The sequence below is a fragment of the Saccharopolyspora soli genome (genome assembly GCF_022678645.1).
Classification (GTDB): domain Bacteria; phylum Actinomycetota; class Actinomycetes; order Mycobacteriales; family Pseudonocardiaceae; genus Saccharopolyspora; species Saccharopolyspora soli.
The window spans coordinates 1-57671 of record NZ_JALBWV010000034.1 but is presented as its reverse complement, the minus strand read 5'-3'; the positions used below and the strand labels follow the sequence as shown (position 1 = coordinate 57671).

Sequence of the window (57671 nt, the reverse complement as noted above, 5' to 3'; positions counted from 1 at the left end):
GGTGACCAAGCTGCAAGCGCAGATCTCGACGGTCAGCGGCGCCGAACGGGCAGCGCTGACCACCCAACTCGCCGAGGTGCAGTCCGCCGTCCGCGCGGAGAAGCTCGGCGAGGTCGCCGCGGAGTTCGACCGGGTGCACAGCATCCAGCGAGCAGTCGAGGTCGGCTCGGTGGATGCCATCATCAGCGCCGCCGAGCTGCGGCCACGGATCATCGAGGCCATCGAGCACGGCATGAAGAATTGACGCTCCGCTCGGGTGACCTACGCCGCTGAGCCCAGCTCAGCGGCGTAGGTCACCAGGCTGCGGCCCGGCTCGCCGGGTATCGCGAAACGCCTTGTAGTGCAAGGCGAACTCGCGTCATCAGACCGTCTCAGGCACCGTCGGTGACGCGCACGTAGTCGATGGTCATCGTGTTGGGGAACGGGGTGCTGCCGTCCGGGTCGCCCGGCCAATAGCCGCCGACCGCCAGGTTGAGGATCAGGAAGAACGGTTTGTTGAACACCCATTCCCGGCCGCCGAGGTCGGCGGGAGTCCTGGTCTGGTAGACGTTCCCGTCGACCGACCAGACGATCTGCTCCGGCGACCAGTCGACCCGGAAGACGTGGAAGTCGTCCGCGAACGCGCCGGGGATCGAGTACGCCGAGCCGATGGCGTCGCTGCCGGAGTAACCGGGACCGTGAATCGTTCCGTGCACTGTGGACGGTTCGAACCCGACGTTCTCCATCACATCGATCTCGCCGCTCTGCGGCCAGCCGACGTTGCCGATGTCGTTGCCGAGCATCCAGAAAGCAGGCCACATCCCCTGCCCGCGGGAGATCTTGATGCGGGCCTCGAAACTGCCGTAGGTCTGGGTGAACCGCCCGGCCGTGTTGAGCCTGGCGGAGGTGTACTCGCAGGTACCGTACCAGCACTGGTAGTTGTTCGGGTTCTCCCGCCGAGCGGTGATCACCAGGTTTCCCTGGCCGTCGTGCACCGCGTTGCTGGTGCTGTTCGTGTAGTACTGCCGTTCGTGGTTGTTGACGTTGTCGCCGGTCTCCATCTGCCACTTGGAGGTGTCGACCGGGGTGCCCGCTGGCTGGTCGAACTCGTCGGCGAACGTGGCGGCCGCGGGCCCGGCATTCGATGTCGCCGCCGGTTGCGGGGTTCCGGCGGCCGGGACGGTAAGCGGGATGGTCAGGACCGCAGCAGCAGCCGCCGTGCTGAGCAGGACGGATCGGAATCGTCTGGAGAAGAGCCGTGTGGACATCAGGTCACCACCGACCACAGAGTTTTGTTGGCATGGGCAACAAATCATGGACCGGTCTAGACCAGGACGACAAGCGGCCATTCCGCCTAATCGGTTCTCCCCCAGATCCTCGCAACCAGCGCTTCCACACCGGCCGAGATGCGGCGCTATCCCGGGAAAAGCCATGCCATCGCGGCGAGGCTCTTGTCCACGTACTGGTTTCGTCCGGTCTCGACGCCGTATGCCAGGTCTTCCAAGACGCCGCACCTGGCGTAGAACACGGCGCGATCGCTGAGCGCCGCGAGGTCGTCGGTGTCGATGCGGTAGCTGCCGATGGCGGCGTGGAGGGCTGCCGGGCCCAGATCTCGGTAGAGCAGCCCGAAGTCGTGGGCCGGGTCGACGATCGCGGCGTCGCTCCAGTCGATGATGCCGGTCGCCGCCCACCCGACCGGATCGACCAGGACGTGTTCGATGCCCAGATCGTTGTGCGAGAACACGGGCACGAACCCGTCGTCCGGTGGCGGGGAGTCCAGGAACGCCTCGACCGGGCGGCGGTGCGCTGGCGGTATCTGTCCGACAACAGCCGGGTAAATCGCCGCGGCCTCCCGTCGCCACTCGGCCAGCGGGAGGTCGTCGGTGTCGACCAGATCGGCCATTTGGGCGGCCGGGACTGCGTGCAACGCAGCGAGGAACTCGCCGAGCGTGGCGGCGATGGACATGTCGTGCTCAGTTCGACGATGCCGGGGCAGGTCCAACAATGGCGTGCCGAAAACCTTCGGGTAGGCCATGCAGCCCTGTTCCGCGACCGTGAACGTCGGCTCGGGGACGGGCAGCGGCGCAACGGCGGCGACGGCCGCGAGCAAGCGAGCCTCCCGGTCAAGCTGCTCGGGGTCGGGCTCCTTGCTGAACCGCACGATCAGCTCGCCGTTGACCTCGTACGCCACGTTGTCCAGGCCCGCACCAACGGGAACCACGGAGTCGATCCGGTAGTCGGGCATGCGAGCAGCTACGACGCCACGGACGTCCGCGACTCCGAAGCGGTGAACGGCCATGCCCCAAGCCTATCGGTCTCGTGAAACCTGATCGTCCGCTATGGAGGCTCGTTGTCGAACGGCCGGTCGCGGTACTCCCCTGGCCATCAGGGATCGTCCAGTGTGGACCGTCCACATCCCCGGTCAGCGCCGGATGGGGAAGGCGGTGTTCCCGCCCGGCGCGCTGACCGGGAAGTTCGGCTTGTTCCCCAACTGCCCCACGTGGTTCATCACTTCCTGGGGTGAGGTGCCGTTGAAGAACTGCTGGTAGTTGTCGCCGAGCAGGGGGCGCGGGTTCGAGGCGCCCGCATAGGCCAGGACCTGGTTCTCGCTCCAGCTCTGCGGGTACATCGTGCTCATCTTCGGGCCGTTGGCACCCGGCCTCGTGTACTGGATCTCGTGGATCTTGTTGGGGTTGCCGATCGTGTTCCCGACCTGGGTGATGTTGCTCGGGAGATTGCCGTTGGTGTAGGCGTGCAGGCCCGTCGCGTTGTTGCCGTTCATGTCGCCCTGGAAGAGGTGGTCGACGAGGGGCTTCTTGTTGTTTCGCAGGTGGTCGGCGATGTTCTGGGCGGCCTTCCGCACGGCGTCGCGCTTGCGGTGCTTGTCCCCCAGCTGCTGCGTCCAGTTCTGGTATTCCTGGGTGGTGTTCCACTTGCAGGGAGCCAGCCCCAACGGGTCCGACCACGCGTGCGGATTGGTCACGTACGCGTAGTTGTTGGGACCTGCTTCCAGACCGACGGGGTCGGCGCTGAGGTACCGGGCGGTCGCCGGGTCGTAGTACCGGTGGAAGTTGTAGTGCAGGCCGGTTTCCGCGTCGAAGTACTGACCGGGGAAGCGCAACGGCGTCCCGCCGACCTCGAAAGCGTTGCCCCACAACGAGGTGCGCTGCACCCAGGCGATGCCGCCCTGGTCGTCGACGAGCTCGGTCGGAGTGCCGAGCAGATCGGTCACGATGAGGTGGAACCGCTCGTCGACCCACTCCTGCGGGCTGCGCTGCAGCAGCTCGCGCTGGATCAGGGGCCGGAAAGTGCCCGGCTCGTAGTCCCAAACCACGACTCGGCTCCGTTGTGCCGACACGTCGAACCGGGCCTGTTCGACGAGCACCGGGCCGTCCCAGGTGAAGTCGACCCGCTCGACGACCGTCGTGCCAGCGGGATCGAGTCGTTCCTTGGCGATGCGGCGTCCGAAAGCGTCGTAGCGGTACCGCCACCGCGTTCCGTCCGGCCGGAGCACGCCGACCAGGCGGTCATCCGAATCCCAGGAGTAGCGCCAGGTTCCGGACGGGCGCTGCCGGAGGACGAGTCGGCCCTGGGCGTCGTGCCCGTGCCGCGCGTGGCCCGCGCTGTCGACCGCAGTGCCGCGATACGTCCGCGCACCGAGCTGGTCCTCGTCGGTTCGGGTCGGCCACGCGGCGAGTGTCACGTTGCCCGCCGGATCGTAGGCGTAGTGCTCCGTCCAACCCGAACCTTGGACCGCGGTGACCCGGCCCGCGCGGTCCAACGCGTAGGTGCGGGGGCCGGTGAGCTGGTCCTGCACCCCGGTGAGCTGCCCGTCTGCTCGGTAGGCGTAGGAACGCTGTTGCGCGGGTCGCCCGGCAGGGGCGACCACCGTCTGGGACAGCAGCTGCTCCGTCGAGGTCCACGTCTGGCCGATGGCCAGGCCCGAAGCGAGGCTGCGGCGGACCTCGCGCCCGAGCGGGTCGTGTTCGAAGCGCAGCGTCCGCCCGGCGGTGCGCAGCGCGACCGGTCGGTCGGTTCCGTCGTACTCCCAGGCGCTTTCCGCTCCGGACGGCGTGCGGCGCCGGACCCGCCTGCCCAACGGGTCGTAGGCCGACGTGACGGTGCGGCCGTTGACCGTCTCCGCGACCACTCGGCCGAGCGGATCACGCTGGAAGGCCACTCGGGTCGCGCCGTCCGCCGCTTCGAGCAGGTGCCCGGACTCGCTGTAGCTGAAGGTCGTCGTGACCTGCCCTTGGCTGCGCTGGACCAAGTTTCCCAGCAGGTCGTACCCGAAACTGGTCACCTCCCCGACTCCGTTGGTCCGCTCGACGAGTTGTCCGGCCGCGTCGAGGCGATAGCTGACCGTGCTGCCGTTGAAGTCGGTTTCCCGCACCAAGTTCCCGGCCGGGTCGTACTCGTAGCGCCACACCTGGCCGAGCTGGTTGGTGACGGTGGTCAGCCGCAGTTCGGTGTCGTAGCCGAACTCCAGACGAGTGCCGTCCGGACGGATCTCGGCCGACACCAGGTCGAAATGCGCAAGCTCCGTCCTGGTCGTCTCGCCGCACTCGTCCGTGCTCTCCCGCAGGTTGCCCTCGCCGTCGTAGGCGTGCCGTTCGGTCGTGCCGTCCGGCCGCTGGTGCCAGGCGAGTTCACCGCCCACGGTCCACCCGAACCGCTGCACGCCGCCCACCGGGTCGACGACCGCAGCCAGCCGCCCGAAGCGGTCCCGCTCGTACCTGGTGGTCGCGCCGTTCGGATCGGTGACCGCTGCGGTCAGCCCGGCCGCGTCGGTTTCGATCCGCCACGTGTTGCCGAGCGCATCGGTTACGCCGGTGAGGTTGCCGCGCTCGTCGTAGGTGTAGCCGGTGGTCGCTCCAGCGGCATCGGTGGATCTGATCAGGTTGCCGCGGTCGTCGTAATCGCGACGCGACACCGCGCCGTCGGCTTCGATGAGCGTGACCGGCCGACCGGAGTCGTCGTACTCGCAGCGGAGCTGGCTCCCATCCGGCCTGGTGATCGCGATGAGGTTCCCGTCTGCGTCGTGATCGTTGCGGACGGTGCGGCCCAGCGCGTCGGTGCGCCGCAGCAGCCGGTCGGCGGCGTCCCACTCGAAGACGACCGCGTTGCCCAGCGGATCGACCTCCTTTACCACCTGCCCGGCTTCGTTCAGGTGGAAAGCGGACCGGTGCCCCAGCGAGTCCGTGGACCAGGTGATCCGGTTCTCGACGTCGTACTCCATGGTTCCGCTCAGGAAACCTCCGGAGCCCTCGGTGCGGACGCAGCGCCCGTCGTGGTCGTAGGTGTAGCGGTACCACTCGTCGTTGCGGTCGGTCCACCCGACGATGCGGCCTGCCGGGTCGTAGTCGAACCGCAGCGCCCGACCAGAAGCGTTGATCACCTCGGTGAGCCGATCGCCCTGGTAGCGGTAGCGCATCAGTTCCACGTCGCCGTCGCTGGCGGTCGAGTGCAGCGCCGTCACCAGGCCGTCGGTCGTCTCGACCAGGACCTGGTACCCGCCGCTGTGCCGGATTTCCAGCGGAGTTCCGGACTCGTCGTGGCTGAACTCGATCCGGTTCCCGTTGTGGTCGGTGACCGACGCCAGCACGAGCAGGGACGGATCGAACAGCAGCGTCCACCCCCGTTCCGCGTCCACGAGCACGTAACCGCCGTCGGTGCGCCCGAGCGACCGCGGCCCGCCGCGGTCGCTGCGGACCCACGCACCGGGTGCCGGATGCGGGTAGTGCTGGAGCGTGCCGTCCGCGGCGGCGAAGCTGACGCCTTCGTCATCGACCTCCAACCGCTGGTCGAGGGTCGACATCCAGCTGGGACCGAACCACCGGCCCGTCCGGTACGACGAGAAGTGGGTGCGCTCGACGACCAGGGGGAGCACGCCGAGGAATTCCGCGTCGGTCTGGCTCAGCACCATCTGCCCCGTGGAGACGTCGATCGGGTCCTTCTCGCACCGCAGGTTCTCCGGGGAGCGGGGGTTCGGCTCCTGGTCCCGGAGGGAAGGCCGGTTGTCAGCGGCGGCCGGATCCGTGCGGGCAGGCGATTTGGGGCCGCTCGACGAGGGCGAGCCGCCTGGGGTGTCGCTGTCCATCGCACGAGTCGACGCCGGGCCGTTGTCGGGCGTCGACTTGGTCGACGCCGGGCCGCTGTCGGACGCGGGCTTGGTCGGTGCCGGGCCTTTCGCCCGCGGGGCGGACGAACCGTCCGCCTTGAGCTTCCGCAGCGCCTCGCCCGCGTCGCCGAAGGAATCTCCGAGCTTCTTCAGCATCGGCGACAGCGCTTTGAGCGCCTTCACGAGTTTCGTCGTGATGTCGGCGATCTTGGCCGCGACCTTCGCGACCTCGGCGATCACCTGCGGCAGCACCCAGGCCATCGCGATGCCCAACGTCGCCAGCACCTGCAACGCCCAGCTCACGAGGTGACCGACGAGCTCGGCGATGATGTCGCGGACCAGGGTCCGCACCGCGGCGACGACCTCGCCTGCCGTGCCGATGCCGCTCGACGCGCCACTGGCGGCGCTCTGCGCGGCCGCGAGGAGCGCCGCGGTGTCCTCGCTCCGGGCGCGGTATGCGTCACCGGCCGCGCCGATCCAGCGCGCCGTGTCGTTCTGCACCAGATTGGTCATTTCGGCGCCGACGTCGGCCAGCTCCGTCGAGATGTTCTGCCAAGTCTCGGCATGGGCCTTGATCGCGTCCGGATCGCCGGTCAACGAGTCCAGCGCGTCCGACAAGGGGCCGACGTGCTCGATCAACCAACCCACGCCCGCGGCGATGATCGAACCGAACGGGTCCATCGCCATGCCGAGCGCGTCCAGGCCGGTGCCCACCGCCCCGAGGACGCCCGCAGCCCAGTCCCCCGACTCGATCGCCTTCGTCGTCTCGTCGACCGACTCCAGGATCGGCACACCGCTGAACGACTGCGTCGAATCCTCGCGCTGCGCCACCAACGGATTCGTCACGACACCACTCCAAGGACTAGGCGAACGGTACGGAAAGATCGATGCGGGCGGTCGGTCCAGCGCGTGCGCGTCCGCGCGAGCAACTGTCCACTGTGGTCAGCTGTCCGTCCAGCGCAGCAGACCGACGCGGGTACCCGATCCCAGCGGCGGCCTGGACGAGCGCAACCCCTGCTCCGATCCAGCTTCGCTCCTGAATTCCCCCAGACACGCATTGCGCCGGGCATCATCGCACCGGGCGCCAACGCCACACCAACGCCGCACCAACGCCCGGAGGTCCTGGGGGTGCGCAAAGTGCTGAGCTCCCGTCCGGCGACGCTGATCACAGGCGTTCCAGACCAGCGCCGCCTTGGACGAGGCGTTCACCCGGGACAGCTGGCACTCGCACGCCTACCTCGACCCCAAGACCAACACATTGGTGCTGGTGGCGCAGGGAACCTGAAACGCCGCACCGGCAATGACTGTCCAAATGCGACTGTGACGCGGTCGGATCCGCGCCGAAATCAGCGTCCTTACCACCGAATACGCCTGGTCGTCGGCCATGAGGTGGTTGCCGACCCCGAGCAGCATCAGCCCGACGGGTCGGGCGAGGTCCAAGGTTCGCGCGGACGCGGCGAGAACGGCCTCGGGATCGCGCAGATCCGCCTGCAGATAATCGGTTTCGCCATCCTCCTCGACCGCAGGATGTTCCCGCGCGCACCTTCCAGATGCGCGGGCGATTCTCTTGAAGAGATCAGCATTTGGAGATCGGTAGCTCCTGTGGACTCAGGCACCCACGGTTCCGTCGACACCCTCGCGCAGCAAGTCCGCGTGCCCGTTGTGGCGGCCGTACTCCAGGAGCACGTGCACCATCACCATCCGCAGTGATACCTCCTCGCCCCATCTTGGCTGGTACCCGGCCCCGTCCAGGGACGCAGCTTCCCGCTCGATGCGGCGCGAGTTCTCCACCTCGGCCTCCCAGGCTGCGAACGCCTCGTCCCTGGTCGACGCGCTCGCGTCGTACGCCGCCTGGAAGTCGATCTTGTCGGACCAGACCATGGGCGCGTCGTTGTCCTCGAACACTCGACGGAACCAAGCACGCTCCACCTCGGCCATGTGCCGCACCAGACCAAGCAGCGAAAGCGTCGAAGGCGGCATCGACTGCTGCCGCAACTCCTCGTCGGTAAGCCCTTCACACTTCATGGCGAGGGTTGCACGGTGATAATCGAGGAAAGCCCGCAGCATGTCGCGTTCGCTGCCAAAACTGGGCGGTCCTATACGGTTGTCGCTGGTCACTGGTCGTGCTCCCGTTCCGCGCCTGCATTCGGGGCCAGTATCTCGTCGGCTGTCCCCAGCCGATGACCGTCTGCCTGACCCGACTGTCATCACAGGGGCCGACCGGCGCAGGAATCAGCAAGTTCATCGTAGGAATCGATCTTCTGGACGACAGCCGTGACCGCACGACCCACCGGTGGCAGACTACGGCGCGAACGTTCAGTGGAGTGGTCGCTACGATGAGTCGCGCCAATCGCCGGTACAGCAGAAGGGGTTGACGCCGTGAGTCAGCCGGAGGCAGATGCCTTCCCTCTCGAAGGTGTGGATCTGGAGCACCCGAACGTCGCTCGGGTCTACGACTACTACCTCGGTGGGCAGGCGAACTACGCCATCGACCGCGTCTTCGGTGAACAGGCACTGGCCAAGTTCCCGTTCGTGCGCCCCGCGGCCAAGGCCAACCGACTGTTCCTGCACCGCGCCGTGCGCTACCTGATCAAGCAAGGGGTGCGCCAGTTCATCGACATCGGTTCGGGCGTCCCGACCATGGGCAGCACGCACCAGGTCGCCGACGAACTCGTGTCAGACGCCAAATGCGTCTACATCGACAACGAACCGGTCGCCGTCGCCCACTCGCAAATCCTCCTGGAACGCGAAGAGGTCACCGACCGCCACGCCGTGATCCAGGCCGACCTGCGCGACCCCGACCTGTTGTGGCGCCGCGTGGCGGAGACCGACGTCATCGACCTGGACCAACCGGTCGCGCTGCTGCTGATCGCCGTCCTGCACGTCACCCAACCCGGACCCGACGGCACCGACATCGGACCCCAAGCCGTGGCCCGCTACCGGGAACTGCTCTCCTCCGGCTCGTACCTGGTGATATCCCACGGCACAGCCGACGGGGTGCCCGAGATCCGCAAGCGCGAAATGGCCGAATTCGGCAAGATGTACGACAAGTCCGCCACGCCGGTGATCTGGCGACCGCACGGCGAGATCGAGAAGTTCTTCGGTGATCTACCGCTGGTCGAACCGGGCATGACCTGGACACCGCTGTGGCACCCGGAGGAAAGCGGCGAGAACGCACCGGTCGTCGAGTTCGACAGCCCCAACGACTCGGTGGTCTGGGTGGGCATGGCCCGCAAGCCCTGACGGTCGCTAGGATTGCGTGCCCGGCGCTACGCGGAGGTGGCAGGTGGGGAAGCGACTTCAGCTGCCTTCGGAGCAAGGCTTTTCCCGCCCGCGGGATGATCGGCGTTCGGGCCCGGTTCGGTTCTCCACCGCGGGTTTGCCGAGGTCGCAGCGGCTGGAGCTGTGGGAGCAGCACAACGCCTGCGCCCTCATCGGCTTGAGCTGCAAGAAGATCAACGAGGTGCCGCTGGAGGCGACTGAGCTCAACCTGTGGTTGCCGGAGCGTCGAGGTGGCCCAGGTGACGGGAAACCCGCACGTCGTCGAGCGCACGCTGCACCAGATCGAGCACCACCCCGCTTGCGCGGTCGTGCTGTACGTCGCGATGGCTGGTGAGGCGTTCTTCTACTACGACGATGGCGTCCGGATCCTGCGGCCGGGGCAGGCGGTGCTGTGCGACGCCGACGTGCCGTTCGTACGCGGCTTCGCGCAGGGACTCACCGAACTCGTGCTGAAGGTTCCGCGCACCGTGTTCGAAGGGCTTGACGCACCTGCGCCGTCGCGCGTCCCGCGCGTTTTCGACATCGCGGGCGGGCCGGGTGCCTGCCCTCCGGGCTATGCGCTCGCGAAGTTGATGCGTTCCGCGCTGGACGGCGTCGCGAACGAGGACCGGCATCGGATGGAGCGGGAAGCGCTCGGATTGCTGCGGGCGATGGTGGTCGGCGCGCGGGCTGGCGATACCCGGTCGCAGCTGTCCACGGCCCAGTCCTTCATCGAGCGGCATCTGACCGACCGCGGGCTGTCCGCGGCCCGTATCGCGGCGGGGATCGGGATCAGCGAACGACAGCTGTCCCGCCTGTTCAGCGAGCACAGCGGCCTGGCCCGCTGGATCACCGACCAGCGCTTGGACCGCGCGCGGGCAATGCTGACCTCGAAGCACGACCATCCCGCTGTCGGCGACGTGGCCCGCGCGTGCGGGTTCTCGTCCCAGTCCTACTTCGCCCGTGCGTTCAAGCAACGGTTTTCGGAGACACCCCGCGACGCGCGGCGCCGGGCCACGGATCGCCGGAGCTGACGACCGAAGTGGTGGCTGCGCACTTTCCCGCCAACCCCGTGCCCAATTCCGCCAGCGCGTGCTCCTGCGTGCTCTGCCGTGCGACGTTCTAGCCGTTGCTGGAACAGCTGGCTGCGCAGTGGTGCGGAGGAAAGCACGATGGCGATCTTCGACGATGGTCTGCCGGAGACCGAGGCCCCGGTCTCCGGGACGGTGGAGACGGAGGTGCTCATCGTCGGCTCCGGCCCGGCGGGCGCCTCGGCAGCGCTGTTCCTGTCCACGCTCGGGGTGGACAACATCATGGTCACCAAGTACCGGTGGACGGCGAACACCCCGCGGGCGCACATCACCAACCAGCGCACGATGGAGATCTTCCGCGATGTCGGCATCGAGGACCAGGTGCTGGCCGAGGCGACCCCGCACGAGCTGATGGGTGACACCGTTTTCTGCACCTCGATCACCGGGGAGGAGATCGGCCGCGTCCGCGCTTGGGGCACGCATCCCGCGAGGCACGCCGACTACGAGCTGGCCTCGCCGTCGTGGAACTGCGACATCCCGCAGACCTACCTCGAACCGATCCTGGTTCGCAACGCCACGACACGCGGCACCCAGACCCGGTTCTCCACCGAATACCTCTCCCACGTGCAGGATGCCGACGGGGTCACGGCCACCGTGCTCGACCGGTTGACCGGCCAGGAGTACACCATTCGCGCCAGATACCTCATCGGTGCCGATGGCGCCCGTTCCAAGGTCGCCGCGGACCTGCTGCTGCCGATGGAAGGGCAGATGGACATCGCAGGGTCGATGAACATCACGTTCCGAGCAGACCTCAGCGAATTGGTCGGCCATCGGCCATCCGTGCTGTATTGGGTGATCCAGCCCGGCTCCAACATCGGAGGCATCGGGGCAGGTCTGGTGCGCATGGTTCGTCCCTGGCACGAGTGGCTGATCGTTTGGGGCTACGACATCGCCGACGAACCGCCGATGATCGACACCGAGGCCGCGGCGCAGATCGTGCGCAACCTGGTGGGGGTGCCGGACCTCGAAGTGACGATCACGGGTAGCTCGTTGTGGGGCAACAACGAGCAGTTTGCGACGCGTCTGCAGTCCGGGCGGGTGTTCTGCGCCGGGGACGCCGTCCACAAGCACCCGCCGAGCAATGGGCTCGGCTCCAACACGTCGATCCAGGATTCCTACAACCTGGCCTGGAAGATCGCGGCAGTGCTGCGCGGGCAGGCCAGCGGGGAGCTGCTGGAGACGTACTCCGCCGAACGGGCGCCCGTGGCCAAGCAGATCGTGTTGCGGGCCAACAAGTCCGCGCGGGAGTTCGGGCAGCTGTTCGAGGCGTTGGGCATCGCGGGGGGCGAGACCGCTGCCGAGATGGTCGCGAAGATCGACGGGCGCAAGGCGAACACCCCCGAAGGGGCTGCCGAACGGGAGGCCATGGAGATCAAGAACTACGAGTTCAACGCCCACGGCGTCGAGCTCGGCCAGCACTACACCTCCACCGCCGTGGTCGGGGACGGATCGTCGCTCCCGGAGCGCGACCCGGAGTTGTACTACCAACCTTCCACCGTGCCGGGTGCGCGCCTGCCCCATGCGTGGGTCGGCAACAGCACCCGCAAGTGCTCCACGCACGATCTGGCGCCCTACGGCCGGTTCACGCTGTTCACCGGGATCAGCGGCGAACCATGGGCGGCGGCTGCCGCGAAGGTCAGCGCCGCACTCGGGGTGCCGATCGAGGCGGTCGTGATCGGCCCTGGCCGGGAGATCACCGACCTCTACTTCGACTGGGCTGTACTCCGAGAGATGGCGGAGGACGGCGCCCTGCTCGTCCGGCCCGACAAGCACGTCGGCTGGCGATCCCAACGGCTCGCCGACGACCCGGAAGATGCTCTGCTGAACGCCATGTCGACGATCCTGAGCCGGAAGGACTGAGCTGCGCATGTCTTTGGAATTCGAGCACCGCACTCTCGGCCAGCGGGTGCTGTTCGGCACTGGACGCGCCGCCCAACACGTGGCCGCCGAGGTGCGGCGGCTGGGTGCCACCTCGATCATGCTCGTCGCCGCCCCGCCGGAGCGGGAGCTCGCCGCGAAGGTCACCGCCGACATCGAGGTCGCGGTCAGCTACGACGACGTCGCGCAGCACGTCCCGGTGGACACGGCGATCAAGGCACGACACATGGCCGAGCAGCGGGGTGTCGACCTGCTCCTCAGCGTCGGTGGCGGGTCCACGACCGGGCTGGCCAAGGCTGTCGCACTCACCACCGGGCTGCCGATCATCGCCGTACCCACCACCTACGCCGGTTCGGAAGCCACCAACGTCTGGGGCTTGACCGAGGACGCGCGCAAGACCACCGGGGTCGACGACCGGGTCCTACCGGTCACAGTGGTCTACGACGCCGAGCTCACTCTCTCGCTGCCAGCCGACCTCTCGGCGGCCTCGGGGCTGAACGCGCTCGCGCATTGCGTGGATTCGCTGTGGGCACCGCGGGCAGACCCGATCAACGCCGCGCTGGCCACCGAGGGTATCCGCACCCTAGCGGCCAGCCTGCCCACGGTCGTGGAAAAGCCGCGCGACGTCGACGCCCGCGAACAACTGCTCTACGGCGCCTACCTGTCGGCGGTCGCGTTCGCCTCGGCGGGTTCCGGGATCCATCACAAGATCTGCCACGTCCTCGGCGGTGCCTACAACCTGCCGCACGCCGAAACCCACGCTGTTGTCCTGCCACACGTGCTCGCGCTCAACTCCGCAGCCGCTCCGGATGCAGTCGCACGCATCGCCGATGCCTTGGGCGGCACCGATGCCGTAGCCGCGCTCAACCAGCTCTACACCCGGCTCGGGGCACCCACCGCGCTGAAGGATCTCAGGCTGGCCGAGGCGAATCTCGACGAGGCCACCGACCTCATCCTGCCCGCCGTGCCGCCCTCCAATCCGCAACCCGTCACCTGGGACGACGTGCGGGCTCTGTTGCGGACGGCGTGGGCGGGCGCACCCCCGCAGGCTCGGGATGCGCGCAGCGAGCAAGCCCGCCGGGAGGAGGAGCTGACTTCCACGGTCCTAACCAGCTTCCGAAACGCTCCCAACGAACGTCTGCGGACCGTGATGCAGTCGCTGACCGCCCACCTGCACGCGTTCATCCGCGAAGTGCGGCTGACCGAGGAGGAATGGACCGCCGGTATCGAATTCCTGACCGCGGTGGGACACATCACCGACGACAAGCGGCAGGAGTTCATCCTGCTCTCCGACGTCCTCGGCGCCTCGATGCAAACCGTCGCGGTCAACAACCAGGCATACGGCGACGCCACCGAAGCAACCGTCTTCGGCCCGTTCTTCGTCGAGGACTCGCCCAGGATCGAGTTGGGCGGTGACATCGGCGGCGGCGCCACCGGCGAACCCTGCTGGGTCGAAGGCACCGTCACCGACACCGACGGCCTTCCCGTGCCAGGAGCGCGGATCGAAGTGTGGGAAGCGGACGCGGACGGCTTGTACGACGTCCAATACACCGATGACCGGGTGGCCGGTCGCGCGCACCTGTTCACCGACTCACGTGGTGCGTACCGGTTCTGGGGCCTCACGCCGACGCCGTACCCGATCCCGCACGACGGGCCGGTCGGACGGCTGTTGGACGCCACCGGTCGTTCACCCATGCGCGCGTCGCACCTGCATTTCATGGTCAGCGCCGAAGGACGACGAACACTCGTCACGCACATCTTCGTCCGCGGCGACGAATTCCTCACCAGCGACACCGTTTTCGGCGTCCGACCCTCCCTGGTCAAGGACTTCGCGCACCAGCCTCCTGGAACGTCCACACCGGACGGTCGGGGCCTGGGCGAGAGCTCGTGGTCGTGGGTGCGTTTCGACATCACCCTGGCGCCCGCCGATGAGCGGGAAACGCGGCGAGGAAGCAATGCCGCGAATTGAGGTTCTCGTGGTGGGCGCGGTCAACGCCGCGCATCACCGAACTCATCTCCATCCCGCCGGATAACGGGAACGAACAGCCGCGGTCAGGTCGAACCTCGGCCAGCGGGCTTGGGCGAACGCTTGGCCCTGGCCAGGTCGGCGCTTGATTTGTCGACCAGCGCCTGCATCGCGGCTTCGGCGGCGACCGGATCCCTCGCGACGACGGCATCCAGCACCTCGCGGTGGCTGGGCACCGGGTCGTCGGACGGGTTGGCGTCGTGCACCAGTTTGTCCCGCTCGGCGAGTCCGATGGCGATGACGCGGCCGATCTGCACCAGCAAGTCGTTGTGGGTAGCGGAAAGCAGCAGGCGGTGGAAGTTCAGGTCGGCCGTGACCATCTCGCCGATGTCGGAACCCGCGGCGGACATCCACCGCAGCGCGTCGTCGAGCGCGTCGAGGTCGGCGTCGGTGGCCCGTTGCGCGGCCAGCTTCGCCGCGGCCGGTTCCACCACGGCCCGCACCTCGGTGAGTTCGTCGAACAGGCCGGAGTCATCGGACGCCGAGGTCTGCCAGCGCATGACGTCGGCGTCGAGCTTGTTCCAGAGTGCGCGCGGTCGCACGAAAGTTCCGCGTTTCTGCCGTGCGTCGATCATGCCCTTGGCAGCCAGCACTTTCAACGCCTCGCGCAGCGCGGTCAGGCTCACGTCGAGTTCTGCCCGCAGCGCGGGCAGATCCAGCGTGGCACCTTCGGACAGCTCGTTGGAGAGGATGCGGCTGGCCAACGCCTCGACGGTCTGGCCGTGCACGCCGCGCGGCCTGTGCTCGCTCAATGGTCCGGCCCTCTCCTCCGCGGTTGATCAACAAGATGCTACGCCGTTCGGCCATTGGTAATAATTTACGAATAAATCTTGACACGGTCCCAGCCGGTTGTCAGCCTGTTGCCACTAAACGGTCGCCGGATCAAGGCAACCGAGTGGCGGCTGCCCATCAGACAAGGGGTTCATCGCGATGAACGAAGTCGGCCCGACCCAACGGCGTAGTGCGGGCCTCACCAGACGCAACTTCCTGAAGAACACGGGCCTCGCGGGGCTCGGCGCCGCCGGTACGGCCACCCTGCTCGGCGGGTGCGCCACCGCGGTGTCCTCGGGCCCGGTCCAGCAGACTTCCGGTGCTGTCACCGTCCAGTCGAATCTTTCGTCGCCGCAAGCGAAAGTGGCCATCGAGGCAGTCGCGGAGGCTTTCGGGGAACGGGGCGCGGCGAAGGCGGCGGTCAACACCGTGGCGTCGGAAACCTTCCGCACCCAGCTGCCGAGCTACCTGACGTCGGCGAACCCGCCGGACACCTACACCTGGTATCCGGGATCGCTGCTTTCCGGGTACGCGCAACGAGGTCTGCTCCTCGACGTCGGTGACGTCTGGCAGACCATGGGCAACTACAGCGACACCTTCCGCCGGTTGAGCAGCGACGGTGCCGGGCGCCAGATCTTCGTGCCCATCAACTACTACTGGTGCGGTTTCTTCTTCCGCAAGTCGAACTTCGCCCGGTGGGGCGTGCAGGCTCCGACGAACTGGAGCGAATTCCTCGCGCTGTGCGAGACCCTGCGGGGCAAGGGCGTCGCGCCGATCGGCCTCGGCGCGGGCGGCAATACGCAGTGGACCGCGTCCGCGTGGTTCGACTACCTGAACATCCGGATCAACGGCGCCCAGTTCCACCGCGATCTGCTCGCCGGGAAGCGGCGTTTCGACGACCCGAACGTGGTCCGGATCTTCGACCAGTGGCGGAGCGCCCTGCCGCACTTCGACCCGAACGGCACGGCGATCCCGTTCCAGGACGCGACAACGGCGCTGTTGCAGGGGCGCACCGGCATGCTGCTCACCGGTACCTACTTCGCCGACGCCGCGCCCAAGGACGCGCTCGACGACCTCGACTTCTTCCAGTTCCCGGTGCTCGACCCGGCGGTGCCGCTCGCGGAGGAGGGGCCGACGGACGGGTTCTTCGCCAGTGCCCGGACCGCGCACCTGGACGCGACCAAGGAATGGCTGAAGTACGTCGCCACCGCGGAGGCGCAGGAACTCTACATCCGGAACTCCTCCGGCACCGTGCTGCCGACCAACCCGGACGCGAAGGACTCCGGAACGCCGCTGGTTGCCAAGGGCCGGAAGATGTTGGAGAGCGCGGCGGACCTCACCCAGTTCTTCAACCGGGACTCCAGCGACGCCTTGCAGCCGACCGCCGACGTGGCGCTGATCAGGTTCATCCAGCGGCCCAACGAGCTCCCGTCCATCCTGACCGAGTGGCAGACCGCAGCCGAGAAGGTCTGGTCCTCCTGACATGGCGACGCTGTCCGCGGCGGTGCGGGCCGGGCGGCGCCGGGTGCCGCCCGTCCTCATCGCCTTCCTCCTGGTACCACTTGCCGTCGAGGCTTTCTGGGTCTTCTGGCCAGCGCTGCAGGGTTTCTACATCTCGCTGACCAACTGGGACGGGGTTTCCCCGCCGCGGTGGGTGGGTTTCGGGAACTACGCCGAGATGTTCGGCGACCCGATCTTCTGGACCGCCACGATCAACACGCTGCTCTGGCTGGTGCTCTTCGGCGGTCTCTCCGCGCTCGGCGGACTCGGTCTGGCCCTGCTGCTGCAACAGGAACGCAGGGGCGTTGGGTTCTACCGAGCGGCACTGTTCACGCCGGTGGTGTTCTCGCTGGTCGCCACATCCCTCATCTGGCAGGTCCTGCTCCAGCCCGACGGACTGGTCAACGACCTGCTGGGCGCGGTCGGCCTCGGCGGCTGGCAGCGTTCCTGGCTCGCCGATCCGGACACCGCGATCTACGCCGTCCTGCTGCCCGCGCTCTGGCGGCAGATCGGGTACGTGATGGTGCTGTACCTGGCGGGTCTCAAAGGCATCGACCCGAGCCTGTACGAGGCGGCCAAGCTCGACGGCGCCACCCGCACCCAGCAGCTCCGGTTCGTCACGCTGCCGCAGCTGCGCAGCGTCAACAGCGTTGTCCTGTCGGTCATCGTCATCGACTCGCTGCGCTCGTTCGACGTGGTGTGGTCGATGACCAAGGGCGGCCCGTACCACTCGTCCGAACTGCTGAGCACCTACATGTACGCGACGGCCTTCCAGTCGCTGCGGCTCGGTTACGCCTCCGCGCTGGCCGTGATCATCTTCCTGCTCGCGTTCGGCGTCATCGTGACCTACCTCGTCCGCGTCTTCCGGGAGGACAACCATTGACTCTGGCAACCGCACCGGTATCGTCGCCACAACATCCGCCGCGGCTGACCGCCCACCCCCAGCGGACCCGGAAATGGTGGCGGGGACTGCTCTTCCACAGCGGGGCCGGTGCGCTTTCGGTGCTGTGGCTGCTGCCAATCGTGCTCGTGCTGTTGACCGCCATCCGGTCCTTCGACGACATCGCGTTCAACGGCCTCGGCGGCCTGCCGCACTCGTTCACGCTCGCTCCGTTCGGCCAGGCGTGGGGCGAGGCCGGACTGGCTCGGGCGATGCTCAACAGCGCCGTCGTCACCGTGCCCGCGGTGGTGCTGGCCCTCGCGCTGAGCTCAGCCGCCGCGTTCGCGCTCAGCCGCTACCCGATTCCGTTGCGCCGCACCATCATCCTGCTGATGCTGGCCGGTAATCTGCTGCCACCCCAGATCCTGCTCGTGCCGGTGTCCAAGCTCAGCGAGCTGCTGGGGATCTACGACACGCTGTTCGCGTTGATCGTCGTGCAGGTCGGTTTCGGGATCGGCTTCTACACCTTCGTGCTGCAGGGTTTCCTGCGCGGCATCCCGGACGAGATCCAGCAGGCGGCGGTCATCGACGGCGCCGGGACGGTGCAGATCTTCTGGCGGATCATCCTCCCGCTGGCCCGCCCGGCGCTGGCCGCGCTCGGCGCGCTCGCGTTCACCTGGACGTTCAACGACCTGCTGTGGGCGATCACGGTGCTGCGCACCCAAACCGTGATGCCGGTGACGCCAGCACTGCTGGGCATGCAGGGCGTTTATGTCTCCACCTGGAACATCATCGCCGCCGGTTCGGTCATCGCGGCCATCCCGACCGTCGCGGTGTTCCTGCGGTTCCAGAAGCACTTCATCTCCGGACTGGCGATCGGCGCGGTGAAATGACCCAACAATCCACCCGGTGGACGGTGCGCATGGCGACCACCTCCTACACCGTGGCACTCGAACCCGACGGACGTTGGCTGGAACTGGTCGCTTGGGGACCGCACGGTGTCGAGGACGGCCCATCGCCGCTGGCGAACACCGGCCGGACGCACTTCATCACCGCGGCGGACGCGGCGCCGATCGAGTACGCGCCGCGCGGGCTGCGCCCGTTCAGCGGCGCGGACCTCGTGGTCGGCCCGGCCGGACAGGCCCGCGAGTCCTGGTGGCGGTTCGACGGCGCCGAAGAACCCGGCGACGTGGATCTCCGGTTGGCCTTCCTGGACGAGCTGACCGGGTTGCGGGCGGTGCTGTGCTACCACGCGCAACCAGGCACCGATGTGTTGTGCCGGTGGGTCGAATTCGCCAATACCGGTTCGGCGACGCTGGAGATCGAACGCCTCGACACGGCCGGGGTGTGCCTGCCGACCGGCCTGGCAGGCGCTCGGCTGACCTACCTCACCGGCCAGTGGTCCCAGGAGTTCCAGCGCCGCGAGATCACCCTGCCCGCTGGGCGGTTCCAGCTCGAAAGCAGGCTCGGCGTACCGGGGCACGCGTACGTCCCGTGGATCGCGGTGCAGGACGCTGGTTCGCCGGACGGACCAGCGTGGGGTGCCGCGCTGGCGTGGTCGGGTTCGTGGCGGATCGACGCCGACGTCGAACCCACCGGCATGACCCGGATCCGGGCCGGACGGCTGCCGCATCCGGGTCCGCTGCTCCTCGAACCCGGCGCCCGCCTGAGCACACCCGAAGTGGCGCTGGCGTTCAGCGTCGGCGGCCTGGACGGGCTGGCCGGGGTGTGGCACGAACACGACCGGTCGCTGGCCGGGGACCGGCGGCAGCGCCGCCAGGTGCTCTACAACTCCTGGGAGGCAACCGGTTTCGACGTGGACGGCGCCGGTCAGCTCGAACTGGCGCGGATCGCGGCCGAGATAGGGGTGGAGCTGTTCGTGGTCGACGACGGCTGGTTCATCGGCCGCGACGACGACACCGGTGGCCTCGGCGACTGGGTTCCGGAGCAGTCCTCCTTCGACGGGGATTTCGCCGCCTTCATCGACGCGGTCCGCGCGCTCGGCCTGGATTTCGGGCTGTGGATCGAGCCCGAGGCGATCAGCCCGAAGTCGCGGCTGTACGCCGAACATCCCGACTGGATCTACCGGCTCGACGGGCGGCCGTCGACCCTGATCCGCAACCAGCTGCTGCTCGACCTCGGCCGGGAGGACGTCTTCGAGTACCTCCGGAACACCCTGGACCGGCTGCTGACCGACTACCCGATCAGCTACCTCAAGTGGGACATGAACCGTCCAGCGGCGGAGCGCGGACGGCCCGGCGCTGGAAATGCCGACCTCGACGGGCAGCACGTGGCGAACTACCACCGGCTGCTGGAGCACCTGCGATCGCAACACCCGCACGTCACCGTCGAAGCGTGTGCTGGCGGCGGTGCGCGCACCGACCTCGCCACGGTCGCGCGCAGCGACGTGGTGTGGCCCAGCGACAACACTGGACCGCTGGACCGGTTGTCGATCCAGCACGGATTCCTGCTCGCGCACGCGCCACACCTGATGAGTTCGTGGGTGACCGACGCACCGGGTGTCTTCGACCCGCGCCCGAGGTCGATCCGGTTCCGCTTCGTCACCGCGATGGCCGGGGTGCTCGGCATCGGCGCCGACCTGTCCCGCTGGACACCGTCGCAGCTCAGCGAGGCAGCGGAACTCGTAGCGCGGTACAAGCAGATCCGGGAGGTGATCCACACCGGTGTGGTGCACCAGCTCGCGGGCCCGGACGAGCCCACCTGCGCGGTGCAGTACGCGGCGGACGGGAACACCGTGGTGGTGCTCGCCTGGAACACCGGCACGCTCGACGGAGCGCCGCTGGTTCCGGGTCGGTCCGCGCGAGTGCGGTTGCGCGACCTGGACGAGCGATCGTCGTATGTAGACAGATTTACCGGAAGCCGTTATTCCGGCGCGCATCTGGTGCACGCCGGTTTGCCCTTCGACTGGACACCGGAGCACGACGCCGACGTCGTCGTGCTGGACCGGCAATGACCGGCTGACTTCGCCCCGCGACAACGCCTGATTCCACCTCGTGATTTGACGCAGCAATGGCCCCTGCGCGCTCCGCCGCGGGGGTGCACCTGAGTCGGTAGACGACGGAATTGCAGTCCGGCACCGAACTTTCAACGACGAAAGGTGAGCCGCGATGCTCGATCGCCCCATCCAACGCCGATCCGGCCGGACCGGCCGAGGACTCCTCGCCGCCCTGCTCGCCGGGGTGCTGTCCCTGCTGTCCCTGTTCGTGGTGGCTGTTCCGGCCAGTGCGGGCGAGGACCAGGGGGCGCCCGATTATTACAACAGCGGTCTGGCACCCACGCCGTACATGGGCTGGAACACCTACTTCGGGCTCGGCGCACCGTCGGAGTCCGAGGTGAAGTCGGTCGCCGACTTCCTGGTTTCCAGTGGATTGCGGGACGCGGGTTACCGGTACGTCTGGATAGACGGCGGCTGGACGGCGCCGCAACCGCGTGACGCCCAGGGCAATCTGCTCGCCGACCCGGCGAAGTTCCCTTCCGGAATGCCCGCACTGGTCGACTACCTGCACAGCCGGAACCTGCTCGCGGGCATCTACACGGACGCGGGTGCTTCGGACGGCAAGAACTGCGCGGCTGGCAGCGGCGGCGGTTACTACGACGCCGACGCGAAGCGGTTCGCCGCGTGGCAGTTCGACGCCATCAAGATCGATTTCCTGTGCGGTATCGCCCAGAACCTCAAGCCCGCCGAGGTGTTCGCCGAGTTCAGCCAGGCCGTTCAGCGGGCGGGCCGACCGATGCTGCTCAACCTGTGCAACCCGGTCACCGACGAGTGGGACGTCCCGCACGGGCCGGACCAGGTCGCCGACATCGCCTACACCTACGGCCCGACGATCGCCGACTCCTGGCGCACCAGCACCGACGTCGCGTTCGGCACGCCGTACGAGGGCATCTGGAAGGACGTGCTCCGGAACATGGACCGCAACGCGGCCCATCCCGAGGCCAACGGACCCGGCCACTACAACGACCCGGACTACCTGATCCCGATGCGCCGCACCGAGCAGGGCAGCTACGAGCTCAACGAGGAGGAATCGACCACCCAGCTCGTGATGTGGGCGGAGATGGCCGCCCCGCTGATCATCGGCTCCGACCCCCGCACGCTGCCCGCCTCGATGATCGACGCGCTGAAGAACCCCGAGATCGTCGCAGTGAACCAGGACCCGCTGGCCATCCAGGGCGTGCGAGTGGCGACGACCGGTGACACCGACGTCTACAGCAAGGTGCTCTCCGGCAACGGCGAACGAGCCGTCGTCCTGCTCAACCGGGGTGAGTCACCGGCCCCGATCACGGTCAACTTCGCCGATGCCGGTCTGCACGGCCCGGTGGCGGTCCGCGACCTGCGGGCTCGCGCGGACCAGGGCGCGGCCACCGGTTCCTACACCGCGACGGTCCCGGCCCACGGCACGGCCTTCCTCCGGCTGCGCGGCACGGATCTCGTCCCAGGCACCGATCTCGGCGGCGACACCACGGCGAGCCCCGCGCTGGTGCGGTTCGACGACACCCACGCGATGGTGTTCGCCAGGGACAAGAACGGTGCTCTGCAACAGAGAACCCTGTCCGGCGCCACGTGGTCGGAGAATTGGCAACACCTCGGCGGCCCGACGAGCGGCCGGATGCTGGGCCAGCCCGCGGCTTTCGCCAGTGCCGACGGCCGGGTGGACCTGTTCGTCCGCGGCCTGGACAACGCCGCGTACCAGCGCACGTTCCGCGCGGGCAACTGGGGACCGTGGATCCGACTCGGTGGCACGCTCACCGACTCGCCATCGGTCGCCTTCACCAGCCCGGATTCGTGGACGCTGTTCGCACGCGGAGCCGACGGCGAGGTGTGGGCGCGGGAGCAGACCGGAGAATGGACCAGCGTGGGCGCACCGGACGACAAGGCGATCTACGGACGCCCCGGAGCGGCCGTGGACGCCAGCGGCACGCACATCGCCGTCCGCACCCCCGACGACAGCATCTGGGTGCGGTCGAAGGACAACTCGGGCACGTGGTCGCCGTGGTCCAGCATCGGCGGAACGGTGAGCGGCAGTCCAACTCTGGTGGCGAACGACGGCCGAATCTCCTTGTTGGCCCGAGCGAACGATTACACGCTGTGGCAGATCGACCGAACCAACGGAGCCTGGAGCGGCTGGTTCAAACGCACCGAATTCGCCAGCAACAGCCTCCTCGGTGCCATCGGCGCAACGGCCGGTGAGCAAGGCGCGGTGTGGACAGCGCTACGCGGACCAAACGGCCACATCTACCAAACAACCCTGTAAACAGGGCGCGAGCCTGCGGCTGATGGTGCGGTCCGAACACCGCACCGTGGCGATGCGCTCATAACCCGAGCCATTTACCAGGGCGTCGATGACATGCTCGAAGACCACGCGGTCGGGGATGCGCTTGCGGTGACAGCCCAGTGGATGCCGCGGGTCGAACGTCGGTTTCTCCAGCAGCAGCGCGGCGAAATGGACCCAGACTGGCTCGATGAGCGAGGATGGAGCACGGGCATGGTCGTCCTTGTGATCACGAAGCGTCAGGAACTTCATGATCACCCACGGCCATGCCCACCCCACTCTCGCTTCCACCCAAGATCAGCACCCGGCGCCTGCTGCCGGAGCGCCTTGGCGCGTGTGTTTGAACCCGTGCCTCCGGCCGTCCTGCTGGGGCGGTGTGCGTGCCAGATCTCCGGCGACGGATTGAGGACAGGCCGCTCAGATAACGGCTGCGGCGTTGTGGGAGTCGAGGAACGCGTGGAACTCGCTGGCAGGCAGGGGCGGGGAGAACCAAAAGCCTTGGCAGGCGTCGACCCCGAGGCTGTTGAGCAAGCGGTGTTGGGTGACGTTCTCCACACCTTCGGCGATGCAGGTCCTTCCCATCGCGCGGGCCAACTCCACAACAGCCCGGGCGATGCCCAGGTCGGCTGGGTCGGATCCCATTCCGGAGACGAACCGCCGGTCCAGCTTGACGATCTGGGCAGGCAGGTCCTTGAGCCGGGCGAGCGAGGAGTAGCCCGTGCCGAAGTCGTCCATGGCGAACCGCACCCCGGTCCGGGCGAGATCGCTCATGACCCTGCGCGGCGTCGCAGACAGGTCCACATAGGACGTTTCGACCATCTCCACGACGACGCGGTCCGGCGCGATGCAGCTCTCGGAAATGGCCGAGGACACCTCCTCGCCGAAATTCGGGGCGTCGGGACGAAGCCCGGAGATGTTCACGGAGACGCCTACTGGTTGGCCGTGCGGTTGCGCCCAACCTGTCGCTTCGCGCAACGCGCTGCGCAGCACCCAGCGGTCCAGTTCGGGGAGGAGGCCACCCTGCTCAGCCACCGGCAGGATGGTGCCCGGCGCCAACAGTCCGCGGTCCAGATGCATCCAGCGCACCAGTGCTTCGGCCAGGACGACGGAACCGTCCTGGGCGAGGATGGGTTGGTAGTGCAGCTGCAGGCGATCATGGCGCATCGCCTCGCGGAGGTCTTCCTCCAAGGTCAGCTGTCCCCTTGAGGTAGTCGGCCCGGTTCGCGATATGCGACCGTGCCCTCGCTTGGCTTCGAACATCGCCGCGTCGGCCGCGCGGATGGCCTCGTCGATCGTCGCGTCGTGGTGAACCATGGCAGCGCCGATGGAGGCGGTGACGCTGACGAGCCGATCTCGCAGTGGAATATCCGCGCGCAGGAGTTCGGACACCTCCTTGGTGAGCGCGTCGAGTCCCCCACAAGCGTCCACATCCGAACAGATCAACAGGAATTCGTCCCCGTAGAGCCGCGCGGCCGTGCAGGAATCCGGGAGTTCGTTGACGAGGCGCTGGGCCAGCGCCACGAGCAGTTCGTCTCCGGCGTCGTGGCCGAGCGAGTCGTTGATGCGCTTGAAGTTGTCGAGGTCGCAGAACAGCACGGCTGCTCGGTCGACGGCGCCGCCTTCGAGCATGGGGGTCAGGACTTCGTTGACCCCCTGCCGGTTGAGCATGCCGGTCGTCTGGTCGTGGGTGGCCTGGTGGTGCAAGACCTCGGCGTGCCGGACCTGCTCGGTGACATCTTGGAACACCGCCAGCCAGAACCGATTTCCGTTGTCGTGCACCGAAGCCGCGCACCGCACGTCGCACAGCACGGGCTGGCCGTCGGAGCGGGCCAGCACCCGATAGGAGAGTGGATCGCGGCGCCGCGATCCACTCTCCTGCACAGGATGCGAGATCAGCCCACCCGCGAGATCGCTGGGATGCATCAGCTCGGCTGCGACCTTGCCATGCAGCTGGTAGCCCAGCAGGTCGCACAGGGCGCGGTTGGCGTCGAGGACCTGGTCGGACTCGTCGAGCAGAGCGATGCCCACCGGAGCGAGCTCGAACAGGTCGGTGAACCGGCGCTGCGACCGCTGCCGCTGAGTTCGGGCCGCGGTCTCGTCCCGGGTCACCTTGATGAAGCCTTCCAGCTCGCCGGTCGGGGACCGCTGTGCCGTGATCACGACATGCGCCCAGAACCGGGTCCCGTCCTTGCGAAGCCGCCAACCCCGGTCGATGAAGAAGCCGTGCGCGACGGCTTGGCTCAACTCCCAATCGGGAAAACCGGCGGCGACCTTGTCGGGCGGGTAGAAGATCGAGAACTGCCGACCGATGATCTCTTCGCTGGCGTACCCCTTGATCTTCTGCGCGCCAGCGTTCCAACTGCTCACCCGGCCATCGACGTCGAGGGCGAAGATCGCGTACTCGCGCAGGTCTGCGGCGAGTTCCCCGATCAACGCCTCGGCCCGGACCTGCGCTTCCGACTGGCGGAAGCCACCACCGGGCTCGTCCCAGTCATCGCCCAACGCATCTTCGTCCGGGGCATTCACGGCATCTCCGTTCCACGCTCCGAAGCAGCGACCAGACCGACTACCGGGAACAATCCGGGGTGAGAGGGACGGGGCCCAGCACCGCGAATGGCCCTGCACGAACACGACGCAGCCGACGAACAACATCATCCAGCACGTCTCCGCCGTTGCTCGAACGGCGGACGGCGACGCTACCGTTGTGTGCGGAACACAGCAACCCCGTGTCACCCATCAGGTGCGCGGCGAAAAGGTGAAGTCGAGAACGTCGGTTCTGGGCGAGGAAACCGATGGCGTCGGCAGTGAGCTCGACAATTCTCCACCAACGGACCGACGCCGAGCCCGCTACCGGCGGGCTGCGAGTTCGCCGAGTCCTGCGGGTTCAACCTCGTTGGCCGGGCGTCGAGCCGACCTCGTTCCTCGCTGATCGACCCCGACCACCCCGGTCGATCCGCACTGGAAATGAGCCGGTCATGGGCGAGATTTTCGAACGTCCTCGGGGAAAATCGTGGGTGGCTTGCCGAGCTCGCCCGGGAGCAAGCGCGCTGCCGCTGGCCGCACCACCAGGCGCTTCGACCGCAGCAATCCCACGACCAGCAGCCGCCCCGAAGAAGAACAAAGTTGATCAGCGCGCGCCGACGAGTCGGTGGGCTTCTGCGTTGCATGCCCTGCATGTGGTCCACAGCCAGGGGATGTCGCCTACTTCGGCTCGCATCAGCTGCTGGCACAACGTCGTCACGCGCGTGCCTTCCGGGTAGCCGCCGTACGGTCGGGGATCCGTGCTGGCGTGGCGCTCTCCGCGAGCCGGGACCCAATGAAACGGATGCATCCACATCTCCTTGCTGCTGATCGCACCTGCGGGGAAGGTCTCGACTGATCGAACCGCGACTCGGGCCGCGCGTAATCAGGGGGCCGCGGCGATTGCCGACACCGCGGATTCCGCCGTCGAGATGAGGCACCGCTCGCACGGCAGGCAGCCGCCGGGTGGAATATTCCCGACCGAGCCACGAGGCAATGCGATCCCGCAAGCCGCACGGGCGACTCCCGCCTGCCAGTCCACGGCGACAACCGCATGTGCCTGACGCAGCGTCACACGCGGATGCCTACGCAGAACCCACACGAAGTCGGCAGCAGCCGACTCCTCGTGGTGGCGTTCGCGGGATGCGTACCCGGCAGGTCCGAGCGGCATAGGCACCTCCCAGTCTTCTACGATTAATCGTAGCTTGATACCGATCTCGCCGTCGAGCGGAAGGACGTGCCCGATGCACCACCGTGACCCGTCATCGAGAGAACTCTTAGCCCCGCAGGGGTGGAGAACAGCCGCGTCATGCGGCCCCAACGGCGGAAACTGCGTTGAGGTGAACCTCTCCACCCCCGGGCGTGTCGGTGTCCGGGACAGCAAGGGCCTCACCGGAGACGTCGTGCTGGACTTCAACACCGCGGCATGGACCGGCTTCCTCGCGGCAACGCGCTCCGGTCGCTTCGATCGCGGCTGACCGATCGTCGCGAATCCTTTTTGCGATTATTCCGCCCCAGTTCGGCGGCCGTCCGGGACCGAGCAGGCCAGGACGGCTCGGCCCGTCTTCCGGATGCTGGGACGTGCATTAAGGTGTTGTGCTTGCTGGTGGGTGTTGGCAGGAAGAACAGCGGAGGTCTGGTGCCGAGCACGGTTACCTCGCGACGCAGGCAACTCGGGAACGAGATCCGCCGAGCCAGGGTCGCGGCGGGAAAGACCCAGCAGGCAGTCGCCCAGCTGCTCGGGTGCAGCCAGGGCAAGATCAACAAGATCGAGTCGGGCATCGTCGCGGTCAAGAACACCGAGCTCAAGCGCATGCTCGAGGCGTTCGGCACCGGGAAGGCCGAAGCCGACGTGATGCTGGACTTGGCCCGCTCCAGCACCAGCCCGCGCAGCCAGTGGTCCGGTTACCGATCGGCCGTGCCGCAGTGGTTCCGCACCTTCACCGACCTGGAGCCCGCCGCCGCGGAGATCTTGAGCTGGCACGGCGAGCGCATCCCCGGACCGCTGCAATCCGAGCACTACATGCTCACCCAGTTCAGCGAGGACCGGGCAACCGATGTCACCGCGTTGGTGCGCAACCGGTTGGACCGCAGGCAGGTCTTCGACCTCCCGCGGCCGCCGTACTACCGCTTCATCCTCAGCGAAGCCGCCTTCCACCGCATGCCCGGCGGCCCCAACCCCTCCGTCGCCCTCGACCAGGTCGAGCATCTGCTGGACCTGCAACAGCGCTACCCCCGGGCCTACGTCCACGTCCTGCCCTTCGGCGTACGCCTGCCCTACGTGCCCAACGACTTCACCATGATGCGTTTTTCCGACGGCACCAAGGACTTCGTCTTCGTCGAGCACGTGGCGGGCGGTCTCTACCTCGACGATGAAGACGACTTCGACCTCTTCAACGACGCCTGGGACCGGCTGCGCGGAGCCGCGATGGAACGCCACGACACGGTGGAGTTCCTCCAGCACCTCGCCGACCAATTCCGGGCGCAAGTCACCTTCTGACCGGACGGTTCCCGTCAACAGCGGGAGCGGGACTGCGTTAGCAGGACCTGCGATTCAACAACAGCCGTTCGCTTCTTCAAACGGATGGATTTGGTCCACCCAGCTTGATCGCAACGGTGCAGCGCCGCGCTACGGTATCCGCGGTGACCGTGGTGAAGATCGGGGTGGAAGCGAGTGGCTGATATCAACTACGACGCGCCGCAGTCGGCGCGGATCTGGAACTACTGGCAGGGCGGCAAGGACCACTACGACGTGGACCGCGCTGCTGGCGACGCGTGGATCGCGATGCAGCCGGAGATCGTGTCGATCGCCAAGCAGTCTCGGCAGTTCCTGATCAGAGCGGTGCGCTACCTGACCGCGGAGGCGGGTATCCGCCAGTTCCTCGACATCGGCACCGGTTTGCCCACCGTGCAGAACACCCACGAGGTGGCCCAGGAGATCGCGCCCGAGTCGAAGATCGTCTACGTCGACAACGACCCGCTGGTGCTGACGCACGCCCGAGCGCTGCTGAGGGACACCTCCGACGCGGGCGTCACCATCGTGGACGCGGACTACCACAACCCCGAGTCGATCGTCTCCGATGCCCAGAGCGCCCTGGACTTCGCGCAGCCGATCGGGGTGATGTTCATGGGCGTGCTCGGGCATGTCGCCGAGTACGAGGAGGCCGTGTCGATCACTCGTCGGGTGATGGCGGCAGTGCCGTCCGGGAGTTGCTTGGTGCTGTGGGAGAACACCAATCTCACCGAGACCGCCCGCTATGCCGCTGAGGAATACGCCAAGAGCGGCGCGATCCCGTACCGGCTGTGTTCGCTGGAGGAAGTAGCTGGTTTCTTCGAGGGGCTGGAACTGGTCGAACCCGGCCTGACCCCGATCGACCGGTGGCGGCCCGCGGCCGACCAGATCGGCGCGGATGAGCCGTTGGATGCCCACGGCGCGATCGGCCGCAAGCCGTAGTCGCCAGAGCTGTTGCGGGTTCTGACGATTCGACCGCCAGGAACCAGTGCGGAGAACTGGTTCCTGGCGGAGCGCGCCGCGGTCCGCCCTGTTGTTGATCTTGGTCACAGTTGGCCCGACCGATTATTCCTGCTGTTAACCGAGAGTGGCCACGACGTGTGCGGCGGCCTCAGCGAGGAGGGCCTGGTCGTATTTGGCATCTTTGGTGGCCTTGCTGGACATGATCGCGATGACGAGTGGCGCGGACTGCGGGGGCCACACGATGGCGATGTCGTTGAGCGTGCCGTAATCACCGGTCCCGGTCTTGTCGGCCACGGGCCACCCCTGCGGTACGCCAGCCCGGATGCGTTGGGCACCCGCGCCGGTGGCATTGCGTTCCAGCAAGTCGCGGAGGAAGCCGCGCTTGTCGGCTGGCAGCGCGTCCCCAAGCACGATCTTCTGGTAGTCGGTGCCGAGAGCACGCGGTGAAGTCGTGTCGCGGGGGTCTCCTGGGATGGCTTCCACGATCGTCGGCTCGATCCGATCCATCCGGGTTACCGTGTCGCCGAGGCTGCGCGCATACGCCGTCAGCTGGGCCGGACCGCCGAGATCCCGGAGCAGGAGATTGCCAGCCGTGCCATCGCTGTAGCGGACCGCGGCGTCGCACAGTTGACGGATCGTCATCCCCGTGGCCACGTGCTGCCCGGTGATGACGGCGCTCTTCATGAGATCGGCTTCGGTGTAGGCAACGACCGTGTCCAGGTGCGACAGCGGATTGCGCGCCAAGACCGCCGCTGCCGCCAGTCCCTTGAACGTCGAGCAGAACGCGAATCGTTCATCCGCCCGGTAGGCAACCGTGGTGCCGGTCCCGGTGGCCAGGGCATACACCCCCAGGCGCACGTCGTAGCGGCGCTCCAGGTCAGCGAACGCCTGGGCGTGCTTGCCATTCGGGTCGGCGGGAGCGCTGGTCGGCGGCGCGCTCGACCCGGCCGAACCGCACGCCGCCACGACGGGAGCGGCCAGCAGCGCGCCCAGGATCGCCCGACGTCCGACGCGGATTTCTCGGTGCTGCAACGAAGTTCTCCGTTCGATCAACCGGCCGGATGCCCGGCCCGACGCCAATCAAGCAGCACTCCGCCAATAGCGCCAATCCGCGGCATGCCGCCGCGCGATAGCCGTTCGATATGTGTCCAGTTGCGGCCGGGTCACAACGCCGGAGCAGCCACGGAAAAATCCGCTCAACAACGGACGACTGTGTGCGGTGCAACGCCGTCCGGCCTGCTAGTTCGGTGTAGTTTCCGCGCAAGCGCAGCCGTTCGCGCTCGTCGAGCGCCTCCGGTTCCAGCGCGCAGCGCCTTCCGAGATTCGGTCCGCCCCGGGGCCGCCAGGATCAGATCGTCGACCGTGACCGGGACCCGCCGGGCCGCCACGCCGGATTCGCCCAGCAACCGCACGGGCCCGTTCGCCAGTCGTGATCACGTGGCTGGGAAAGGATTGGACGGGGTGATGCTCGGGCTTGTAGCTTGCAGTGGACCGTGACACCGCCCGAGGAGGTGAGACCCATGAACGCTGTATCGATGTGGGTGCTCCCCCTTCCCTTCACGGTCGGGCGATTGACGTAGGTGTCGCCGGGAGCGCCTCGACAACAAGGCACTCCCGAAAGGCAACACCTATGGACTCTCCGCAATTCACCGCCGAGCCGTCGTCGAACGATGCGGTCGAGCGCGATTTCACCGTGGGCGACGTCCCCGGACTCCGGTCGTCGGCCTCCGGTGCCGATCGCGCGCCCCTCATGTTCGACGTGATCATTGTCGGGTGCGGGCCGACTGGCGCGGTGCTGGCCGCCGAACTGCGGCTGCACGATGTGCGGGTACTCGTTCTGGAGAAGGAAACCGAGCCCGTGTCGTTCGTCCGCATAGTCGGTCTGCATATTCGCAGTATCGAGCTGATGGCAATGCGCGGACTGCTGGATCGCATTCTCGAACACGCAAGACTGCGTCCGGCTGGCGGATTCTTCGCCGCCATCCCCAAACCCGCGCCCAAGGGCCTGGATTCCGCGCACGCCTATCTGCTGGGCATCCCGCAGCCGGTCATCGTTCACCTCCTCGAAGAACATGCGATCCAACTGGGTGCGCAGGTCCGGCGCGGTTGTGCGGTGGCCGATTTCGAGCAGGACGACGAGGGTGTGACCGTCGAGCTGGCCGACGGCGAACAGCTGCGTTCGCGCTATCTTGTCGGCTGTGACGGCGGGCGCAGTACGGTGCGCAAACTGCTCGGCGTCGGCTTCCCCGGCGAGCCCTCGCGGACCGAGACGCTGATGGGCGAGATGGAAGTGGGTGTGCCGCAGGAGGAGATCGCCGCCAAGGTGACCGACATCCGCGAGACCCACCAGCGATTCTGGCTCCGGCCCTCCGGCGAAAGGGTCTACAGCGTCGTGGTCCCCGCCACGGGAGTCAGCGACCGCGCGGAACCGCCCACCCTCGAGGATTTCAAACAACAGCTGCGCGCCATCGCCGGAACCGATTTCGGCGTGCACTCCCCGCGCTGGTTGTCCCGCTTCGGGGATGCCACCCGGCTAGCCGAGCGTTATCTCCTCGGGCGGGTGCTGCTGGCTGGCGATGCGGCACACATCCATCCACCCACCGGCGGACAGGGCCTCAACCTGGGCGTTCAGGACGCATTCAACCTCGGCTGGAAACTGGCCGCGCAGATCCGCGGCTGGGCGCCGGAAACACTGCTGGACACCTACCAGGCCGAACGTCATCCGGTCGCCGAGGACGTGCTGGACAACACCCGCGCCCAGATGGAACTGCTGTCCACCGAACCAGGCCCGCAGGCCGTGCGCAGGCTGCTCACCGAACTGATGGACTTCGACGAGGTGAACCGCTATCTGATCGAGAAGATCACCGCGATCGGCATCCGCTACGACTTCGGCGCAGGCCCCGACCTGCTCGGCCGCCGCCTGCCCGACATCGACGTGAAACATGGCCACCTCTACGGTCTGCTGCATCGCGGTCGCGGCCTGCTGCTGGACCGCACCGAACGCCTGACCGTCGGCGGTTGGTCAGACCGGGTCGATTACCTCGCGGATCCCACCGCGGTACTGGATGTTCCGTGCGTCCTGCTACGCCCCGACGGCCACGTCGCCTGGATCGGCGACGATCAGCAGGACCTGGACGACCACCTCTCCCGCTGGTTCGGCAAACCCGCCAACTGATTTCGCCTGAGCAACCGAAAAGGGCCTGTGCGGAGGATCGAACGGCCAGAAGGGCGACCACTCGGATTCAGCAAGCCACGAAAGGTAAAGCATGAACCCTCGCCGTGCCAGACGGCACACCCGTTGAACCGAACCGAACAACACACCCACCGGTGAAAACCACATCCGGCTGATCAACGAGTCGATCCTCCAACGCGTTCAAATCCTCCGGACAGCCACTTGGACGGACGCCCGTTGGTGTCCTACTTGGACAGATACTCACCTCCCCTGACGTACCCCAGGACGCTAAGCAAGCTCCGGTATCAGTAGATGATGGATACGATCTGACAGGCGGCCTCGGCCAGTTCGTAGTCGCCGTCGATGCGGGCGTGAGCGAGTGCGGCAGCTGGCTCGACGCCACGGGTGCACAGTTGCCATGCGACCTCCGCATCGAGGCTGACGCGGGCGGCGGGCCGACCGGTGTCCGGCTCGGCCATGCACCAGCGGCTCTCCGTGGCGGTGGTGGTCCAGGTCCCACCGGCCGGGCCGTCGACGTGCACCTGGATCTGCGTGCCGACGGGGGCGGGGGTATCGCGCAGAGTACGGGGTAGAGCCCGCATGAAAGTGTCCAGGACCACAGACAGGAGTCGCGGGTCGGGGTCGGTTCCCTGCCCGATGGCGTGACGGATCTGCTGGCGATGGGCCCAGAACTCGGTGAAGTCCCGAGCGCTGTCGAGCCACCTGGGGGCCGGGTCGACACCGGCCCAGGAGACCCCTAGTGAAGGCTTGTCGGGGTCGGTGGTCTCGTAGAAGCGGACAGCCTGACCGCCGATCAGGTCGAGGGTGTCGGTGAGCGCGGCGGGGCTGACCCGGCGGTAGGTGTCGACCCACTCCTGGTTGATGCGGTGGATGAACGCCTCCAACGTCTCGCCCGGCGCGAAGGTAGGCCCGTCCTGGTGGCCGTCGCGGTCTCGGCTGAGGCGCCCGTAGAAGTCGCCGAGAATGTGCGCGGCAAGATCATGCACCGTCCAGCCCGGCACGGCCTCCTTGCGCCAATCGGCAGGCTCCAGCCTCCGCAGGGTTTCCATCAGCGCCGCCTGCTCCGGAGCGAACAGGGGACGGGCGTCGATCGGGGAACCTAGCCAGGACTGGCCGGGACTGAGTTGCGAACTCACAGTCACAGCGTCTCAACCGGATGCTCGATCCGCCATCGAATATCCCCGCTAGTTAAGCCAGTGAAGGCACCTTTGACCGACTATGCCGGTCGAAGGTGCCCTTCACTCGGAAAATTCGCTCAATCTGCCGCTCAGCATGAACTTGTTCGGGTACCCGCGACCAGGGAGGCGATGACGTCTACCGTGGACAGTGGGACGACACCGATTCCGGCGAGTTCTGCGGTGGCGTTGTCGGTCCACTGCGACAGGGCGTCGTCGACCGCGACGACGCGGAAGTCGCGTTCGGACGCGCCGATGATCGCGGCGCGGGGGCAGTTCGGGTAGTTCGCGCCGGTGACGACGAGGGTGGTCACGCCGCGGGCGAGCAGGTGCTGTTCCAGTTGGGTGCGGTAGAAAGCACCCCACCGGGGCTTGTACAGAACGTGTTCGTGGGGCCCGATCGCCTGGACAGTTCCGGCTAGGAGTGCGTCGGCGGCCAGCGGCGGTGCGCCCTCGGGCGCCAGCCCGTCGGCGAGCAGCGAGCCGGTGGAGTGCGGCCGGACGATCTCGGCACCGGCTGCGACCAGTGATCGTCGGCAGACATCGACGTTGCTGGCATCGGGCAAGTAGAGCCGCACCACGTGGACGATCGGGCTGCCAGCATCCCGGAAAGCCCGGACCAGCCGCCGGACGGCGGGCAGCACCTTGGTGGTTCCAGGGATTCCGTGCGGGCTTTCGGAGAGGAAATCCCGTTGCATGTCGATGGTCAGCAGCGCGCTGCGATCGAACTCGGGGCGAGTGTGTTCATCCATGGATGCCTCCGGCGCGACGATGGATCTGCGCCAGAGGTTAGGAACGCGGTGGCGGTGTGGCTTGTACGTCGTTGCAGATTTGGCGTCGTCGTGCGAACCGGCCCGGTGGAGCGCCGAACGTGGCGCGGAAGTGCCGGTGGAGGTGGCTTTGGTCGGAGAAGCCGCTGGCCGCGGCCGCGTCGGCGACGGTGTGGCCCGCGGACAGCAGGTCCTGGGCCTTGCGCAGCCGGAGCTGGATTAGGAATCCGTGCGGTGTCAGCCCGGTGGCCCGCTGAAAGGCGCGCAGGAGCCCGAAACGGGAGAGGCTCACTTCGGTCGCGAGGTCGTCGAGGCTGGGCGTGTGATGCAGGTCCGCAGCGAGGAATTCGCGTACCTGGCGAACCATCGCCAGCTGCTCGTCCGGCTTGTCCGTTGGCGGAGGACTGCTAGCGGTGTGACGGGCTAGCAGCTCTGCGAGGGCATCGTAGAATTGCTCCTGCACCTCAAGCCGATCCGCAAGCGGGGTTTGCATGAGTCGGTGGACTCGGCTGAGTCGTTGTGCGAGACGCGGATCGTTGCGCACCGGTTCCGCGAAACTGGGTGCGGGACCTGGTGTTTCGGCCCGTTTCGAGGTGATCTCCCGCAGCAGGGACGGCGCAACGTAGAAGACCCGGTAGTCCCAGCCCTCCTCCGCGCCCGGACGGCCAGCGTGCAGGACCTCGGCGTCCAGCAACAACAGGCTGCCGGTAGGCGCGTACTCGGTCGAACCGCGGTAGCGAACGGCCTCCACACCTCGCTCTACGACGGCGATCGCGTACTCGGCGTGGGCGTGAGGGCGGAAGTGGTGGGACCGAAGCGATGCTGAGACGAGACGGACCGAGTCGTAGCCAGGCGGGAACGAGTGGCTGACGTGGTCCACCACCATGACTTGGCTCCTCCACCCGCTCCCGGTGCGCCCCATCACCACGCAGTGTAAATCGGCCCCACTCGGACACGCCGATCGTTCTGGGTGGCTGCCTTAGTTACAGTAGTCTCAGTGTGACTAGATGGTGGCGTGAGGAGGCGCTGATGTGGCGGAGACCCGCGACGGAACCCCTGCTCGACGTTCTGGAAGTGCTCGACCGCGCGTTTCACCAGGACGTTCGGCCGCACGCGTGGGAGGTGGTGGAAGCGGCGATGCGATCCGGACCTACGGTGCACGCAATCCTCGACCACCTTGAGGAGACTGGTTGGCTCACGGGAACGTGGCAGAACCGGGACCGCGCCCGTCGCCGCTTCTACCTGCTGACCCCGCATGGCGCGAAGGGCGCTCGGAGGTTGTTGGCGACCTACCGACCTGGGGTGGAAACCGGATCGCAGACATCGCTCGGGCCGGATCCGATCCTCCGGGAATGACCCACTGCTACCGAGACCGCAGTTGCTCGCCGACGGCCGAGGCCGCCGCGAGGTCAGTCGCCAGCGCCAACCACCACCTCGGCCGTCAGGACGCCGACTCCGGGTCCACTCTGGACAGTTGAAGGCAGCAGATGTTCCGGACGTAGCGGTTGGCGTGTCCGTCGTGGGGCACGACCAGCGTGGGACGGGTGAGGATCTGCCCGTTGTAGCGGGTCGCCAGCAGCGCCGCGCATGCACCGAGGTCGGGGGCGATCTCGGCCCACGACAGCACCACCTGGTAACCGTCTTCGGAACGCGCGACGACCGCGAAGCTGAGGTGGTCCTTCTTGCGGTGGTCGTCGGTTCGCAGTCTGACCTCGGCCAACACGCGATGCAGGGGCACCCCCTGGACGCGGTGGACCTCTTGCACGTGGCGGGTGATGTAGCGGACGTTGACCGCTTCTTCCGCCTGGGCGTGCAAATCCGCGGTCAGCACCGTCCGGTCCTGGACGATGTCACCGGTGACCAGCACTTCGCCGGGCCGCAGCGGTGGCCGCGGCGCTGGGATCTCAACCCGACGGCTGCCAGGGGCCTGCGAAGGCAACGGCGAGCTCTCCATGACTTCACGCTAGATCGGATAGGAGCACTGCAACATCCTCCATCAGGTGCCATCTGAACTCCGCAGGTACGGATCAAAACCCGGATCACATCCTCATTCGCGGATCAGTATCACCATTTGATCCGCATTTGAGCTTTACCCGGTCCCGCCACTCCTCTAGTCTCAGAGCGACTAGCCCTCGGCGGACGGCCACCGGGATGAGTCTGGCCGCGATCAGCCGCGAAGCCGGTCTGCACAAGGACTGGCTGTGCCGCCACCTGGCCACCGTCGATCCGCACGCCGCGGAAGCAGCCCGCCAGGCCGCATCGAACCGACGTTTCGACGCACGCTGGCTGCCGGTGATCCGCGGGCTCGGCTTCGCCGACGTGCGCGGCTACCTCACCGACCGCCATCTGCTGCGGCACCAGTCCGTGCGGGCCATCGCCGTCGAAGTGGGGTTCAGCCGCAGTGCGGTGGAGACGGCGCTGGACCGCCACGGCCTGGTCAAAGTGGCCCACGCGACCTCCCGACGGCGCTGTGCCTCGCACGCTGCCGCCGTGGCAAACCGGTTCGGGTTCCCAGATGTCGACGCCTACCTCGCTGATCGGCGTGCGGCCGGGCTGAGCTGGCGGCAGATCGCGACCGAGTGCGATCAACCACCGTCCTGGCTTCGACGCCGTGCCGGACGGTCAGCATGAGCGCCTCCCCCAACCCCGCCAGGTTCCTCGGCGATCAGCTCGTCGACGAACTGCAGTGCCGCGCTGGCACTCCTGTGCCGCCAGGCCAACAAGACCGCGTCGAAGCCCTCCCGCCGCTCGCGTTCGGCCGCCATCGCCGCCACGATCGGCTCCAGCACCGCCCGTTGGGCCCGTAGCAAACCCCGCGGATCGAGCCCGCGTCGGTCCAGCAACGCCAACTTCATCAGCAGGTCCGAGCGCAGCTGCCGGACGTGCTCGCTGGGTTGCCGCAACCACTCGTCGACCGCTGCGCGGCCGCTGTCGGTCAACCCGTAAACCGTCCGCTGTGGCCCCGCACCGGTCTCAACCGCCAACGGCTCGATCAGACCGGCGGCCTCCAACCGGCCCAAGGCGCGGTAGATCACCGGCCGGGGAATCTGCCAGACCTGCCCCAGCGGCCCGCCCGACGCGGTCAGCGCCGCGATGGCGAAGCCATGCCTCGACTCTTCCCGCAGCACAGCCAGCACCGTCCACTCCGCCAACGCCCATCGCACAGCCCGAGCGTAAAGCCTCGACCGGAACACCGGACGCGACGACGGTGCCAACGCCAACGGCGGCGACCGGATCGGCGTCGTGGTGCTGGTCAGGCCGGGTAGCGCCAGCTCAGGTCGGCCTGCATCCAGCCCGGATAGGTGGGCGCGGGACGGCTCAACCCGTCGAGTTCTTCGAGGTCCTGCGCGGTCAGCTCGGTGTCCAACGCGCCGAGGTTTCCGGTCAGCTGCTCCGGGCGCCTGGCCCCGACGATCACGCTGGTCACCGCAGGCTTGGCCAGTACCCAGGCCAGGGCCACTTGCGCCACGGTCGCATCGTGGCGGCCCGCGATCTCGCGCAAGGCGTCGATGATGTCGAACGCGCGGTCCACGTCGACCGGTGGGATCGCCGCCTTGGCCCGGCGGGCATCCTCATCGGTGGTGCCGGACCGGTCGAACTTGCCGGAGAGCAGGCCACCGGCCAGCGGACTGTAGACCAGCAGGCCGAGCTGCTCCGCGGTCAGCATCGGCACGATCTCGGCCTCGATGTCCCGGCCGACGAGCGAGTAGTACGACTGCGACGCCACGAACCGGGGGAAATTCCGCAAATCGGATACGCCGAGAGCTTGGGACATCTGCCATGCCGCGAAGTTGGAGACGCCGATGTAGCGGACCTTGCCCTGGCGCACGGCATCGTCCAATGCGGACAGCGTCTCGGCGATCGGCGTGACCGGGTCGAAGTTGTGGAGCTGGTACAGGTCGATGTGGTCGGTCCGCAGCCGACGGAGGCTGTCCTCCAGCGCCTTCGTCACGTGCAGTCTCGACAGGCCCGCGTCGTTGGGGCCGGGCCCCATCCGGCCGATCACCTTGGTGGCCAGCAGGACGTCGTCCCGGCGGGACTTGAGGATCTCGCCGAGCATCGACTCCGCTTCGCCGTCGGCGTACATGTCGGCGGTGTCCACCAGGTTCACGCCCTGGTCCAGCGCGATTCCCACCAGCCGGTCCGCGGCTGCGACGTCCAGTGCGCCGATGATGTTCCACGGCGGGGCGCCCGAGCCACCGAAGGTCATCGTGCCCAGTGCGATGCGGGAGACGTACACGCCGGTGTTGCCGAGCTGGGAGAACTTCACTTTTGTCCCTTTCTGGATGTGCTGCCACGACGCTATGGCCGGTCGCGGGGACAATCCATAATCGAGTGTCCGGAATGCTTGCTCGATCGTCCGGAGGACCGCGTGGACCCGCTTTCCGAAATGCTCGCGCTGCTGGACATCCGCGCGGCGGAGCCGTCCCGGTTCGAGGCCGCCGGGCAGTGGGCGCTGCGGTTCGAAGGCCACCACCACGTCAAGGTGGGCGCGGTGTTGGCCGGGGAGTTCTGGCTCAGCGGTGACGAGCCCATCCACCTGCTAACCGGGGACTGCTACCTGCTCGCCAGCGGCCGACCGTACGTCTGCGCCTCCGACCTGGACCTGGTGCCTTCCGACGGCCAAGCGGCGTTCGACGGCGTCTACCCCGACACGGTGTACTACAACACCACGCCCGACGCTCCCGGGCGGACAGTGTTGGCGGGCGGAGCGGTGACCTTCGACTCCACTGCGGCCGCGTTGATGCTCGACTGCCTGCCACCGAGCGTGCGCATCGCGTCCGACAGCCACCGCGCGCAAGTCCTGCGCCCGATCCTGCAGTTGCTCGCCGACGAGACCGCTACCGACACTCCTGGGTCGGCGACCATGCGCGAACAGCTCACCCTGATCCTGTTCGTGCAGATACTTCGGACCTTGTTGGCGTCGGACATCCAGCTCGGCTGGCTCGGTGCGTTGAACGACGAGAACATCGGCGCCGCACTGGCGTTGATCCACCGGAAACCCGAATACCGGTGGACGGTGGCCGACCTGGCGTCCGCAGCAGGCATGTCCAGAAGCACCTTTGCGATGCGGTTCAAGACATTGGTCGGCGTGCCGCCGTTGGAATACCTGGCGCGCTGGCGAATGCAGTCCGCGATCCGCGCAGTGCGTGCCACGGACCGGACGATCGCGTCCATCGCGGGCGAATTCGGATACGGGTCGGAGGCGGCGTTCAGCAACGCCTTCAAGCGGATCACCGGCCACCCACCGACCCATTACCGGGCGCGGGGCGAACCCCACCCCAGCTGACGCTCCCCACATCGGGGTCTCCCGACCAGCGACCGAATCCGGCCGAGCCGGTCTCCGGGGCCGCCGCGACCAACCATCTTGGCCACGCAGCACCGGAGTCCTAAAAGGACCGTCCAGCGTTCAGCCCCTGTTCGAGACTTGACTGACAAGTCGCTGCACGACACGTGCGGCGGGTTCCATCGCGGCGATCTCGTCCGCGAGGACTCCGGCCCGAGCACGGAACGAGTCATCGCGGAGCACCCGGGCGACGGCCGCGCCGACCTGAGCGGCTTCCTGGATCACCACAGCGGCGCCAGCCGCCTCGACGCGCTCGCCGTTGATCCCCTGGTCGGCTCCCTGGGGCAACACCACCATCGGCAGTCCGCGGCTCAACGAGGCCAGCACGGTGCCCGACCCACCGGCGGCAACCACGATGCTCACTCCCTCAAGCAGCCGTTCCAGGGCGACGAAGCCGACCATCCGCACCCAGCTGCGGTCGACGTCGACGGCCTCGGGGTCACCATCTGGGCCCAGCGTCGCGATGACGTTGACGTCCACGGCCTCCAGGGATGCCAGGACGGCTCGCAGCACACCGACATCGGTGAAAACGGTACCCAGGGTGAGCAGAACCAGCGGCCGATCAGCACGCCCGCCGAAGTCCGGAACGTTCCACGGTTCTCCGTCGATGCGATGGGGCTCAGGACGCAGCGCGATGCGATTTTCCGGCGGCTGCCACCCATCGGGCTGCAACGACGGCGGGCACGGGTCGAGGAAGGCCGAGGGCGGTGTGGGCGTCAGCCCGCGGTCGGCGTACCGCGACGCGACGGTTCGGTGCATGGCCTGGAAAAACTCGTCGGGAGTGCTCGGCCCGATGCTCAAGACGTTCCACGGCACGCCCAGCTGAGCCGCGACCAGCGGACCCACGCAATCAAAACGTTCCGCGACGATCAAATCCGGTTTCCACGCCTCGGCCGCGTCGAGAGCTTCCGCGCTGCTCAGGTCGACTCGCGTGCCAGCGAAGAACTCGGCAACCGACTCGGGATCGGGATCGGACGCCGGGTCGGCTCCGCCGGTCCGACGCGCGACTTCGGCGAACAGCACGTCGGGCATGGGACCGGCGGGCAGGACGGGCAGATCGGGCCCGACGGCGCCCTCCATCCCACCGCTGGTCAGCAAGGCGACCTCGTGGCCAGCCGCGCGGGCCTCCCGCGACAGGGGCCCGAGGGGGAGCAAGTGGCCGTATGCCGGAGTGCCGGACAGCAGAATGCGCATGGTGCTCCAAAGAGGGGTGTCGGAATTCGTGCGCGTCTAACTGACAGATCGCCTTGCCACACGGGCGAATCCTTGCCGGGAACGTCGCCAGCCAGCGCGCCTCGTCATGCTAGCCGGGGCCACCAGAACCTCGCGCCAGCGGGCCGCGTCCGCGCCGACGGCGATCACCCTGCCGCTTGCTCGATGACGTCGACGACTGCCTTCGGATTGGTTGCGGCCACCGCGTGGGGCGAGCGCACTTCGGTGATCACGGCACCAGCGCGCTGTGCTTGGAAACGTTCCGCTGCTGGCGGGATCGCCTTGTCTTCGGTTGCCACGATGGCGTACTTGCGAATGTTCGCGGGCGCGGCGCCGGTGACCTTCTCCTCGAAGGCCGCAGCAAGGATCGGTCGTTGTCCAGCCGCGTCCACGGCCGCGTCGGCCGCCGGAGCACCGGCGGCGAACAGTTCGCGGAAGCTCTCCACGTTCACGTAGAGGTCGTCACCCGCTGGTCCGCTGATCGTGTGGGTAGTCGCCGGGCCGATCAGGGATCCTGGGAACTGCGCATTCAGCTGCCCCGCGGTTTCACCCACCTCCGGAATGAACGCCGCGACGTAGACCAGCGCTGTCACGTCGGTCGTCTTGGTCGCCAGCGCACTGACCAGCAGACCACCGTACGAGTGCCCCACCAGAATCTTCGGCCCCCGGATGGCGTCGACAACCCCTTCGACCGCGGCGGTATCCGATTCGACGCCGCGCAGCGGGACCGCCGGGGCGACGACTGGGAAACCCTCGGCTTGCAGCTCTCTGGTGACCTTGTTCCAGGCGGACGCGTCCTCGAAAGCTCCGGGCACCAGGACGACGGTCGGTTTCGCAGGCGCTGGCGCGCCTTGCGCGGCCGGCTGGTAGGTCGGCGTTGCGGTGCTTTGTCCTGGTTGAGCGGCACAGCCGGTGGCGAACACGGCGATGCCGAGCGCGGCAGCTACCGCAACGGAGGCACTCTTGACCTTCATCAACCTTCTCAATCAGCTAGCGCGACTCGTGAGCCGCATCAGGCGACGGTGGGACTTTCCTTCTCCGGGTTGGGTTTTCGCGGAATTCAGCGGGGATTTCCCTCGCGCGGCGGGATGACCAGGTCGACTGTCTTGCGGTCGATGATCTTGTGCGTGGGGTCGGCGAGTTCGATCAGGACCTTGTGCGGGCCGGGCGGCAAGCTCTGGATGATCAGTGGTTCGCCGCTGCCGTCGGCCCAGTGCCAGGCCGCGTCGTCGACGGTGACGTGGATGTGGCCGATGCGTGGTGAGACGTCGAGCGCATTGGGGCCGTAGACCGCAACGATGCGGAGGTTTTCGGCGCGGTAGCGGATCACGACCAGTCCCTTGGCCAGTTGGTCGGGCAGTGGCGTGTCCACCACGAGGTAGGGGGCTGGTTGGGACGGCAGCGGTACGACCGGTGCCGGTGGCCAGGTCGGTTCGCTCGCTGCTGCGGGGTGGGTGTCCGATGGCGTGGCCGGGGGCGGTGGAGCTGGTGCGGCACAGGACGCGGTGAGGACCACACCGGCGATGACGGCAGCGCTCGCGGTCAGCCTGCGGATTGAGTATTGGTGCGTCTGCGGTTTCATCGGAGCGTGGTCACCTCAAGGATGGCTGCGGCGAATGCGTGTGGGTTTTCCTGGGGAAGGTTGTGCCCAGCCCCAGGGATTTGATGGTGTACGCGGGGTCCGGTGAAGTGCTTCGCCGAAGCGGTGCCATCGGTGGGGGGCACGCTCCCGTCCGCCAGCCCGTCGAGGGTGACGGTGGCAACGGTTATCGGCGGTTGTTTCAGTAGCTGTGCTTCCACGTCGTCGTAGCGGGGGTCACCGGGTGCGGCCGCGAGTCGGTGTCGGTAGGAGTGCATGACGACGTCGACGTAGTCGGGGTTGTCGAAGGTTTCCGCCGCGCGGTCCAGGTCGGCTTCGGTGAAGTGCCATTCCGGCGAATTCCTCGTCCAGACGACCCGTGCGAGTTCTTTGGGGTTGTGGGTCAGTCCGGCTCGTCCGCGTTCGCTGAGGAAGTAGAAGAAGTACCAGTGGGCGGATTCGGTCGCCGGAGGATCCGGCGTCAGTGCGGCGTCGAGGTTCTGGATCTGGTAGTTGTTCACCGAGACCAGGCCCGCGCACCGCTGCGGCCACAGCGCCGCCGCCACGCAACTGCCGCGACCGCCCCAGTCGTATCCGGCGAAAACGGCCCGCGGGATGTGCAGTGCGTCCAGCAGGCCGATGACGTCCTGGCCCAGGGCGGCCTGTTGTCCAGATCGGACGGTGTCCGCGCGCAGGAACCTGGTCGGGCCGTTGCCCCGCAGGAAGGGCACGATCACGCGGAATCCGTGCTGGACTAGTTCGGGAACCACATCGCGGTAGCACTCGATGGAATAAGGCCACCCGTGCCAGAGCGTCACGACCTCGCCATCCGCCGGTCCGGCCTCGTAGTAGGCGACATCCAGCACATCGGTCCGGACGTGTTTGAGCGGGCCGAGAGCGGGCGAATCCGGTGCGCGGCCCGAGGAAGCAGCGACCGGCATCGCGCCGGGAGTCGGCGAACAGCCCGTCGCCGACACGACCGAAGCCGACGCGGCGGCAACCATGCGGGAAAACGCTCTCCTGTTCAGCATCCCACCACCCGCATCCGCGAGAACCAGTGGTGGCGAACCCTGCTCGATGACCGTGAGGTGAACCGGTACGACACGGAGAGCACGCTAGGAACCCGGCGAAGATCTTCGCGACCGTCGGGTGACGCAGCCGATGTACGTCACCGCCCTGTTCATCCGGGCGAGCACCCGCCGCTGGACGAGCCAAGTTTCGACAGGGGCCTTATACTGCTAAGTTGCACATAGAGACTTATATGACTGATGTTGGCACGCTCGGCCGGAGGAGGTCCGGATGACTGATCTGCTGGATGACGTTCTCGCCGCGCACGGCGGTGTGCGTCGTTGGCATGAGCTGTCGTCGGTGAGCGCGTCGATCGTCACCGGCGGGCAGCTGTTCGGGCAGAAGGGGCAGCCGCAGGACCCAGCACCCCGGCGGATGACCGTCGCCCTGCATCGGCAGTGGGCGTCGGTCCAGCCGTTCGGCGCCCCGGATCAGCGGACCAGCTTCAGCCCGCACCGGATCGCGATCGAAAAACTGGACGGGCGGGTCGTCGCCGAACGCCCGCACCCCGAGTCCTCGTTCGCGAGTCACGGCGCGGACACCGCGTGGGATCCGCTGCACCGGGCGTTCTTCAACGGCTACGCCCTGTGGACGTACTTGACCACGCCGTTCCTGCTGGTCATGGCAGGGTTCTCGGTGGTCGAGGCCGATCCGCTCGAAGAGGACGGCGAGACCTGGCGCTGCCTGCGCGCGACCTTTCCACCGGACGTGGTCAGCCACAGCTCGGTGCAGGACTTCTACTTCGGAGCGGATTTCCTGTTGCGCCGCCACGACTACCAGGGAGAGTTGGTCGGCGGTGGCTCCGCTGCGCAGTACGTGCACGACTACCGCGAAGCAGACGGCATCCGGCTGCCGACGAAGCGGCGGGCCTACCTCCGCGACGAGAACGGCCGTCCCGACCTCGACGCGTTGATGGTGTCGATCGATTTCGCCGAGGTGCGGTTCGAATAGTGCTGTCGTGAGTGGTCATGGCCGTTCTGGCGGCCAAAACCACTCACGACGTCGTCGAGAGTAGGAACCATGGGTGAACGTCGGAGCGGCTACATCGTGACCAACGATTCCGTGCGCCTGCACTACGTGACGGCAGGCGCCGGGGCCCCGTTGGTCCTGGTGCCGGGTTTCTCGCAGAGCGCCGCCGAGTTCGGAGCGCAGATCGACGATCTCGGGCGGGACCACCTGGTGGTTGCCGTGGACCATCGTGGACATGGCGACTCCGACAAGCCGCCGCACGGCTACCGGGTCTCCCGACTGGCCGCCGACCTGCGCGATCTCCTTGAGGCACTGGATCTTCGCGATGTCGCGCTGCTCGGCCACTCGTTGGGCTGCGCGGTCATCTGGTGCTACTGGGACCTGTTCGACCGCAGCCGCATCAGCCGCCTCGTTCTGGTGGACCAGGGGCCAATGGCCGCATTGGACCTGGCGCCAGCGGGTCAGGCCAGCGAGCTGGGTGCGATCTTCACCACGGATGCTGGTCTCGGGATCGCGGCCGGGCTGCGTGGCACCGATCCGATCGCCACCACGAGGTCCATAGTGGACATGATGCACACTCCGGCGATGAGCGAGGACGAGGTCGAGTGGATCGTCGAGCAGAACCTCCTCCTCCCCCGCGAACATGCCGCGACCTTGCACCTGGACCACTACGGCAACGACTGGCGCGACGTACTGCCGCACATCACGGTGCCCACGCTGGTCATCGGTGGCGAGGTCAGCATCTTCAGCCCCGCTGTCGCGCGCTGGGTCGCCGCGCAGATCCCGGACGCGCAGCTGAGGACGTTCTCCGCGGCCGAGTCCGGCAGCCACCTGCTGTTCCGGGAGAACGCAGAACTCTTCAACACCGTGGTTCGGGAGTTCCTTTCCAACGGTTAGACGGCGCAGACGCATCCACTCCGATAGAATGGACCACGAAGTCCAGAAATGAGGGGGTGCCATGCTGACCGCAAAGGGTGCCGCGACCAAGCGCCGCATCGTCGAGGCCGCGGCTGCCGAGATCCGCGAGCGAGGTGCCACGACCACCACGCTCGACGACATCCGCGCCCGCACCTCGACCAGCAAGAGCCAGATCTTCCACTACTTCCCCGGCGGCAAGGAGGAACTCCTGCTCGCGGTCGCCGAACGCGAAGCCGATCGGGTCCTGGAGGACCAGCAGCCGCACCTGAGCGACTTGGGCACCTGGCAGGCATGGCAGGACTGGCGCGACGCGGTCGTCTCGCGCTACCGGAAACAGGGCGTCAACTGCCCGCTCGGCGTGCTGATCACCGAACTGGGCCGCACCACCCCGGCAGCGCAAGCACTCACCGCACAGCTGCTCGACCAATGGCAGGCAGCGCTGCGCGCCGGTGTGCTGCGCATGCAGGACAACGACCAGATCGACCGGCGGCTGGATGCCGACCGCACCGCCGCCGCACTCGTCGCGGCGGTGCAGGGCGGAGTGGTCATCCTGATGTCCACGGCCCGCATCGCCCACCTGGAAGCCGCCCTGGACACGACCCTGGCGCTGCTGCGAGCCAGCGCAGTCGGGGTTGACGTACACCGATGACGTCATCCGACGGCTGCGGAGGCTGCCGCCGGGTGCCTAGCGTGGCCACATGCCACGCCGCACAGCACGATCCGCGCCGCATGCACCTCCCGAGGCGGGTTCGCTGAGGCACTCGTTGCCGCAAGGCGCCGTGGCATCGTCGCGGCCACGCCCGGTCCCATCGCACGAGGCGAGTTGGCCACCGACGTCGTTGGTTCCCTCACTTCCCAGCTCGCCCGCTAGCTCGGGTCGGGCACGTCACGCCCCCGACCAGCTGGCAATGGGATGGTCGTGATCCGCGATCGCGCGGGAGAACCTACGAATCGTCGCGGCCCGAACGTGCTCGATGTCCGGCCCCCACTCGGCCACGTCACCGTCGATGGCGCGGCGTGGTACTGCGCCTGCGACAGGGCGGCGTCCACCCGTGATCTTCCGTGAAACCGAATCAACAAGAGGAAAACCGCCATGTCTGAAACCACTTACACCGCAGTGGCCACTTCCACGGCGCAAGGCCGCAACGGCGGCCGTGCCACCTCCGATGACGGGCTGCTCGATGTCGGCCTCGCCGTTCCGAAGGCGCTGGGCGGTGCGGGTGGCGGCACCAACCCGGAGCAGTTGTTCGCGGCCGGGTGGGCGTCGTGCTTCGTCGGGGCGGTCCGGCGCGTCGCCAGCCGGAAGAAGATCGCGCTGCACGATCTCGCGGTGATCGCGGAAGTCACGCTGCACCACGACACCGACGTCGACGAGTTCCAGCTGAGCGCGGCGCTGCACCTGGAAGCCGGTGGTATCGACCAGGAAACCGCGGATGAACTCGTCGAAGGCGCACACCAGGTGTGCCCGTACTCCAAGTCCACCCGAGGCAACATCAAAGTCACGCTAAGCGCCACCGTCGCCTGACCGGGTTGACACCGGCCCGTTGGAGCCAGCCCGGTACTCCTCAAGGGGCACCAGGTTCCTGGACCAGGCCGACAGCACAGGTGTTAGGACCCGCCAAGCCTCCTCGGCCTCGTCGCCGCGGATGGACAGGGCGGGGTTGCCGGTGAGCACGTCGAGCAGGAGCCGACCGTAGGGAGGCAAGTCGGGCTGGGCCAGCTGCGCGGTCAGGCTGAGCGGCGCGAGGGTGCGCGCCCGGGAACCGGTCCCCATCACGTCCAGGGTCAGGCTTTCCGGATCGAGCCCGAATCGGAGCGCGTTGGGCAGGGCTTCCCCGCTGTGCCCGAACGGCAGGTGGGGTACCGGCCTGAAGTGCACCGCGACCTCCTTGCGGTCGCCGCCGAGCGCTTTGCCGCTGCGGAGCCGGAAATTCGTTCCCGACCAGCGCCAGCTGTCCAGTTCCAGCTCGACCTCGGCGAAGGTCTCGGTGCGGCGATCCGGGTCCACACCGTGCTCGTCGACGTAGGCGGGCACGTCGTGGTCGTCGATCCGGCCAGCCAGGTAGCGCGCGCGACGCGTGCGGTGCCGAACGTCCTCGTCGGTGAGGGGCCGCACCGAGCGCAGGACATCGACCTTCCGGTCCCGCAGGTCGCGCTCGCCGAGGCTGATCGGCGGCTCCATCGCTACCAGGCACAGCAGCTGCAACAGGTGGTTCTGGACCATGTCCTTGAGCGCACCGGCGCTGTCGTAGTACCCCGCTCTGCCTTCCAACGCCAGGTGCTCATCCCAGACGATCTCCACCTCGGCGATGTGCGCGCTGTTCCAGAGTGGTTCGAGCACGCGGTTCGCGAGTCGGCTGCCGAGCACGTTCTCGACGGTGGTCATGGCCAGGAAGTGGTCGACCCGGAACACCGCGTCCTCGGGCACGAGGTCGGCGAGCAACCGGTTCAGCTCCACCGCGCCGTCCAGATCCTCGCCGAACGGCTTTTCCAGCACGATCCGGCTGCCCGGCGGCAGGCCGACGCGGTCCAGCGCCGCGACCGCGGGCGAGAACAGCGCCGGTGGAAGGGCGAGGTAGACGGCGACGGGCCCATCACCGGCGACCGCGGACGCGACGGCGGCGGGGTCGGTGACATCGGCCCGGCTGAAGCGGGCAGCAGCCGCGACCGCCTGCCTCGTGTCGGCCGACCAGGCGTCGGCATGGCGGTCGAGTTGGGCGGCTGCCCAGGACCGGAACCGCGCGTCATCCCAGTCGCTGCGGTCGGCGCCGGTCAACTGGAACCGGTCGTCGAGGTGTCCAGCTGCCCGCAGGGCGGCCAGCCCTGGCAACAGGTAGCGCGCGCAGAGGTCACCCGACGCGCCGAAGATGGTGAGCCGATCGATCATGCTTCCCCCGCTCTCGCTCGGGCCAAGTTCACGCCGCTGGCGATGATGCCGATGTGGCTGAACGCCTGCGGGAAGTTGCCCATGAACTCGCCCGTCGACGGGTCGATCTGCTCCGACAGCAGGCCGAGCGGACTGGTCCGGGCGCACAGCGAGGCGTAAAGCCGCTCGGCTTCCTCGATCCGGCCCTGGCTCGCCAAGTTGTCCACCAGCCAGAAGCTGCACAGCACGAAGGCGCCTTCGTCGCCGGGTAGCCCGTCGGCCGATTGGTCGTGCCGGTAGCGGTAGAGCAGTCCGTCCCCGGCTGACAGCCGGTCGGCGATGGCCGCTGTGGTGGCCACCATCCGCGGGTGATCTGCCGGGACGACCTGCCGCAGCGGAAGCGCGAGCAAGCTCGCGTCCAAGCCGCCGCCACCGTCCAGGTGCTCGCGGAAGGTCTTCGCGTCCTCGTCCCAGGACTTGTCCAGGATCAGCTGGCGCAGCTGGTCGGCCGCCGCTCGCCAGGAGGCGACGGGCCCAGGCAGGCCGAATCGCTCGCCGATCCCCGCGGCCCGGTCCAGGGCCACCTGGCACATCCCGGCCGAGTACGTGAACACCCGGCCTTCGCTGCGCACCTCCCAGATGCCCTGATCCGGCTGTCGCCACGCCGTGCTGGCAGCTTCGGCGAGCCCGGTCAGACCGGCCCACAGCGCGGGCTGGAGCGCACCGCCGGAGCGCAGCCACTGGTCGGCGCAATCCAGCACCTCCCCGTAGACGTCGTGCTGCCGCTGGTCAGCCGCGCCGTTGCCCCAGCGCACCGGAGCGGAGTTCCGATAACCCGCCAGCTCGGCGTCCTCGATCTCGTCGGGGACCGGGTTGCCGCGCAGGTCGTACATGATCCGCGGTACCCGGCTCTGCTCGAAGGCGTCGAGCACCCAGCCCAGGAAGGCGTCCGCTTCGCTGCCGAAGCCGATCCGGCGCATCGCGAACACGGTGAACGCCGCATCGCGAATCCAGGTGTAGCGGTAATCCCAGTTGCGCACCCCGCCGACCGGCGCGGGCAACGAGGACGTCGGCGCCGCGACCAGCGAACCGTTCACCCAGTCATCGCACAGTTTCAGGGTGATCGCGGCACGCCGAACCAACGACTCCTCCGGGCCGCCGTAGCTGAAGTGCCCCATCCAGCGCCGCCACGCATCAGCCGTGTCCGCCAGCACCGTCTCGGTGTCGAACCGGTGGTGGCGGTGGAACCGACCCCAGGACAGCACCAGATCGAGACGCTCACCCCGGTGCAGCTCATAGGTGTTGTCCAGGGCCGTCAAGGGGCGGTTGGAGCGCAGGTGCAGGCGCAGGTCGGGCCGTCCGGGCACCCGCAGTTCCAGTCCGCTGAACAGGGGCCGGACCTGCGCGCCGCCGCGCGGCCGCAGGTCCATCCGCAAGCGGACATCGCCCGCCAGGACAACCGCGGAACGCACCAGTTCGGCCCGCTGCGCTGGAGCGTCATCCGTGAGATCGGCGCCCGAGCGAAGGGTCAGCGCATCGGTGATCCGGACCCGGCCCGTGGCACTGGCCAACTCGGTCGTCAACACCGCCGTGTCCGGCTCGTAGCGCTGCCGGGCCTCCACCAGGCCCTCAAGTTCGACGGTGAAATGCCCGCCTCGCTCGTGGTCCAGCAAGCCGCAGAACACCGGTTCGGAGTCGAAACGCGGCAGGCACAGCCAAGGGATGGATCCGTCGAGGCCGACCAGCGCGACCGTCGTGCCATCGCCGATGAGACCGAGGTCCTCCAACCGCAGGTAGCCGTCCTGCCGGACAACCGGCCGGAACGGCGGATCGGGATCGAGCATGGCGCCTCCTCGCCCCCTGGCGAAGGCAGTGGCCTTCGTCCGAGCTAGAAGGTGACCAGGACCTTCACGACGTCGTCGAGTTTCTGGTCGGAAACCTCGAAAGCCCGCTCCATTTCGTCGAAGCGGAACTTGTGCGTCGTCATGTGCGTGGGATCAACGCGTTTGGTCTCCAGCAGCCGAAGCAACCGCTGCATGCGCACCCGGCCGCCGGGGCACAGCCCCGTCGCGATCGTCTTGTCAGCCATTCCGACTCCCCACTCGACGCGGGGAATGCGCACGAAATCGCCTTCGCCGAAATAGCCGATGTTGGACACCGTCCCGCCCGGCTTGGTGATCTTGACGGCGGTCTGGAACGTCGCGTCCGCGCCGAGCGCCTCGATGGCCGTGTCCACTCCCTCGCCGCGCGTCAGATCGAGGATCCGCTCGATGACGTCCTCGCGCGTGAAATCCACGACGTCATCCGCACCGTAGATACGCGCCAGCTTCTGCCTGCTGGGAACGGATTCGACCCCGATGACGAGCCCCGCGCCGCGAAGCCGGGCCCCGGCCGTCGCCATCAGCCCCACCGGCCCTTGGGCGAGGACGGCCACCGTGCCGCCGATGGGGATGTTCCCCTTCTCGGCTCCCATGAGGCCGGTCGACAGCATGTCGGCGCAGTAGACGGCCACCTCGTCGGAAATGCCGTCCGGAATCTTCGCCAGGTTGGCATCGGCTTCGTTCACGTGAAAGTACTCGGCGAAGACCCCGTCCTTGGTGTTGGCGAACTTGAAACCGCCGAGCGGCGCACCGGACTGCGAGGGGTAACCGTTCTGGGCGGCCGCGCTCCCCCAGTCCGGAGTGATGGCGCCGACCAGAATCCGGTCGCCGGGTTGGAACACCCGCACTTCGCTGCCCACCTCGTGCACCACACCGACCGCTTCGTGGCCGAGCGTCAAGTTCTCCCTCGGCCCGATGCCCCCCTTGACGGTGTGGGAGTCCGACGTGCAGATGAGGGCTTCGGTCGTCCGCACGACGGCATCGCCCGGACCCGGTCGCGGTACGGCCTTGTCCATGAAGCCGACCTGGCCGATTTCCTTCATCACGAAAGCTTTCATCCGTCACCGCCCCCTTGGCCACCTCTTGCAGGCTCGCACCAACGGCCCGATCCCGCTCGGTGGGACGAAGGGCAGGGCGGCTTTGCCGCAATTCGTCCACAAGAGACATAGATCCGCGAGAATGGCACAACCACGAGGAAATCAACTTCCACCAACAACCAATTCCAGCCAGCAGAACGTGGTTCAGAGCACGACGGTGCTGGTCAGTTGGCGGGCTCCGGCTTGTTGCGGACTTGGAGCAGGGCGTGGATTCGGGCGCGGGCGGCGTGGTGCGGGCTGCAGTTCCCGTGCCGTGCGGCATCGAGGACCGCGGTCAGGTTCGCACCGATGGTTCGCACCCGTTCAACGGCCTGGTCGTGGCCGAGTCGGTCGATCTCGGATGCGGTGGCGTACAGGATTCCTCCGGCGCTGACCAGGTAGTCCGGCGCCCAGGTGATGCCACGGGAATGCAGCAGGTCGGCAACCGATTCGTTGGCGAGCTGGTTGTTGGCCGGTCCGGCGATGGCCGCGCACCGGAGCCGGGGCACGAGGTCATCGGTGAGTTGGCCACCGAGGGCGGCGGGGATGAGCACATCGACTTCGGCTGTCAGGGCATGCTCCGGGCTGGTCCACTCAGCGCCGAGTTCCGCTGCGACTACTCGCCGCGTCGTGTCGATGTCCGCGATGAGCAGTTTCGCTCCGGCCGCGGCGAGTTCGCGGGCCAGCAGGGTTCCGACGTGGCCGAGGCCGACCAGGCTGATCCGGCGGCCGTCGAGCGTGGCCCGTCCGTCGAGATGGGCGCACAGGGCCTGGAGAGCGGCCAAGACTCCGGTGGCCGTGCGCGGGGACGAGTCGCCGCTGCCACCGAGTTCACGGGGTCGGCAGAACACGCTCGTCGTGCGCTCACCGATGGTGGCCATGTCATCGGGTGTGGTGCCGACGTCTGGGCCCGTGGTGTACCGCCCGCCGAGGTTGTCGATGGCGTCGCCGACGTCGTGCAGGATGTCACGCCGAGCTGCCGGGTCGAGGACCTGTCCTGGCGGCAGCGCTACCACGGTCTTGCCGCCCCCTTGCCGAATCCCGGCGGCAGCGCACTTGTCGGTCATGCCCGCCGACAGGCGGAGCGCGTCGGTGAGACCGTCGGTCCAGTGCGGGTACTGCCAGAAGCGGCACCCACCGATGGCGGGCCCCCGCGCTGTCGAGTGGATTGCCACGATGATCGGCAACCCGCTGCGTTGGCCGCGGCGCACCACGACCTCCTCGTGCTCAAACCTCGATGCTTGGTGACCGCTGGTCGCATTCACGTGTTCCTCCAGGATTCGCAGGCGGAGAACCGAGCCCGAACAGATGATCCGCACTTCGCCTGAGACTCGCCCGTATGTACGACGTTATGGCGATGACCATACTGAAATGAATGGAATCAACTTGATAATCCGAACAAACGACCGGAATATCATGTTATTTTCCGGTCATGGACGAACTTGATTCGGCGATCCTGGCCGAGTTGCAGACCGATGCACGGCAGACCAACCGCGAACTCGCCCGACGGCTGGGCGTCGCACCCTCGACGGCCCTGGAGCGCGTCCGCGCCCTCGAACGGCGCGACGTGATCCGCGGCTACCACGCGGACGTTTCGCTGGCTGCGCTGCACCGCGGCGTGCAAGCCATGATCTCCGTGCAGGTACGGCCATTGCACCGGCAGGTGATCGATTCCTTCCAGGACTTCGTCGCGACCCTGCCCGAGGTGCTGTCGATCTTCGTGCTCGCCGGGAATGACGACTTCCTGCTCCACGTCGCGGTGCAGGATCTCGATCGGCTGCACGCCTTCCTCGTCGATCGGCTCGCCAAGCGCAAAGAGGTCACCGGTTTCAAGACATCGGTGATCTACCGCCACACCCACTCCACTGCGATCTCCGCACTGAAGTCGATCGAAACGTGACACGCTCGGCGACTTGTCGCCGAGCGTGTCACGTTTCGAACCTGGGATCAGCTGGTTTCGACGTGTGCTACCAGCCGATGGCGGTGCCGTCCTTGCGGTGGTCGGATGCGGCTCGGTAAACGCCGTTGACCGGACCGTCGGGACCGGTGGCGGCGGGCCAGTCGCCGGGTTCCTCCGGGGTGAAGTGGATGGCCTGGTAACCGCCCACGCTGGAACTCGACGGCGATGCGAGTTGGTGGCCCATCCCCGCGAGTTGGGCGCCGACGAGGTCGTGCAACTCGGGTTCCAGTTCGAGCTGGTCGTTGAAGTGGTCGTGGTAGAAGCGAGCGGCGTCGGTAGCGGCCTGGGGATTCATGCCCAGGTTGACCATGAACACCATTTCGAGGGCCTGGGCTTGGGCTTGTGCCCCGCCGCCCATGTTCCCGTAGGAGAGCACCGGTCGGCCGTCCTGGGTGACGAAGGCCGGGATCAGCGTGTGGAACGGACGCTTGTGCGGCGCCACGATGTTCGGCGAGGCGGGGTCGAGGTTGAACAACGCACCTCGGTTCTGCAGCGGAAAACCGAACCCCGGGATGGTGACGCCGGAGCCGAAGTTGGAGAAGTTGCTGTAGATGAACGAGGTCATGTTGCCCCAGCGGTCCGCCGTGCTGATGTAGACCGTGCCGGAGTTGACCGCGCCGGGGACCTGCGGAGGATGTGCCCGCTTCGGATCGATCTGGCGGCAGAGCTCGATGGCGTGCTCGTCGGACAGCAGCATGTCCATCGGCACGTCGACGACGTTCGGATCGCCGTTGTAGCGGTTGAGGTCGTCGTAGGCGAGTTTCTTGGCCTCGATGACGAAGTGCCAGAACTGCGGTGACCTCGGGCCGAGCTGCGCCAGGTCGTAGCCGTGCACCGGGGTGATCTGCTTGATGACGTTGAGCATGATCAGCACCGCGAAGCCCTGCGTGGTCGGCGGCAGCTGGTTCATCTCGTAGCCGTGGTAGTCCACTGTGAGCGGTTGCACCCACTCGGGTTGGAAATCCGCGAGATCATCCGCGGTGATCGCACCACCCACCGCCTTGCTCTTTTCCACGATGGCCTGGGCGATTTCGCCGCGGTAGAAGGCATCCGCGCCCCGCCGCTGCAACGCGCGGTAGGCGCGGGCCAGGTCCGGGTTGCGGAAGATGGAATACAGGTCGGGGGCTTTGCCGTCGATGAGGAAGGTGTGGGCGGAATCCGGGTCCTTGCTCAGCTTCTCGACCGCACCGTCCCACTGGCTGCGGATTCGTTCGGTGACTCCGAAACCCTGCTCCGCGAGTTCCACGGAGGGCTGCAGCACGGCGTGGAAATCCTTGCGGCCGAAGCGTTTCAACAACTGGTCCCAACCCGCCACCGCGCCGGGCACGGTGACCGAATCGATGCCGTCGTTGGGCATGCCGGTCTCCGGGGTGTAACCCCGGCTGCGGAAGTACTCCGGCGTCCACGCCGCGGGCGCCCATCCGGCCGAGTTGAGGCCGTAGACCGTGCGGTCGGCGGCGGAGTAGTGCAGGGCGAAGCTGTCGCCGCCGATACTGGCACTGAGCTCCTCGACCAAGCCGAGCATCGCCGCGGTGGCCACGGCGGCGTCCACCGAGTTCCCGCCTTCGGCGAGCACCCGCACCCCGACCTGCGCGGCAACCGACTGGCTGGTGGCCACGACCCCGTTGCGCGCGAGCACCTCCGAACGGGTCTGCAGGCCCCAACCCGACGTGCGGCTCCCCCGTACCGCGGTGATGGTCGAGCCCGGCTCAGGAATCGACGCCGTCGGCTGCCCGAACGGCGTTTCGCTGAGGGTAGGACTGCCAGTTGTACTCATGGCCGCATTCTCGGGTACGGACTCGGCTGCCGCGACGGGCACGCCACCCATCGCGGAGAGCGCCACGGTGGCACCACTTGCCTTCAACAGGTCACGACGAGACGGCCGGATCACATCGCCCACGAGCGTTCATCCCCTTCCTGACGTCGCCATGACCAACACCTAACGCGCACTCGTTAGCGCAAACAAGAAAATCGTTTGCGATTAGGCCATCTGGTACAGGTCATGTCTGCTGACGGGACGCCAGCGCACCGCCACTCCACGCCGCTGCGAAGACAAGCCCCAGACCGCGGGTCAGGCGGTGGGGCGTCGTGGGTCGCACAAGGATCTTGGTGACCACTGTGGATCTTCCGCGTCGGATCCGCGGTGGGCGCCTGCCCGTTCATGACGTCGGTCCGTGAAGAGAATTCGGCTCTACCATCGGGTTTTTCGCGAAGATCCACCGATGTTGCTTCGTTCGGGGCGTTGTTCGTTCGTCGGGTCTCGTCGCACGGGTGAACTCCGGTTGCTGGGGTCTGGTGGCCTCCCTAGCGTCTGGGCTGCCTGCAAGTCCCGGATATCCAAGATCTACCGGGCATTTCCCCGCTTCATAGGAGGAACGGATGACAGCGATGGTTGCGCCGAACCCCGCGCAGTCCATGTACGGACTGGGCGCGAGCACGGCTTCCGGCCAGGTGCCCTTCGGCTCGATGATCCAGCCGCAGATCGGCCAGATCCAGCCACAGGCGGCCCCGGTCGTGCCACCGGCAGCGATCCTGCACGCCAGCCAACTGGCGGCCGCGGCGGTGCTGGATCTGGTGCCGTACGTGATCCAGGCACGACTGGTGCAGATGTTGCCGCAATTCCAGTTCGGTGCGCAGTGGTTCCAGCCTTGGTCCGGACAGCAAGCGCTGTGGGGCCAGCAGGTTCCGTGGACCCAGCAGGCGCAATGGACCCAGCAGATTCCGTGGTCCCAGCAGGCCCCCTGGGGCCAGCAGGCTTCGTGGGCTCCCTGGAGCCAGCAGACTTCGTGGACTCCGTGGACCCAGCAGGTCCAGCCGCAGTTCGGCGGTGCGGTGGGTTCGTTCCTGTGACCGGATGAATCCGATGTGAGGGAGGTGCCCGAGACCGTGATCGGCTCGGGCACTTCTCCGCCCCGGTCACTGCCGCGGCCCTGGTCACAACGGGCCACGGCAGCAGTCGGTTGCCGGTGGCGCTTTTCGGGATGACCAATGCGACGGCGAGAAGGGCCGTGGAGACGAGATGACTGAGCAGACCAACAGGAGCGGCGCGGCGAACGGTTCGTCCACCGACGCCCAGGCTTCCGCCGAGCAGCGCGGTGGCCAACAGGCGAAGCAGAAGGGTGGCCAGCAGGCGCGCGGGCGGAAGAGCCGCCCAGCACGGGACAACGGCCGGGTTGAGCCGCGGCGGGACCGCTACATGGTGGCGGCCGTTCCGCAGCGCGAACTGCCGCCCGGCGTGGCAGCGATCAGCATGGACACCCTGTGCGACGCGTTGGAACGGCGCAACGGCTCGGGCACCGTCCTCAAACGGCTGCGCCCCGCCGCGAAGATCAACGGTGCGCTGGCCGCGCCCACCTGTCCGGAAATCGTCGTGATCGAGGCAACCGCCGAGCAGGCCAAAGCCCTGGAGTCCACCCAGGTGCACGTCGAACGGGACTGGTCGCTGACCTACAGCGCCCCGACCCCCGGAGTCGACGGGCTTTTCCTGCACGACCCGAGCATGATCGTCCCCCTCGGCGAGGACATCACGAACCTGCCCTTCCGCGTCACCGACGATGACGGCAAACCCGTGGCGGGTGCATGCGTGTACCTCCTCGGTGCCAGTTGGCCGACGCAGGCGGTCACCGACCGCGAGGGTCGCGCCACCATCACGCTGACCGGGGACACCGCGGAGCAGGTCCAAGCCGTCTACGTCAAACCGGCGGGACAGCACTGGGACCGCTGGCTGGTCCGCCCGGCGCTGACGAGCACCGACGACAACCTGATCACGCTGACCCCGCTGGGGAACACCTTCCCGGACCTGTCCGAGCGGCAACACCTGAGTTGGGGCCACAGCGCGCTCGGACTGGACCGCGTCCCGCCGACGTTCCGCGCCTACGGCGTCAGGATCGCCACCATCGACTCGGGAGTCGACACCGAGCACCCCGACCTCAAGGGCAGGATCCGGAGCGGACTCAACTTCGTCTGGGGCAAGGAACGGGACTGGGCCCACGATCCGGTCGGGCACGGGACCCATTGCGCCGGGATCATCGCTGGCCTGGACAGCGAGAGCGGCATCGTCGGCATCGCCGTGGACGCGGAACTGGACTCCTGCCGAGTCCTGCCGGGCGGCCGCGCCAGCGACCTGATCGCCGCGCTGGACCGCTGCATCGAACAATCCATCGACATCGCGCACCTCGCCGTCGCGTCCCCCAACACGTCGACACTGGTAGCGCGCAAGCTCTTGGATGCCTACAACGCCGGTATCGCCTGCATCGCGCCCGCCGGGGACACCGCCGGACCGGTCGCCTTCCCCGCCAACCTGCCGACCGTGTTCACCGTCGGCGCGCTGGGAGCGCTGCGCACCTACCCGGCCGACACGTCCCACGCCACGCACCCGGCCATGCCGGTCACCCCCGACGGCCTGTACTCGGCGGGGTTCAGCGCCGCGGGTCCGGAGATCGACGTATGCGCACCGGGCGTGGCAGTCCTGTCCGCAGCGCCGGGGAACGGTTATGCCGTCCTGGACGGCACCAGCTTGGCTGCGGCGCACATCGCCGGTCTGGCCGCGCTGGTCCTCGCGCACCACGAGCACTTCCGCGGCCAACTCCCGATGCACGGTGCCGCGCGAGTGGAGCACCTGTTCGACATCCTGCGCGCCAGCTGCCGCCCGCTGGCGGCCCCCGGCTCGCCGGACGCCCTGCGCACGGGACGCGGCATTCCCGACGCGCCGACCGCCCTCGGCCTCACCCTCGGTGCCTTCGCCCCACCCACCACGACACCCCTGACCACCACCCAATAGACATCGTGAGTGCGCAAGCCGGGGGCAACCCGGGTTGGGCCGCACCCCCAGGGTGTTGGGGTGAGCGTTGGCCGGGGGCGGCCAC

At 67.6% G+C, this 57671-nt stretch carries 46 protein-coding genes and 2 pseudogenes (1 of these 48 running past the window's edge); 24 read left to right on the top strand and 24 right to left on the bottom strand.

Going from position 1 to position 57671, the window contains the following annotated elements:
- Positions 1 to 244 carry the 3' end of an ATP-binding protein gene (locus MOQ72_RS24570; protein WP_242187983.1) on the top strand. It extends 5234 nt beyond the left edge of the window, so the window shows 244 of its 5478 coding nt (coding positions 5235-5478); its start codon lies beyond the left edge, outside the window; its stop codon occupies positions 242 to 244.
- A 127-nt stretch (positions 245 to 371) separates the two neighbouring features.
- Here MOQ72_RS24570 and MOQ72_RS24565 read toward each other — a convergent pair whose 3' ends face one another.
- The 5 genes and pseudogenes from MOQ72_RS24565 to MOQ72_RS24550 all read right to left on the bottom strand — a co-directional run bounded on the left by MOQ72_RS24565 (position 372) and on the right by MOQ72_RS24550 (position 8167).
- On the bottom strand, positions 372 to 1247 hold the full coding sequence (locus MOQ72_RS24565) for a glycoside hydrolase family 16 protein (RefSeq protein ID WP_242187982.1): 876 nt from the start codon (positions 1245 to 1247) through the stop codon (positions 372 to 374).
- Positions 1248 to 1393: 146 nt separating this feature from the next.
- Positions 1394 to 2278, bottom strand: coding sequence for a phosphotransferase family protein (locus tag MOQ72_RS24560; RefSeq protein WP_242187981.1), 885 nt, complete (start codon positions 2276 to 2278; stop codon positions 1394 to 1396).
- 123 nt (positions 2279 to 2401) lie between these two features.
- Positions 2402 to 6946 carry an RHS repeat-associated core domain-containing protein gene (locus MOQ72_RS24555; protein ID WP_242187980.1) on the bottom strand — a complete coding sequence of 1515 codons (4545 nt, stop codon included), beginning with the start codon at positions 6944 to 6946 and terminating at the stop codon, positions 2402 to 2404.
- Between the two features lie 504 nt (positions 6947 to 7450).
- A pseudogene (locus tag MOQ72_RS45695) lies at positions 7451 to 7663 on the bottom strand (SAM-dependent methyltransferase); the annotation flags it as partial.
- A 45-nt stretch (positions 7664 to 7708) separates the two neighbouring features.
- A complete protein-coding gene (locus tag MOQ72_RS24550) occupies positions 7709 to 8167 on the bottom strand; it encodes a DinB family protein (protein WP_242188012.1) in 459 nt (152 codons plus the stop codon).
- A 312-nt stretch (positions 8168 to 8479) separates the two neighbouring features.
- Here MOQ72_RS24550 and MOQ72_RS24545 point away from each other — a divergent pair, with 312 nt between their 5' ends.
- The 4 genes from MOQ72_RS24545 to MOQ72_RS24530 all read left to right on the top strand — a co-directional run bounded on the left by MOQ72_RS24545 (position 8480) and on the right by MOQ72_RS24530 (position 14299).
- On the top strand, positions 8480 to 9343 hold the full coding sequence (locus MOQ72_RS24545) for an SAM-dependent methyltransferase (RefSeq protein WP_242187979.1): 864 nt from the start codon (positions 8480 to 8482) through the stop codon (positions 9341 to 9343).
- Positions 9344 to 9579: 236 nt separating this feature from the next.
- The gene (locus MOQ72_RS24540) at positions 9580 to 10395 is read left to right on the top strand and encodes a helix-turn-helix domain-containing protein (RefSeq protein WP_277954643.1); all 816 of its coding nucleotides are present in this window, start codon (positions 9580 to 9582) and stop codon (positions 10393 to 10395) included.
- 138 nt (positions 10396 to 10533) lie between these two features.
- A complete protein-coding gene (locus tag MOQ72_RS24535) occupies positions 10534 to 12312 on the top strand; it encodes an FAD-dependent oxidoreductase (protein WP_242187977.1) in 1779 nt (592 codons plus the stop codon).
- Positions 12313 to 12319: 7 nt separating this feature from the next.
- Entirely contained in the window at positions 12320 to 14299 is a 1980-nt protein-coding gene (locus MOQ72_RS24530) for a hydroxyquinol 1,2-dioxygenase (protein ID WP_242187976.1), read from the top strand.
- 83 nt (positions 14300 to 14382) lie between these two features.
- Here MOQ72_RS24530 and MOQ72_RS24525 read toward each other — a convergent pair whose 3' ends face one another.
- Positions 14383 to 15108 (bottom strand): FadR/GntR family transcriptional regulator, encoded by a 726-nt coding sequence (locus MOQ72_RS24525; protein WP_242187975.1) that lies wholly within the window; start codon positions 15106 to 15108, stop codon positions 14383 to 14385.
- A gap of 178 nt (positions 15109 to 15286) precedes the next feature.
- Between MOQ72_RS24525 and MOQ72_RS24520 the strand changes: the two genes are divergently transcribed.
- From MOQ72_RS24520 to MOQ72_RS24500, 5 genes are all read left to right on the top strand, one after another.
- Entirely contained in the window at positions 15287 to 16609 is a 1323-nt protein-coding gene (locus MOQ72_RS24520) for an ABC transporter substrate-binding protein (protein ID WP_242187974.1), read from the top strand.
- 1 nt (position 16610) lies between these two features.
- Entirely contained in the window at positions 16611 to 17510 is a 900-nt protein-coding gene (locus tag MOQ72_RS24515) for a carbohydrate ABC transporter permease (RefSeq protein WP_242187973.1), read from the top strand.
- On the top strand, positions 17507 to 18400 hold the full coding sequence (locus MOQ72_RS24510; RefSeq protein WP_242187972.1) for a carbohydrate ABC transporter permease: 894 nt from the start codon (positions 17507 to 17509) through the stop codon (positions 18398 to 18400). Before MOQ72_RS24515 ends, MOQ72_RS24510 begins: the two co-directional genes overlap by 4 nt.
- A gap of 29 nt (positions 18401 to 18429) precedes the next feature.
- Positions 18430 to 20481: an alpha-galactosidase gene (locus tag MOQ72_RS24505; protein WP_242187971.1), complete on the top strand. Its 2052-nt coding sequence runs from the start codon at positions 18430 to 18432 to the stop codon at positions 20479 to 20481.
- Positions 20482 to 20635: 154 nt separating this feature from the next.
- A complete protein-coding gene (locus tag MOQ72_RS24500; protein ID WP_242187970.1) occupies positions 20636 to 22780 on the top strand; it encodes a DUF8189 domain-containing protein in 2145 nt (714 codons plus the stop codon).
- A 9-nt stretch (positions 22781 to 22789) separates the two neighbouring features.
- Here MOQ72_RS24500 and MOQ72_RS24495 read toward each other — a convergent pair.
- Positions 22790 to 23050: pseudogene (locus tag MOQ72_RS24495) on the bottom strand (hypothetical protein); the annotation flags it as partial.
- Positions 23051 to 23215: 165 nt separating this feature from the next.
- Entirely contained in the window at positions 23216 to 25324 is a 2109-nt protein-coding gene (locus tag MOQ72_RS24490; RefSeq protein ID WP_242187969.1) for a putative bifunctional diguanylate cyclase/phosphodiesterase, read from the bottom strand.
- Positions 25325 to 26562: 1238 nt separating this feature from the next.
- Between MOQ72_RS24490 and MOQ72_RS44630 the strand changes: the two genes are divergently transcribed.
- The 3 genes from MOQ72_RS44630 to MOQ72_RS24475 all read left to right on the top strand — a co-directional run bounded on the left by MOQ72_RS44630 (position 26563) and on the right by MOQ72_RS24475 (position 28772).
- Positions 26563 to 26796 (top strand): DUF397 domain-containing protein, encoded by a 234-nt coding sequence (locus MOQ72_RS44630; RefSeq protein ID WP_277954635.1) that lies wholly within the window; start codon positions 26563 to 26565, stop codon positions 26794 to 26796.
- A gap of 161 nt (positions 26797 to 26957) precedes the next feature.
- Positions 26958 to 27818 (top strand): helix-turn-helix domain-containing protein, encoded by an 861-nt coding sequence (locus MOQ72_RS24480; RefSeq protein ID WP_242187967.1) that lies wholly within the window; start codon positions 26958 to 26960, stop codon positions 27816 to 27818.
- A 174-nt stretch (positions 27819 to 27992) separates the two neighbouring features.
- Positions 27993 to 28772, top strand: coding sequence for an SAM-dependent methyltransferase (locus MOQ72_RS24475; protein ID WP_242187966.1), 780 nt, complete (start codon positions 27993 to 27995; stop codon positions 28770 to 28772).
- Between the two features lie 135 nt (positions 28773 to 28907).
- Here MOQ72_RS24475 and bla read toward each other — a convergent pair whose 3' ends face one another.
- Positions 28908 to 29810 carry a class A beta-lactamase gene (gene bla, locus MOQ72_RS24470; protein ID WP_372495531.1) on the bottom strand — a complete coding sequence of 301 codons (903 nt, stop codon included), beginning with the start codon at positions 29808 to 29810 and terminating at the stop codon, positions 28908 to 28910.
- A 733-nt stretch (positions 29811 to 30543) separates the two neighbouring features.
- Here bla and rox point away from each other — a divergent pair.
- The gene (rox, locus tag MOQ72_RS24465; protein WP_242188011.1) at positions 30544 to 31968 is read left to right on the top strand and encodes a rifampin monooxygenase; all 1425 of its coding nucleotides are present in this window, start codon (positions 30544 to 30546) and stop codon (positions 31966 to 31968) included.
- 302 nt (positions 31969 to 32270) lie between these two features.
- Here rox and MOQ72_RS24460 read toward each other — a convergent pair whose 3' ends face one another.
- The 3 genes from MOQ72_RS24460 to MOQ72_RS24450 all read right to left on the bottom strand — a co-directional run bounded on the left by MOQ72_RS24460 (position 32271) and on the right by MOQ72_RS24450 (position 34817).
- Positions 32271 to 33122, bottom strand: a complete 852-nt coding sequence (locus MOQ72_RS24460; RefSeq protein ID WP_242187964.1) for a maleylpyruvate isomerase family mycothiol-dependent enzyme — start codon at positions 33120 to 33122, stop codon at positions 32271 to 32273.
- 131 nt (positions 33123 to 33253) lie between these two features.
- On the bottom strand, positions 33254 to 33913 hold the full coding sequence (locus tag MOQ72_RS24455) for a cysteine hydrolase family protein (protein WP_242187962.1): 660 nt from the start codon (positions 33911 to 33913) through the stop codon (positions 33254 to 33256).
- Between the two features lie 37 nt (positions 33914 to 33950).
- Entirely contained in the window at positions 33951 to 34817 is an 867-nt protein-coding gene (locus MOQ72_RS24450) for an AraC family transcriptional regulator (RefSeq protein WP_242187960.1), read from the bottom strand.
- Between the two features lie 143 nt (positions 34818 to 34960).
- Here MOQ72_RS24450 and MOQ72_RS24445 point away from each other — a divergent pair, with 143 nt between their 5' ends.
- Complete coding sequence (locus tag MOQ72_RS24445) at positions 34961 to 35287, top strand: helix-turn-helix transcriptional regulator (RefSeq protein ID WP_242187958.1); 327 nt, start codon at positions 34961 to 34963, stop codon at positions 35285 to 35287.
- A gap of 85 nt (positions 35288 to 35372) precedes the next feature.
- On the opposite strand, the gene MOQ72_RS24440 is transcribed toward MOQ72_RS24445, so the two are convergent.
- Complete coding sequence (locus MOQ72_RS24440; RefSeq protein WP_242187956.1) at positions 35373 to 35885, bottom strand: molybdopterin-binding protein; 513 nt, start codon at positions 35883 to 35885, stop codon at positions 35373 to 35375.
- 197 nt (positions 35886 to 36082) lie between these two features.
- Here MOQ72_RS24440 and MOQ72_RS24435 point away from each other — a divergent pair, with 197 nt between their 5' ends.
- A complete protein-coding gene (locus MOQ72_RS24435; RefSeq protein WP_242187954.1) occupies positions 36083 to 36562 on the top strand; it encodes a hypothetical protein in 480 nt (159 codons plus the stop codon).
- Here the strand turns inward: MOQ72_RS24435 and MOQ72_RS24430 are convergent.
- Both MOQ72_RS24430 and MOQ72_RS24425 read right to left on the bottom strand, forming a co-directional pair.
- Positions 36517 to 37095 (bottom strand): PadR family transcriptional regulator, encoded by a 579-nt coding sequence (locus MOQ72_RS24430; protein ID WP_242187952.1) that lies wholly within the window; start codon positions 37093 to 37095, stop codon positions 36517 to 36519. The two genes, MOQ72_RS24435 and MOQ72_RS24430, sit on opposite strands and share 46 nt — an antisense overlap.
- 89 nt (positions 37096 to 37184) lie before the next feature.
- Complete coding sequence (locus MOQ72_RS24425; RefSeq protein WP_242187951.1) at positions 37185 to 38201, bottom strand: aldo/keto reductase; 1017 nt, start codon at positions 38199 to 38201, stop codon at positions 37185 to 37187.
- A 102-nt stretch (positions 38202 to 38303) separates the two neighbouring features.
- On the opposite strand from MOQ72_RS24425, the gene MOQ72_RS24420 reads away from it, so the two are divergent.
- On the top strand, positions 38304 to 39221 hold the full coding sequence (locus tag MOQ72_RS24420) for an AraC family transcriptional regulator (protein ID WP_242187949.1): 918 nt from the start codon (positions 38304 to 38306) through the stop codon (positions 39219 to 39221).
- 120 nt (positions 39222 to 39341) lie between these two features.
- On the opposite strand, the gene MOQ72_RS24415 is transcribed toward MOQ72_RS24420, so the two are convergent.
- The 4 genes from MOQ72_RS24415 to MOQ72_RS24400 all read right to left on the bottom strand — a co-directional run bounded on the left by MOQ72_RS24415 (position 39342) and on the right by MOQ72_RS24400 (position 43073).
- Complete coding sequence (locus MOQ72_RS24415) at positions 39342 to 40472, bottom strand: glycosyltransferase (RefSeq protein ID WP_242187948.1); 1131 nt, start codon at positions 40470 to 40472, stop codon at positions 39342 to 39344.
- 164 nt (positions 40473 to 40636) lie between these two features.
- The gene (locus tag MOQ72_RS24410; protein ID WP_242187947.1) at positions 40637 to 41464 is read right to left on the bottom strand and encodes an alpha/beta hydrolase; all 828 of its coding nucleotides are present in this window, start codon (positions 41462 to 41464) and stop codon (positions 40637 to 40639) included.
- An 86-nt stretch (positions 41465 to 41550) separates the two neighbouring features.
- Positions 41551 to 42072 (bottom strand): DUF6130 family protein, encoded by a 522-nt coding sequence (locus MOQ72_RS24405; RefSeq protein ID WP_242187946.1) that lies wholly within the window; start codon positions 42070 to 42072, stop codon positions 41551 to 41553.
- Complete coding sequence (locus MOQ72_RS24400) at positions 42069 to 43073, bottom strand: alpha/beta fold hydrolase (protein WP_242187945.1); 1005 nt, start codon at positions 43071 to 43073, stop codon at positions 42069 to 42071. Before MOQ72_RS24400 ends, MOQ72_RS24405 begins: the two co-directional genes overlap by 4 nt.
- A gap of 295 nt (positions 43074 to 43368) precedes the next feature.
- On the opposite strand from MOQ72_RS24400, the gene MOQ72_RS24395 reads away from it, so the two are divergent.
- From MOQ72_RS24395 to MOQ72_RS24380, 4 genes are all read left to right on the top strand, one after another.
- Positions 43369 to 44088, top strand: a complete 720-nt coding sequence (locus tag MOQ72_RS24395) for a hypothetical protein (RefSeq protein WP_242187943.1) — start codon at positions 43369 to 43371, stop codon at positions 44086 to 44088.
- A gap of 69 nt (positions 44089 to 44157) precedes the next feature.
- A complete protein-coding gene (locus MOQ72_RS24390) occupies positions 44158 to 45003 on the top strand; it encodes an alpha/beta fold hydrolase (protein WP_242187942.1) in 846 nt (281 codons plus the stop codon).
- A gap of 61 nt (positions 45004 to 45064) precedes the next feature.
- The gene (locus MOQ72_RS24385; RefSeq protein WP_242187941.1) at positions 45065 to 45673 is read left to right on the top strand and encodes a TetR/AcrR family transcriptional regulator; all 609 of its coding nucleotides are present in this window, start codon (positions 45065 to 45067) and stop codon (positions 45671 to 45673) included.
- Between the two features lie 444 nt (positions 45674 to 46117).
- Entirely contained in the window at positions 46118 to 46549 is a 432-nt protein-coding gene (locus tag MOQ72_RS24380; RefSeq protein ID WP_242187940.1) for an organic hydroperoxide resistance protein, read from the top strand.
- Here MOQ72_RS24380 and MOQ72_RS24375 read toward each other — a convergent pair.
- From MOQ72_RS24375 to MOQ72_RS24360, 4 genes are all read right to left on the bottom strand, one after another.
- Positions 46529 to 47911: a glucose-6-phosphate dehydrogenase gene (locus tag MOQ72_RS24375; protein ID WP_242187934.1), complete on the bottom strand. Its 1383-nt coding sequence runs from the start codon at positions 47909 to 47911 to the stop codon at positions 46529 to 46531. The two genes, MOQ72_RS24380 and MOQ72_RS24375, sit on opposite strands and share 21 nt — an antisense overlap.
- Complete coding sequence (locus tag MOQ72_RS24370; protein WP_242187932.1) at positions 47908 to 49734, bottom strand: glycoside hydrolase family 15 protein; 1827 nt, start codon at positions 49732 to 49734, stop codon at positions 47908 to 47910. Before MOQ72_RS24370 ends, MOQ72_RS24375 begins: the two co-directional genes overlap by 4 nt.
- Positions 49735 to 49778: 44 nt before the next feature.
- A complete protein-coding gene (locus MOQ72_RS24365) occupies positions 49779 to 50828 on the bottom strand; it encodes an NAD(P)-dependent alcohol dehydrogenase (protein WP_242187931.1) in 1050 nt (349 codons plus the stop codon).
- Positions 50829 to 51031: 203 nt separating this feature from the next.
- On the bottom strand, positions 51032 to 52111 hold the full coding sequence (locus tag MOQ72_RS24360) for a Glu/Leu/Phe/Val dehydrogenase dimerization domain-containing protein (protein ID WP_242187930.1): 1080 nt from the start codon (positions 52109 to 52111) through the stop codon (positions 51032 to 51034).
- A gap of 167 nt (positions 52112 to 52278) precedes the next feature.
- Between MOQ72_RS24360 and MOQ72_RS24355 the strand changes: the two genes are divergently transcribed.
- Positions 52279 to 52746: an Lrp/AsnC family transcriptional regulator gene (locus MOQ72_RS24355; RefSeq protein WP_242187929.1), complete on the top strand. Its 468-nt coding sequence runs from the start codon at positions 52279 to 52281 to the stop codon at positions 52744 to 52746.
- A 67-nt stretch (positions 52747 to 52813) separates the two neighbouring features.
- Here MOQ72_RS24355 and ggt read toward each other — a convergent pair whose 3' ends face one another.
- Positions 52814 to 54583, bottom strand: a complete 1770-nt coding sequence (gene ggt, locus MOQ72_RS24350) for a gamma-glutamyltransferase (protein ID WP_277954638.1) — start codon at positions 54581 to 54583, stop codon at positions 52814 to 52816.
- 602 nt (positions 54584 to 55185) lie between these two features.
- On the opposite strand from ggt, the gene MOQ72_RS24345 reads away from it, so the two are divergent.
- Both MOQ72_RS24345 and MOQ72_RS24340 read left to right on the top strand, forming a co-directional pair.
- Entirely contained in the window at positions 55186 to 55656 is a 471-nt protein-coding gene (locus MOQ72_RS24345; RefSeq protein WP_242187927.1) for a hypothetical protein, read from the top strand.
- 169 nt (positions 55657 to 55825) lie between these two features.
- Positions 55826 to 57586, top strand: coding sequence for a S8 family serine peptidase (locus MOQ72_RS24340; protein WP_242187925.1), 1761 nt, complete (start codon positions 55826 to 55828; stop codon positions 57584 to 57586).
- The last annotated feature ends 85 nt before the right edge of the window (positions 57587 to 57671 follow it).

Coding starts and splice junctions, on each gene's coding strand:
- MOQ72_RS24415 (WP_242187948.1), bottom strand. CDS start 40,472: ATGCGCATTCTGCTGTCCGGCACTCCGGCATACGGCCACTTGCTCCCC.
- MOQ72_RS24365 (WP_242187931.1), bottom strand. CDS start 50,828: ATGAAAGCTTTCGTGATGAAGGAAATCGGCCAGGTCGGCTTCATGGAC.
- MOQ72_RS24455 (WP_242187962.1), bottom strand. CDS start 33,913: ATGGATGAACACACTCGCCCCGAGTTCGATCGCAGCGCGCTGCTGACC.
- MOQ72_RS24405 (WP_242187946.1), bottom strand. CDS start 42,072: ATGAAACCGCAGACGCACCAATACTCAATCCGCAGGCTGACCGCGAGC.
- MOQ72_RS24340 (WP_242187925.1), top strand. CDS start 55,826: ATGACTGAGCAGACCAACAGGAGCGGCGCGGCGAACGGTTCGTCCACC.
- MOQ72_RS24520 (WP_242187974.1), top strand. CDS start 15,287: ATGAACGAAGTCGGCCCGACCCAACGGCGTAGTGCGGGCCTCACCAGA.
- MOQ72_RS24375 (WP_242187934.1), bottom strand. CDS start 47,911: ATGATCGATCGGCTCACCATCTTCGGCGCGTCGGGTGACCTCTGCGCG.
- MOQ72_RS24395 (WP_242187943.1), top strand. CDS start 43,369: ATGACTGATCTGCTGGATGACGTTCTCGCCGCGCACGGCGGTGTGCGT.
- MOQ72_RS24410 (WP_242187947.1), bottom strand. CDS start 41,464: ATGAAGGTCAAGAGTGCCTCCGTTGCGGTAGCTGCCGCGCTCGGCATC.
- MOQ72_RS24355 (WP_242187929.1), top strand. CDS start 52,279: ATGGACGAACTTGATTCGGCGATCCTGGCCGAGTTGCAGACCGATGCA.
- MOQ72_RS24530 (WP_242187976.1), top strand. CDS start 12,320: ATGTCTTTGGAATTCGAGCACCGCACTCTCGGCCAGCGGGTGCTGTTC.
- MOQ72_RS24345 (WP_242187927.1), top strand. CDS start 55,186: ATGACAGCGATGGTTGCGCCGAACCCCGCGCAGTCCATGTACGGACTG.
- rox (WP_242188011.1), top strand. CDS start 30,544: ATGTTCGACGTGATCATTGTCGGGTGCGGGCCGACTGGCGCGGTGCTG.
- MOQ72_RS24515 (WP_242187973.1), top strand. CDS start 16,611: ATGGCGACGCTGTCCGCGGCGGTGCGGGCCGGGCGGCGCCGGGTGCCG.
- MOQ72_RS24385 (WP_242187941.1), top strand. CDS start 45,065: ATGCTGACCGCAAAGGGTGCCGCGACCAAGCGCCGCATCGTCGAGGCC.
- MOQ72_RS24445 (WP_242187958.1), top strand. CDS start 34,961: ATGTGGCGGAGACCCGCGACGGAACCCCTGCTCGACGTTCTGGAAGTG.
- MOQ72_RS24560 (WP_242187981.1), bottom strand. CDS start 2,278: ATGGCCGTTCACCGCTTCGGAGTCGCGGACGTCCGTGGCGTCGTAGCT.
- MOQ72_RS24400 (WP_242187945.1), bottom strand. CDS start 43,073: ATGGTTGCCGCCGCGTCGGCTTCGGTCGTGTCGGCGACGGGCTGTTCG.
- MOQ72_RS24380 (WP_242187940.1), top strand. CDS start 46,118: ATGTCTGAAACCACTTACACCGCAGTGGCCACTTCCACGGCGCAAGGC.
- MOQ72_RS24370 (WP_242187932.1), bottom strand. CDS start 49,734: ATGCTCGATCCCGATCCGCCGTTCCGGCCGGTTGTCCGGCAGGACGGC.
- MOQ72_RS24390 (WP_242187942.1), top strand. CDS start 44,158: ATGGGTGAACGTCGGAGCGGCTACATCGTGACCAACGATTCCGTGCGC.
- MOQ72_RS44630 (WP_277954635.1), top strand. CDS start 26,563: ATGCACCACCGTGACCCGTCATCGAGAGAACTCTTAGCCCCGCAGGGG.
- MOQ72_RS24550 (WP_242188012.1), bottom strand. CDS start 8,167: ATGCTGCGGGCTTTCCTCGATTATCACCGTGCAACCCTCGCCATGAAG.
- MOQ72_RS24435 (WP_242187954.1), top strand. CDS start 36,083: ATGAGTCTGGCCGCGATCAGCCGCGAAGCCGGTCTGCACAAGGACTGG.
- MOQ72_RS24505 (WP_242187971.1), top strand. CDS start 18,430: ATGGCGACCACCTCCTACACCGTGGCACTCGAACCCGACGGACGTTGG.
- MOQ72_RS24440 (WP_242187956.1), bottom strand. CDS start 35,885: ATGGAGAGCTCGCCGTTGCCTTCGCAGGCCCCTGGCAGCCGTCGGGTT.
- ggt (WP_277954638.1), bottom strand. CDS start 54,583: ATGAGTACAACTGGCAGTCCTACCCTCAGCGAAACGCCGTTCGGGCAG.
- MOQ72_RS24535 (WP_242187977.1), top strand. CDS start 10,534: ATGGCGATCTTCGACGATGGTCTGCCGGAGACCGAGGCCCCGGTCTCC.
- MOQ72_RS24450 (WP_242187960.1), bottom strand. CDS start 34,817: ATGGTGGTGGACCACGTCAGCCACTCGTTCCCGCCTGGCTACGACTCG.
- MOQ72_RS24565 (WP_242187982.1), bottom strand. CDS start 1,247: ATGTCCACACGGCTCTTCTCCAGACGATTCCGATCCGTCCTGCTCAGC.
- MOQ72_RS24500 (WP_242187970.1), top strand. CDS start 20,636: ATGCTCGATCGCCCCATCCAACGCCGATCCGGCCGGACCGGCCGAGGA.